Here is a 56,790-nt window from a genome sequence, read left to right on the forward strand (position 1 = left end):
GGGCGAAGGGAGCGAAGGGGGGACCGGGCGGGAGCGCTCCCGACTCCCCACGAATGGGAGCGCTCCCACTACCGGTTGACTGGGGACTTTAGGAGCGCTTCATGCTCCTGACAAGACTGTGCGCACCGGGTCGTCGAAAAAGAAATCGCCGTCGAACAGACTGCGCTCGGCGCACAGAAGCCGCCCGGATGATCCATCGACCGGCGGTCCGGCTCTCCAGCTTCCGACTGACCGACTGACCGACTGACCGACTGACCGACTGACCGACTGTCGGACCCCTCTGTCATTCTTGGGGCGTGCAGAAGCCCAGCGCCGTCACGCCCGACGCCCCCACAGCGATCCTGATGCCGCTGCTCACTCAGGAGTGGCTCGACCTCGCCTTCATCCACTGGGCCGTCGATCCCGCGGCCGTCGCCGGCCTGATGCCGTACGGCACCGTGCCCGACACGCATGACGGGCTGACCTACGTCGGACTCGTCGCCTTCCGGATGCACCGGGTCGGATGGCTGCGACTGCCCGGGATCCCGTACCTCGGATCGTTCCCCGAGACCAATGTCCGCCTGTACAGCGTGGACGTGCACGGGCGGCGCGGAGTGGTCTTCCGGTCGATGGACGCCTCCCGTCTGATACCGGTGCTGATGGGCCGTGCCGGGTTCCGTCTGCCCTATCTGTGGTCGCGCATGTCCGTCCGGTCTGCCGGGGAGACCGTGACCTACACCAGCTCCCGCCGCTGGCCCGGCCCGCGCGGTGCCCGCAGCCGGATCACCGTACGGCCGGGCGACCGCATCCACGAGCCGAGTGACCTGGAGCACTTCCTCACCGCCCGCTGGGGCATGCACAACGCGTTCTTCGGCGGACCGGCGTTCCTGCCCAACCACCACCCCAGGTGGCCCCTGCACCGTGCCGAGATCGTGACCTGCGACGAGGACCTGATCACGAGCGCCGGGGTTCCCGCGCCCACCGGCGACCCGGTCAGCGTCCTCTACTCGCCCGGTGTCCCCGTCCGCCTGGGCCGCCCCACCCGCCCCGGCCGCCCCGCCCGTCCGGCCCGGAGCGGGGCGACGCCCGCCGGTCGTACGGATGTTCCGTAGGGTGTGCGTGCCCGCACTCCGCCACGAGCCGCACTTCCGGCCTCGTCGCCGTTCGGGTCCTCCGGCGTCGCCACCACCGTCTACCCGCATGGATTGCCAGTATGGATCTTCGAATCAGCATCATCGTCCCAGTGCACGGCGTGGAAGCCCTGTTGCCCGCATGCCTGGACTCCCTGCTCGCGCAGGACGGCGCGGACCTGGAGCTCATAGCCGTCGACGACGCCTCGCCGGACGGGTGTGCCGGGATACTGGACTCCTACGCGGAGCGGGACGAGCGCCTGCGGGTGGTCCACCTGGCCGAGAACCGGGGCCTCGGGGGTGCGCGGAAGGCCGGCCTGGAGCTGGCGACCGGTGAGTACGTCTGGTTCGTGGACGGCGACGACCGGCTGACGGACGGGGCGGTGGCGGCGGTCGCCGAGCGGCTGGCGCACGTGCGCCCCGACGTGCTGGTGACGGATTTCGTCCGCGGATATCCGGACGGGCGGGTGGAGCCGAACACCTGGCGGCGGCAGATCGCGGAGCCCGCGCCGCCGGAGACCTTCACGCTGGCGGAGAAGCCGCAACTGCTGAACATGATCATGTCCGTGTGGAACAAGGTGGTGCGCCGCGACCACCTGCTCGGCCTGGGCGTCGAATTCGGTGCGGGATACTACGAGGACATTTCCGTCACCTACCCGCTGCTGCTGGCGGCGGGACGGATCAGCTACCTGGACCGGCCCTGCTACTACTACCGGCGCGAACGCGAAGGCGCCATCACCCACAGCAGTTCCCCCAAGCACATGGACGCCTTCGACCAGTACGAACGTATATTCGACTTTCTTGACGGAGGCCGGGCCGACGTGTCGCCCCAAATGCGTCAGCGGGTCTTCGACCGCACCGTGCTGCACGGCGTCACGGTCTACCGGACGCCCGGTCTGGTCCCCGGCGACCTGCGGGGGGAGTTCTTCCGCCGGCTGACCCGGCACTTCCACGACCGCAGGCCGGACGGCTACTCGTTTCCGGGCGGTGTGCGCGGACTGCAGTTCCGGTGCGTGGCACGTGGCGCGCGCGGGGCGTTCCACCGCATGGACGACGCGAACCGGCTGCGCACGTCGGCCCGCAGGGCACCGGCAGCCTCGAAGAGGGCCGTGCGGGGTGTGCTGGGGCTCGGACGCCGCGGCCTCTACCGGGCGCTCATGCGGCTGCCGATGAACCAGAACCTGGCCGTGTACGCCGCCTACTGGTACCGCGGGTACTCCTGCAGCCCGGCTGCCATCTACGAGAAGGCCAAGGAACTGGCGCCGTCCGTGCGGGGCGTGTGGGTCGTGGCCGACAAGGACGCCGGAGCGCGGATGCCCGAGGGCGTGGACTGGGTCGCCGCGAACACGCTGCGGTACCTCAAGGTGATGGCGACCGCCAAGTACCTGGTGAACAACGTCAACTTCCCGCACGCCACGGCCAAGCGCACGGGCTCGGTCCACGTGCAGACCCAGCACGGTACGCCGCTCAAGCACATGGGCCTCGACCTGAAGGGCAGGCCCGGCGCGGCGGACATGGACTTCGAGCGGCTCCTGGAGCACGTCGGCCGCTGGGACTACCTCGTCACCCCGAACCCGCACACCACCACCGCGTTCACCGGCGCCTACCCCGGACGGTACGAGGTGCTGGAAACGGGATATCCGCGCAACGACCGGCTGGCCGCCGCCGGGCCCGCGGACCGTGAGACCGCGCGCGAGGCGGTGGGCGTACCGGGCGGCAGCAGGGCCGTCCTGTGGGCACCGACGCACCGGGACGGCGACCCGTCGCCCGGGGCCACGGGGGAACTCGCCGAACTCGCCCGCGAACTCGGCGGTGAGTACACGCTGCTCGTCCGCCGGCACTATCTGGAGGCCGGTGCCGAGCCCCTGCCGGACGGGCAGGGCGCACGGGTCCTGGACGTGTCGGCGTACCCGTCGGTCGAGGACCTGTGCCTGGCCGCCGACCTCCTGGTGACCGACTACTCGTCCCTGATGTTCGACTTCGCGGTCCTCGAGGACCGTCCCATCGTGCTCTACGTCCCGGACTGGGAGCGCTACCGGCAGCAGCGCGGCACCTACTTCGACCTGCTCGCCGCCCCGCCCGGCGCCGTCGCGAGGACGCTGTCCGAGCTGACCAACGTGATCACCGGCGGCAGCGCGGAGGGGCCGGAGGCGGCCGAGCGGCGCGCTGAGTTCCGCGAGCGATTCTGCCCGCACGACGACGGCCGGGCGTCCGAACGCGTGGTGCGCAGGGTGTTCCCGGTCGACTAGAGGGTGTCGTTCGGGATGTCGTCGCGGGAAGGGACCAAGCCTGCTGAACGTGGACGGGCGGCCCGTTGCACGTGAACCGACCAAGTCTGCCGAAGCTGAACGTGAAGGGACCAGTCCACTGAAGGGGGCAAGCCCGCCGTGCATGTGCTGATCCTCGGCGGTACCGCCGAGGCCCGCCGGGTTGCCGAGTCGCTGGCGGCCGAGCCGTTGCCGGGACTGCGGGTGACGAACTCCCTGGCAGGACGGGTGTCCGCGCCGCGGACGCCCCCCGGTGAGGTGCGCGTGGGGGGCTTCGGCGGCGCCGAGGGTCTCGCCGCGTGGCTCGGGGCGCACTCGGTCGACCTGCTCGTGGATGCCACCCACCCCTTCGCCGGCACGGTCAGCTTCCACGCGGCGGATGCCGCCGCCACCGCCCACGTGCCCCTGTTCGCGCTGCGCCGCCCCGGCTGGGTCCCGGTCGAGGGCGACGACTGGCACGAGGCCCGTTCGCTGACGGAGGCCGCCGGACTGCTGCCCGCGCTCGGCCGGCGTGTCTTCCTGACCACCGGCCGGACGGGGCTGGCCGCCTTCGCGGGCCTGGACGGCCTGTGGTTCCTCGTACGGTCCGTCGAGGCACCCGACGCTCCGGTCCCGCACCACACGGAAGTGCTGCTCGACCGCGGCCCCTTCACCCTCGGCGGGGAGCGTGAGCTGCTGCGCCGGCACCGGATCGACGTGCTCGTCACCAAGGACAGCGGGGGAGCGGCCACCGCCCCGAAGCTGACGGCCGCCCGTGAGGCAGGGGTGCCCGTGGTCGTGGTGCGCAGGCCGCCGGCGCCCGAGGGAGTGCCGGTCGCCGCCACGCCCGAGGAGGCGGTGCGGCACATCCGGCAGGCGCACGCGCGCCGCCCGCCCACGGGGCGGCGGGACCCCGACGCCGTCGGGTAGCGGCGAGGCGCCGGACAGTCATCGGCTGCTGCCGCCGGGGCCGCGCCCGGCGCCGCACAGCCCGCCGCTCATTCCTCTTCGCAGGCGATCGCGTTGAGCGCGGCGGCGGCGATGGCGCTGCCCCCGCGCCGGCCCCTGACCACCAGGTGTTCCAGGCTGGAGGGGTGGGCGGCCAGAGCATCCTTGGACTCGGCGGCGCCGACGAAACCGACGGGCACGCCGATGACGGCGGCCGGACGGGGGGCACCTTCCCCGATCATCTCCAGGAGCCGGAAGAGCGCGGTCGGCGCGTTGCCGACCGCGACCACGGCACCCTCCAGCCGGTCCCGCCACAGCTCCAGGGCGGCAGCGCTGCGCGTGGTGCCGAGCCTCGCCGCCAACTCGGGGACGGCCGGGTCGGACAGGGTGCACAGCACCTCGTTGTCCGCGGGCAGCCGCTTGCGCGTGACGCCGCTGGCGACCATCCGGACGTCGCAGAGGACGGGCGCGCCGGCCCGCAGGGCCTCGCGGGCGCGTGCCACCACCGCGGGGGTGTACGAGAGGTCGCGCACGAGGTCGACCATGCCGCAGGCGTGGATCATCCGGACCGCCACCTGGCCGACGTCGGCGGGCAACGCCGTGAGGTCCGCCTCCGCGCGGATGGTCGCGAAGGACTGGCGGTAGATGGCCGCGCCGTCCTTCTCGTAGTCGTAGGCAGTCACGGTGCTGATCTCGCTGCTCCCGGTCGTCGTGGTACGGCTCGTGCGGTGCGCACCGCCAAGGCGGCGGCGAGCGGCCGCAGCGCACCCCGGCAGGCGTCACCGCGGTCCCACGGAGCCGGTGCGGCCCGGGGCGGCGACGACGGGGAAGCTGCGGGCACGGCGGTGAGCATACCGACCGTCACCCCCGACGCATGCCCACCCTTCCCGCCGTGGCCCTCACCGCACCTCCCGGCCGATCGCCCGGTCCGCCGCCGGCACGACGGCGGACCGTGGGGGAAACCGCGCCCTGAGTCTCCCGGCGCGGACCATGGTCCACCGTGCCGGTGACAGCCGTGGACGGAAGTCACGAGGCGGTCGACTTCTGGCCGATGCCCCGTGCGGCCGGGCGCCGTTGACTGATCGCATGACCACTCACGTGCCCGAGCCGACCGCCGTTGCCACGCGTGCCCTCGCTCCCGACTTGGCGCGAGGCTTGATGCTGTTGTTCATCGCGCTGGCCAACTCGCACTACTTCCTTCGGGGCCCGGAAGTCCTGGGCGGCTACCCGCGGAACGGCTCCCCCTCGGACTCGGCCGTGGTCTGGCTGATCTCGACCTTCGTCGACGGCCGGGCCTTCCCGATGTTCGGACTGCTGTTCGGGTACGGCGTCGCGCACATCGTCCGCCGCCAAGGGTCCCGGGGGCCACGGGCGGTGCGGCGGCTGCTGTGGCGGCGCAGCCTGGCGCTGGTCGTGGTCGGTTCCCTGCACGGGGTGCTGCTCTACGTCGGTGACATCCTGGCGGCGTACGGCGTGCTGCTGTTCGTCGGCGCGTGGATGGTCCGCTGGAAGGACCGCTGGCTGGTGCTGACCGCTCTGCTGTTCTTCGTAGTCGTCTCCCTGCCGAGCGGTGACTCGGCGACCGTCGACGGCGATCCGCCGGACAGTTCGATGCTCCCTGCGGACATGCTCACGATGGTCGTCGAGCGGGTGCAGGTGGCGCCCCTGGTCGCGCTGCTCGGGCCACTCGGATTCGTGTGCCCGTTCGCCGTCGGGCTGTGGGCGGGACGCCGACGGATCCTGGAGCAGCCGGAACGGTACCGGCCCCTGCTGCTTGCCACGGCCTCGGTCGGGATCGGCGCCGCCGTGCTCGGTGCCCAGCCTGCTTCGCTGATGCTGACCGGCGTCACGGCCGTTCCGGACGGGCCGACACTGGAACTGATCGGCCCGTTGCACGACTCGACGGGCACCCTGGGCGGTTTCGGCTACGCGGCCCTGGTGGCACTGCTGGCTCACCGGCTCGAACTCCGGCGCCGGCGGGGGCCAGTGACGGACGCGATCGCCGCCGTCGGTCAGCGGTCGATGACCTGCTATCTGGCGCAGTCGGTGGTCTGGGCGCTCGCTTTCACGCCCTTCCTGCTCGACCTCTCCGCGACCCTGACCGTCACCACGACGGCACTCCTGGCACTCACCACCTGGACCGCGACGGTGCTGCTGGCACACCGTATGCACCGAGCAGGACAGCGTGGCCCGTTCGAGGTGCTGGTCCGCCGTGCCACCTATCGGCACCCGGTGCACCCGCCCGTGCGCCGGCGTGCGGACTCGGACGGCGCCGACACCGGCCCATACGCCCAGTACGGCCTCCCGCGGCCGCCGGGCGAGCGGGCACACGGCCGGAACGAGGCGCCAGATCTGCCGAGCGGGTAGAAACGGCGTCCCGCGGACCGGAACTCCGGTGTGGTCTTCTTGGGACGTCCGTGGAGTGCCGGCACCGCCGACCCGTCGGCGGTGATCCCGAGAGTCTCGGTGACCCCGCTCGCCCCCGGGATGCACCGGGTGACGTCACGACGAAGGCGAGGTGTCCAAAAGGCGTCGGTCTCCTGCCCTTTCTCTCGCTCAACCTGCCTCTGCGGCCCTGGCGACGGTGTGCTGCGCTGGCTAAAGGCGGTGACGGGCGTCACCTTCAGCGCAGGGAACGGGCACCTGTTTCCAGCTTGCGCAGGTCCTCACGTGCCCCCGCCTACTCGGACGACGTCGACATGGACCGGTACTACTCCGAGTACGGTGAGGAGCGGCACGGCCGCTCTTCCTCCAGGCGCCCAAGCCGTTCCCGCACCTCCTCCCAGGCGCCCGAATACGCCTACGGGGGTATGGACCCCGACGGCCCGCAGATCATCGACGTGGAACCCGGCCGTTCCTCCTCCAGAAGAGAGGGTTCACGCTCGCGTCGGCGCTCTGAGAGCCCACGCACGGTGTACGTATCTGGGACGTCAGCATGTCCATCGACCACGCCTTCGTCGCAGTCGGAAGGCCCAACAATCCCGGAGGGATCGTCGTCCTCGATGCCTGGCAGAACAACTCCGCTCCCAGAATGGCCCGGGACTTCAACTTCCCGTTCCTCGTCGACGGCCAGGTGACTTCCGAAGCATCGATGTTCCGACCCGACGGTCGTGACTACCTGCAGATGGGCCGTCAGTCGGTCGACATCGCCTCGATGACCCAGACCATGGACACCACTGCGCCCGCCATCGACCCACAGCAATACGCCGGCCAGTCACACATGTGGCACCACACCATGCCGGACCCCGAACCGAGCAGCCAGTCCAGGCCCGAGCCCCGGCACCACCAGAGGCGGCCCTCCGCCAGCATGCTGGAGAGGTAGCTCAGCAGCGAGCGCCGTGATCGTCGATAACCACAGCCCCCACTGACGAGCCCGTGCGCCGTGGGCGGAGGCGTCGAAATCCCCGACGCCTCACCGCCTGCGGTGCACGAACTCGTTGGCGGCACCGCGCACCACGGCGCGGCACGCGTCCCGGGTGCCGGCCGACAGGCGGCACCGACCAGGCAAGTCGCCTGGGCGGACGCCCTTTTCAGAGTCTCTAGAAGAAGCCCAGCTTCTTGGGCGAGTACGACACCAGGAGGTTCTTGGTCTGCTGGTAGTGCTCCAGCATCATCTTGTGGTTCTCCCGGCCGATGCCCGACTGCTTGTATCCGCCGAAGGCGGCGTGCGCCGGGTAGGCGTGGTAGCAGTTCGTCCACACGCGGCCCGCCTGGATCGCGCGGCCCGCACGGTACGCGGTGTTCATGTCGCGGGTCCAGACCCCGGCGCCCAGTCCGTAGAGGGTGTCGTTGGCGGTCTTGACCGCGTCGTCGAAGTCGTCGAAGGACGTGACCGAGACGACCGGCCCGAAGATCTCCTCCTGGAAGATCCGCATACGGTTGTGGCCTTCGAAAATCGTCGGCTGGACGTAGTAGCCGCCTTTCAACTCACCCTCGTGCTCGATGCGGTCGCCACCGGTGAGGACCTTCGCTCCCTCCTGCCTGCCGATGTCGAGGTAGGAGAGGATCTTCTCCAGCTGGTCGTTGGATGCCTGGGCGCCGATCATCGTGTCGGTGTCCAGCGGGTGGCCCGGCACGATCAGTTCGGTGCGGGCGACGGCGGCCTCCATGAACTCGGCGTAGGTGCCGCGCTGGACGAGCGCCCTGGACGGACACGTGCAGACCTCGCCCTGGTTGAGGGCGAACATGGTGAAGCCCTCGAGGGCCTTGTCGCGGAAGTCGTCGTCCTGCGCCCAGACGTCGTCGAAGAAGATGTTGGGCGACTTGCCGCCCAGCTCCAGCGTGACCGGCTTGATGTTCTCCGAGGCGTACTGCATGATCAGCCGCCCGGTCGTGGTCTCCCCGGTGAAGGCCACCTTCGCCACCCTCGGACTGGAGGCGAGCGGCTTGCCCGCCTCCACGCCGAAGCCGTTCACGATGTTCAGGACACCTGGCGGCAGCAGGTCCGCGACCAGGCTCAGCCAGTAGTGGATCGAGGCGGGAGTCTGCTCGGCGGGCTTCAGGACCACCGCGTTTCCGGCGGCGAGCGCGGGGGCGAGCTTCCAGGTCGCCATCAGGATCGGGAAGTTCCACGGGATGATCTGCGCGACGACGCCCAGCGGTTCGTGGAAGTGGTACGCCACGGTGTCGTCGTCGACCTCGCCGAGCGAGCCCTCCTGGGCGCGGATCGCGCCGGCGAAGTAGCGGAAGTGGTCGACGGCGAGCGGGATGTCGGCCGCCAGTGTCTCGCGCACCGGCTTGCCGTTCTCCCAGCTCTCGGCGACCGCCAGACGCTCCAGGTTCGCCTCCGTCCGGTCGGCGATCTTCAGCAGGATGTCGGCACGCTCGGTCACCGAGGTCCGCGCCCAGCCCGGAGCGGCCTCGTGGGCGGCGTCGAGCGCCCGCTCCACGTCGTCCGCCGTGCCGCGCGCGATCTCCGTGAACGGCTGCCCGTTCACCGGTGACGGGTTCTCGAAGTACTGCCCGCGCGCCGGCGGCACGTACTCGCCGCCGATGAAGTGGTCGTAGCGCGACTGGTAGGAGACGATCGCGCCCTCGGTGCCGGGCGCCGCGTAACGGGTCATTCTGAATGCCTCCCTCGTCGGGCGCTGCCCGCCGTTGGACAGCTCTGCGCGGCAGGCTAGGAAGCGGGACGTTGCGGGGACGTTGCGCGTACGCGCGCGGACGCCGTCCCGGTGCGGGCGGTCCGGCGGTTCCCCGGACCGCCGCCCGGACGCAGGCCGTCACCACGCCTGAGGGTGAGGGCCGCCGTCCGGACGCAGGCCGTCACCACACCCGGGGTGCCGTCAGTTCGGACTCCAGCGCGGCGAGCCGGGAGCGGTTGGCCGCCGTGGGGCGGACCGCGGCGAGTGCGCGCCAGACGTCGAGGTCGTCCTCGCCCCACGGCGCGTGTGCCCAGTCGGCCAGCAGGTCGGGGTCCTGCCGGGCCACCAGAGCGGCGCGCAGTCCGTCGGCGAGCCGGCGCCTGAGCCGGGCCACCGCCGGAGCCCGGGAACCGGGCAGCAGCGGACCGGCGTAGGCCGCCGCGGCCGCGGTGACCGCCCCCGACCGCAGCCGGCGCTCGACGGCGGCGGCGTCGGACTCCACGGGCATCGTGAGCCGGTACGGCCTCGACGCGAGACGGCCGGGGCCGAGGATCCCGCGCAGCCGGGCCAATTCGGCACGCAGGGTCACCGGTGGCACCGTCTCGTCCTCGTACAGCGCGCACAGCAGCTCGTCGCCGGTCAGGCCCTCCGGGTGGTGGGCCAGCAGCACGACGATCTCGCTGTGCCGGCGGCTGAGCCGCACCCGGCGGCCGCCCGCCCCCAGCAGTGCCTCGTCACGGCCCAGCGCGGCCAGCTCGGCGGCCTCGGCCCCATGCTGCTCCGGAGTGAGCAGCGCCAGCTGCGACTCGGCGGCACGCGCCACCGCCTGCACGAACCCCAGACTGTGCGGATGCGCCAGACCGTCCCCGCCGGTGATGTCGACGGCGCCCAGTACCCTCCCGGTGCGGGGGTCGTGCACCGGGGCTGCCGCGCACGTCCACGGCTGGACTCGGCGTATGAAGTGCTCGGCCGAGAAGACCTGGACCGGACGCCCGACGGCGACCGCCGTGCCGGGGGCGTTCGTCCCGACCGCGGACTCCGACCACCGGGCCCCCGGTACGAAGTTCATCCGTCCCGCCCGGCGCCGAGTGGCCGGATGCCCCTCGACCCAGAGCAGTCTGCCGTGCGCGTCGCACACCGCCAGCAGGTGTTCGCCGTCGGACGCGAACGTACCCAGCAACTCCCGGAACAGCGGCATCACCCGCGCCAGCGGATGTTCGGCCCGGTAGGCGCCGAGGTCGCCGTCCATGAGCTCGACGCTCGCCGTGCCGTCCGGGCCGACACCCGCCCGCACGGACCGGCGCCACGACTCCGCGACCACCGGACGCACGGGGCGCGGCACCGTCCCGGCCTCGGTGAACGTCGCGTGGGCCCGCCGCAGCGTCCGGGCACGCTCGACGGGATCGGCTCCCGGCTCCAGAGCCAGCCATGCGTCACTCAACTCGGCCTCCCCGGAATGCTCGGACAGTACGCGGAAGGGACTGCGACGGTATGCGGGCGGAATTCGGACGAGGACATCGTCACTCTGCGGACGGGCGCCGACAAGCACTCCGACCGGCCGGATCACCCGGACAGGAGTTGGGGGCGGTCAGGCGAGGTTGACCAGTTCGATGTAGCGGGTCCAGTCCCAGTGGGGCCCCGGGTCGGTGTGGTCGCTGCCCGGCACCTCGTGGTGCGCGACGATGTGCGAGCGGTCCTTGGGAATGCCGTAGTCGGTGCAGATCGCCGCCGTGAGCCGGGCCGACTGCTCGTACATCGCGTCGGTGAAGTACTCGGGCCGGTCCACCCACCCCTCGTGCTCGATGCCGATGCTGCGGGTGTTGTAGTCCCAGTTGCCCGCGTGCCAGGCGATGTCCGTCTCGCGCACGCACTGCGCCACGTGCCCGTCCGCCGAGCGGACGACGTAGTGCGCGGAGACCTGCTTCTCGGGGTCGCGGAAGATGGCGAGCGTGTCGGCGTAGGTCTCCTGCGTGACATGGATGACCACGTAGTCCACGGGATAGCTGCCGGGGCGGCTCGACCGGCTGTAGTTGGAAGCGCTCGCGGCCTGCCACTCGGCAGACGGGTAGTCGACGGCGCGGGGCCGGGCCGCGGCCCGGGTACCGGAGAGCAGAGCAAACGGGGCGGCGGCGAGCGCGGCACCCATCAGGAGCCGCCGCCTGGTCGCGAACGGTACTGTCCTTTCCTTTTCCATGGACACTGCCCTTTCGTCAAAGGGGCCCTCGGGCCCCTTGTGTGAGGGGGGATCAGCGGTTCTCACCGGCTGAGGTGGGGGAACAGGGGCGGGGATCGGGGTGAAGTCACTTCGAGACGGACGTCCACCGCCCTGTGTGCGGGGTGCGTCCGCGTGAATCACCGTACGGCGAACGGAGATTGCGCAGAAGAACGCCGCGCCGTTCCGTGGACAGCCACCGCCTTGTGGATATCGCGCCCACTCGTTCGAGTGAAAACCCCGGAGGAAGGACCGTCTTCGGGTGAAGCAGCGAGGGCGGGTTCAGGCCCGCTCCGCCGCCCCCGCCGGGTCGTCCAGCACGGCCCGCACCACCGAGTGCGCGGCGCCGAGCAACGGCCCCTGCGGGCCCAGTTCCGACACGGAGACCGGGCAGGCCGGACCGGCCGTGCGCCCCGCCAGTTCGGCGCGCAGCGACGGCAGCAGCCAGGGCGCGAGTCCCGCCAGCGCGCCGCCCAGTACCACGCTCTGCGGATCCAGCAGGTTGACCGCCCCGGTCAGCGCGATGCCGAGCGCCGTGCCCGCTTCGCGCAGCGCGCGCCGCACATTCTCGTCGCCGTCCGCCGCCCGCCCCGCGAGCAGCCCGACGCGGTCCTCGCCGGACTCCACACCCGCGGCGCGCAGCACCGCCTTCTCACCCGCGTACTGCTCCAGGCAGCCACGCCCGCCGCAGGCACAGGCCGGTCCCTCGGGGCGGACAGGCACGTGGCCCAGCTCGCCGGCGAACCCCCGGGTGCCGCGCAGCACCCTGCCGTCGAAGACCACGGCAGCTCCGATGCCGATCTCGGCCGAGACGTGCAGGAAGTCCCGTGGCGTGCCGTCACCGAGCCACAGCTCGGCAAGCGCACCGAAGTTGGCCTCGTTGTCCACCGTCAGCGGCCAGTCCGGGGGCAGCAGGGCACCGAGGTCGGCGTGCTGCCAGTCCAGGTTGGGGGCGCGTACGACGGTCCGCCCGTCCCGTGCCACCAGGCCCGGCACCGCCACCGCGAGCCCGGCAGGCCACAGACCCTCGCCCTCCGCCTCGGTGACGACCCGCCGCACCAGGCCGGTGAGCCGTTCGAGCACCGGTTCCAGTGAGGTGTCCCGGTTGCTGCCGTACCGCACGGCGCGGGCCCGTACCGCGCCGCGCAGGTCGACAGCGCAGACCGCCAGGTGGTCCACGCCGATCTCGGCGCCGATTCCGGCCGGGCCCCGTGCGCTGACCGCGAGTGCGGACCCGGGCCGTCCGACCCGGCCGGGACGCTCCGCGGGGCCCAGTTCCTCCAGCAGGCCCGAGCCGATGAGCTCGTCCACGAGCGTCGACACCGCCGCACGCGTCAGCCCGATCCGTGAGGCGACGGCGGCCCGGGACAGCGGGCCCTCGGCGCTGACGGTGTGCATCACCCGGGAGAGATTCCGGCGGCGCATTCCCTGCTGGGTGTCGGGCAGGCGCCCGGGGCGGCCCGGGCGGGCTTCGTGCGGCGGTGCGGTCATGCCTCTGTCATTTCCTTGGTCGTCCGTCCGTCTGCCCCCGTCTGCCCGGCCCGGGGCGCCGGGCCCCGCGACGCCGGCGCACGGCGCCCGGACCTGTGCCGGCGGTGTGCCGCCCGCGAGCGGTCCGCGGAGCCGTCCGTCGGTGCTGCCGACCGGGCCGGCGCGTCGTCAGCGGGAGTCCGGGGCCCGCTCCAGCAGCGGTGCCGCGTCGGAGAGTACCCCGGTGATCCTGGTCAGCGTCGCCTCGTCCCGTTCCACGGCGTCCAGCACCGGTCCGGCTGCCGTGTTCCAGCGCCGCGCCACCGCGGCGGCGTCCTCGCCGGTGAGCAGTCCCGCTGCCTGTGCCGCCGCGCCGAGCGCGACCAGCTCCCTCGCCTCCGGTATCTGGACGGGGCGCCCGGACAACCGCCTTACGGTCTGCTGCCAGGCCGCACCGCGCGCCCCGCCGCCGATCAGCAGCAGCGGTGCTGACGGGTCCGCGTCGGCGTCGAGGACCAGGTCGAGGGCGGCGAGCAGGGAATGGACGGCGCCGTCGTAGGCGGCCTGGAGCAGTTGGCCGGCGGTTGTGTCGTGGCGCAGCCCGGTGAGCAGGCCGGAGGAGTGCGGGAGGTTCGGAGTGCGTTCGCCGTCCAGGAAGGGCAGGAGAGTGGCCTCGGTGCCGGGTTCGACGGCTTCCCGGTCCAGACGCAGCAGCGTCGCGACGCGGTCGACGGCGAGCGTGCAGTTCAGGGTGCAGGCCAGCGGCAGCCAGTCGCCGCGTGCGTCGGCGAAGCCCGCCACGGTGCCGGTGGGGTCGGCGGGGCGGTGCCGCGACACGGCGTACACGGTGCCGGACGTGCCGAGGCTCATCACCGGCACGCCGGGAGGCAGCCCGAGCCCCAGCGCGGCGGCCGCGTTGTCGCCGGTGCCCGCGGCCACCAGGGTGCCCCTGGAGAACGGCAGGCCGTGGCCGTCGCGCACGGTGCCGGCCACCTCTGCGGGCCGCACCACGCGGGGCAGCAGCGCCGGATCGAGTCCCACGCGCGCGAGCGTCTCCTCGTCGTACGCCTCCGTGCCCGCCGCCCACCACCCGGTGCCGGACGCGTCGCCGCGGTCGGTGGTCCCCTCACCGGTGAGCCGCTCGGTGAGGTAGTCGTGGGGGAGGCGTACGGCCTTCACCGCGCGGAGCGCGTCCGGCTCGTTCTCCGCCAGCCAGGCCCACTTGGTGACCGTGAAGGAGGCGCTGGGCACACTGCCCGTGCGCTCCGCCCAGGACTTGGGACCGCCCAGCTCGTCGATCAGGCGGCGGGCCTGCGGGGCCGAGCGCACGTCGTTCCACAGCAGAGCCGGGCGTACGGGCTCGCCCCGGGCGTCCAGTGTGACCAGGCCGTGCTGCTGTCCGCCGATCGACACCGCGGCGGCCTCGCGGGCTGCGTCGCCGCACTGGTGGAGGGCCTCGCCCAACGCGTCCCACCACTGGCGCGGATCGCTCTCGCGGCCCGCCCCGGAGGTGACGGTGTGGGGGGCCTGACCGCTCGCGACGACCCGCCCGGTGGCCGCGTCGACGACCAGCGCCTTGGTGGACTGGGTGGACGTGTCCACGCCGACGACGAGCGGACCTTCGGCTGCTGACATCGCGCTCTCCCTCTTCCGCGGGTCCTGGGACCCGGCCTTCATTCCTTCGGGGACACCTTGTCCCTTCCCAGGACCGTGTGTGCATACTAATTTGTAAAGCGCCATGACGAAATAGTCGGCAGCGAGTGACCGGCAGCGAGTGAGGAGCCGCGCAATGAACTACCAGCCCACTCCCGAGGACAGGTTCACCTTCGGTTTGTGGACGGTCGGCTGGCAGGGCCGCGACCCGTTCGGCGATGCCACCCGGCGGGCCCTTGACCCGGCGGAGTCCGTTCAGCGTCTGGCCGAGCTGGGCGCGTACGGCATCACGTTCCACGACGACGACCTGATCCCGTTCGGATCGAGCGACACGGAGCGCGAGGCACACGTCAAGCGGCTTCGGCAGGCGCTGGACGCCACCGGCATGAAGGTGCCGATGGCGACGACGAACCTGTTCACCCACCCGGTGTTCAAGGACGGCGGGTTCACGGCCAACGACCGTGACGTGCGCCGCTTCGCGCTGCGCAAGACGATCCGCAACATCGATCTCGCGGTCGAGCTGGGCGCAAGCGTGTACGTCGCCTGGGGCGGCCGGGAGGGCGCCGAGTCCGGCGGCGCCAAGGACGTGCGGGACGCCCTGGAGCGCATGAAGGAGGCCTTCGACCTGCTGGGCGAGTACGTCACCGGGCAGGGCTACGACCTGAAGTTCGCGATCGAGCCGAAGCCGAACGAGCCGCGCGGTGACATCCTCCTGCCCACGGTGGGCCACGCGCTGGCGTTCATCGAGCGCCTGGAGCGCCCGGAGCTGTACGGCGTGAACCCCGAGGTCGGCCATGAGCAGATGGCCGGTCTGAACTTCCCCCACGGCATCGCGCAGGCGCTGTGGGCGGGCAAGCTCTTCCACATCGACCTCAACGGCCAGTCGGGCATCAAGTACGACCAGGACCTGCGGTTCGGCGCCGGTGACCTGCGGGCGGCGTTCTGGCTGGTCGACCTGCTGGAGAGGGCCGGTTACGCGGGCCCGAGGCACTTCGACTTCAAGCCGCCGCGGACCGAGGACCTCGACGGCGTGTGGGCGTCGGCGGCCGGCTGCATGCGCAACTACCTGATCCTCAAGGACCGGGCGGCCGCCTTCCGCGCCGACCCCGAGGTGCAGGAGGCTCTGGCGGCGTCCCGGCTGGACGAGCTCGCCCGGCCGACCGCCGAAGACGGTCTCGCGGCCCTGCTGGCCGACACCAGCGCCTACGAGGCCTTCGACGCGGACGCCGCCGCCGCGCGCGGCATGGCCTTCGAGCGCCTCGACCAGCTCGCCATGGACCACCTGCTCCGCGCCCGCTGAGACACCCCGCGGAGCGACTCCGCCAGGACACCCGCGGAACCACTCGCTCTCCGCGCGCGGGCTCCGGCCCCCTTCCGTACGGGAGGGGGCCGGAGCCCGTCCCGGGGGCTCTTCGCGGCCGCTCCCCTCAGTCCTCGGGGCCGAACGTCAGAGCTCGTCCCCCGCTGCAGGCGCCATGGAGGCCAGAGCCGTCGCAGGGTCCTGCGCGGGCTCACCCGCGGGTACCCAGCGCCCGCCCTCCTCGCGGTACGGCCACCAACGCCCCTCGCGGTCCAGACGCAGCTGCCGCGGCGCGCCCACCACGGTCCACCGGTTGGCCCGTGCCCGCAGGGACGGGCGCTCGTCCTCGTCCCAGGCGGAGTCCAGCGCGGCACGCGCGCGTGCCAGTGTGTCGCTCTCCACCGCCCATTCGTCCTCGAGTACCGACAGCGCGCTCCGCCCCCCGAGCCGCCACGCCCGGACGGCGACGGACAGCGCGTCCCGGGTGCGCCCCGAGCCCTGCGCGAGCCGGTCCAGTACCTCCGCTCCGGGGCCGCCCGCGGCCAGGCGTACCGCGTCCTGTGCCGGGGTCGGTTCCCCGTCCACGGGCTGCCGCGCGTGTCCGTCCCGCAGGGCTCCGGCGAGCAGGCGGTGTGCCTCCGACGCCGCTCGGGCGGCCAGGAAGGCAACGGCGGACGGGTCGACGCCGGGCGGGGGCGCCGTCTCGGTGTCCAGCGACGGGGGGACGCCGGGGCCGTCGCCGAGGACGGGCGGCGCGGGCAGCGGAGGCAGTACGTGCCCCGCCGCGTACGCCTCGGCGGCGTCCACACCCTCCGGCCGGGCCACGCTGTCCCCGGCGGGTGCGGCGCCGTGCGTGTGGAGCGCGTCGAGTACGGCGTCCTCAGCGCGGCCACGCATCAGCAGCAGGACGAAGGGATCCTGGTCCAGCAGCCTGGCGACCTGGTAGCAGAGCGCGGCGGTGTGCCCGCAGTGGTCCCATGCTCCGCACTCGCACTCCGGTTCGAGGTCACCCATCCCGGGCAGGAGCTCGATGCCGGCGGTCGCGGCGTCCTCCACGAGGTGCGGCGGCATGTCGCGGTCCAGCAGCGCCGCGACGTGCCCGGACCGTTCGATCGCCATCTCGGCGAAGCGGTCCCACTGGGCGTCGGAGAGCTGCTCCAGCAGGACGTCGGCCCGATGCGCCGTACCGTCCCGGTCCTGTACGACCGCGGTGATGCGCCCCGGCCGCACCGACACCGCTCCGACCGCTCCCGCACGCGCCAGTCGCCGCCCCGCCTTCACCTGCGCCGCGTCCATCGCCGCGTCCTCCAGGGCCTTGAGCCAGGCCCGTCCCCACCATGTCCCGGCGAAACCCCGCCCGTGCGCGGGCGGCAGGGCGGAGAACGTCCGTTCCGTGTCCTCGTACCGGCTCATCGCGTACCCCCTCGCAGTTCCACCAGGTCGGCCAGTTCCGCGTCCGTCAGTTCGGTGAGCGCCGCCTCGCCCGTGCCCAGTACCGCGTCGGCGAGTTCCCTCTTGCGGTGCAGCAGCGCCGCGATCCGGTCCTCGATCGTCCCCTCGGCGATCAGGCGGTGCACCTGTACGGCGCGGGTCTGGCCGATGCGGTGGGCGCGGTCGGTGGCCTGGGCCTCGACGGCGGGGTTCCACCAGCGGTCGTAGTGCACGACGTGCTCCGCGCGCGTGAGGTTCAGCCCGGTGCCGGCCGCCTTCAACGACAGCAGGAAGACCGGTGCCTCTCCGTCCTGGAACTGCCGCACCAGCGACTCCCGTGCCGCGACCGAGGTGCCGCCGTGCAGGAGCAGCGACGTCACACCGCGCGCGGCAAGGTGCTGCTCAAGGAGGCGCGCCATCTGCACGTACTGGGTGAAGACCAGGGTGCTCGCCCCCTCGCTGAGGATCGTGTCGAGCAACTCGTCCAGCAGCTCCAGCTTTCCGGACCGGCCGGTGATCCTCGGCCGGTCCTCCTTGAGGTACTGCGCGGGGTGGTTGCAGATCTGCTTGAGGGCCGTGAGCAGCTTCACGATCATGCCTCGCCTGGCCATGCTGTCCGCCCCGGCGATCTCCGCCAGCGCCTCGCGCACCACCGCCTCGTACAGGCCCGTCTGTTCCGCGGTCAGGGACACCGGATGGTCGGTCTCCGTCTTGGGGGGCAGCTCCGGCGCGATTCCCGGGTCAGACTTGCGGCGACGCAGCAGGAAGGGCCGTACGAGCCGCGCCAGGCGCTCCGCAGCCGCCTGGTCCTGGCCGCCCTCGACGGCCTGGGCATAGCGCCGGCGGAAGGCGCCGAGTCCGCCCAGCAGGCCCGGTGTGGCCCAGTCCAGGACGGCCCACAACTCCGAGAGGTTGTTCTCCACCGGGGTGCCGGTGAGTGCCACGCGCGCGCGGGCGCCGACGGTACGCAGCTGCCGCGCGGTCTCCGAGTACGGGTTCTTCACGTGCTGGGCCTCGTCCGCCACCACCATGCCCCACGGAACGGCGGCGAGCCGGTCGCTGTCCAGACGCATGGTGCCGTAGGTGGTCAGCACGAACTCGCCGTCCGCGAGGGCCTCCAGGTCGCGCCGGGAGCCGTGGAACCGGCGCACGGGCGTGCCGGGCGCGAACCGCTCGATCTCACGCTGCCAGTTGCCCATCAGGGAGGTCGGACAGACGACCAGAGTGGGCCCGGCGGCGTCCGCGTCGGTCTGCCGGTGCAGGTGGAGGGCGATCAGCGTGATGGTCTTGCCGAGCCCCATGTCGTCGGCCAGACAGCAGCCCAGACCCAACGACGTCATGCGGACCAGCCAGTTGAGGCCCCGGCGCTGGTAGTCGCGCAGGGTGGCGTCGAGCGCCGCAGGCTGTGCGACGGTGTCCTGCGCCTCCGGATCGGCGAGTCGCTCCCGCAGCTCTGCCAGCCATCCGGTGGGGCGCACCTCCACGCGGCGTCCGTCGACCTCCGTCGAGCCCGTCAGGACGGAGGCGAGCGCGTCGACCGGTCTGATTCTGTGGTCCTGCCGTGCCCGCGCGCGGCGCGCCTCGTCGGGATCGACCAGCACCCACTGCTCCCGCAGGCGCACCACGGGGCGGTTCGCCTCGGCCAGCAGGTCCAGTTCCCCGCGCGTGAGCCCCTCGCCGCCCAGGGCGAACGTCCAGTTGAAGGCGAGCAGCGAGTCGGCGGACAGGAGCGACGGTCCGGTCCCGGACATGTCCGTGCGGCCGGCCTGGGCGCCGTCGGGCGGCCCGACCTCCGCGCGGGCGCTCAGGTCGCGTGCCAGCTCCTTCGGCCAGTGCACGTCGACTCCCGCACCGGCGAGCGCCCGGGATCCGGTGCCGAGCAGTTCGGTGACCTCTTCGTCGGCGAGTTCGACGGCGTCCGGCACGGCGGCCGACAACAGGGGCGTGAGGGCGGGCCAGGCCCGTGCCGCACGGCGCAGGGCGAGCAGGGCGTCCATCTGCGTGCGCGTACCGAATCCGTCGCCCACGGTGCCGGCCCACACCTCGGAGGTGTCCGCGACGAGCGCGGGATCGCTGACGCTGTGCACCTGCGGCACGATCCGGAAGGCGGGCCGGGCCTCCTCGGGCGCGGCGGCCGACAGGCCCCGCACTTCCACGCGCAGGGAGAGCCGGACGCCGGTGTCGTGCCCGGCGGCGACATCGGCGGCCCACTCGCCCAGCTCGGGCGTCCGCCGGAGCTCGTGGGAGGCGTACACGGGTCCGGCCGTCACGAGTCCGGCCGCGGGGGAGCGGGGAAGCGTGTCGGCGACGGCGTCCAGGAAGGCGCGCACCAGCCGCTCCGGTTCGGGCAGCCGGGCGGGCCCGGGGGTGTCGACCGGGACGGCGTGTGCCTCCGGCGGCATGGCGGCGGCGAGGTGGCGAACCCGTTCGGTCTCCTCCGCTCCCAGCGGACCGGCGCGCCAGGCGTCGTGGCCCTTCGTGGACAGGCCGGGCAGCAGCAGCCCGCGTGCCACGACGTGCAGGGCCTCGGTCGCGACGGCGCCCCAGAACACCGACGCCCGGTGGCTGTCCGCTCTCACACGCGCGCGTGTGAGGACCGGCAGCGCCGCCCGTACCGGCAGGAGCAGAGCGGGCACGCTCACCCTCGCCACGCCGTCGCTGCCCGGCAGCAGGACCGTCAGGTCGTCGACCGTCGGCCGTTCGCCGAGCCCCGACGGAACGGTTCCGGGCGGCTCGCCGTCGGGCCTCCAGAACGCGATCCTGCCGGTGCGGGCCGGATCACCGGGCAGGAAGGTGGCACAGCAGCCGACGAGCGCGGGGGTCTCAGAAGCGGGGGCCTCAGAAGATGGTGCGGGGAGATCCGTCTGCACGGCGATGATGTATTCCTCAAATTTGACTAGACGGGACGCGGCGGCCGATTGTACATGAGTGTCAAGGAGGTGGGATGCGGAGAAGGTGTGGCATGAGTCACTCCGGGGCGGGGAGATGTCTTCCGCGGGATGAGCCGCCCTCTGTACCTCAGGGGTGCGTAAGGGTCCGGTCTCAGGGACGACTCAGGGCCGCGGTACGGAACTGCCGGGCACGCGGGCCCGTTTTCAGGACAGAGAGCGGCAGAGGCCGCGAAGGAGGCGACAACATGTCGAAGAACGCCAAGGTTGCGGCAGGGGGCGTGGCGGCCGGACTCATCCTGCTGATCTGGCTGCCCTGGTGGGCCGCCCTGCTGATAGTTCTCGGAGTCCCGGCCGCCGCGTACCTCACCCTGGATCCGTCTCAGAGGCAGAGGCTGCGCAGGGTCACGCGCAAGGAGATAGGGCGCTGAGGCACCCGGACACGAATGGGCCCGGGAGGAAGGGGCAGGGCAGAGCACGCCGGACGATGTGAAACCGGGGGCTCACCGCCGTGCGGGCCGCGCCGTCCGCGACTGTCGATCGCCGGGTGCTCCGGCGTCCTGCCGTCAGCTGGGCCGTACGGCCATCTTGTCGAGGGACTCCAGCAGCCCCGGCAGCGACGGCCCGCGTCCCACCGGCAGGACTTCCCCCGGCTCCTCGTCGAGCAGGATGAAGGCGATGTCGTCGGTCCTGGCCACGAGCGACCAGCCGGGACCGTCGGCTCGCAGCGTCCGAGCGTCCCCCGGTGCGAACGACGACCGGACCCGCCCGAGAGGCGGCGGCGTGTCGACATAGGCGCGGGCCTCCTCGAGCACGCGCCGGACGCCGTCGTGCCCGGACTGCTCCGTGCCCTTCGAGCCGGCCGCGCGGTCCGTGGCGTCCGCGGTGCCGGCTGTCGGGTCCTGCGCTTCGCGTGCGCTGTCGGCCGTCCCGTCGGGAGGGGCAGTCCCCGCAGGTGCGTCGCCGCCCGGCACGGGGAACTCCGCGTCGTCGACCTGCTCCCGCCACTGTGCCCACTGCAACGCGATCTCGTCGGCCCCCAGGCGCCGCTGCGCCGGTCCCCACACCGTGGTGTCCGGAGGGCGGAGCGCGGGCTGGTCGGCGGACTCGGGTCCGGGGTCGTGCGGTGCGGGCACACCGGGCGCCGCCACGGCGACCGCCAGGGGCCAGCCGGGCAGCGCGGCGACGACCGTGCGCTCTTCCGGTGACAGGTCGTACTCCATGCCGCAGTCCCAGGACGCCACGGCGACGGCGACCAGTGAGACGTCGTCGACGACAACCGTCCACCGGGCGCCGTCGCCGTCCTGACCGAGCACCAGACCGTAGCCGTCGGCCAGCGGAGGAAGACCGAGCGCGGCGCACGCCTCCGGGTAGTCGTCGCCCAGCACACTCGGAAACTTCGCCGGCGTCAGCAGCACCGCCGTGAGCACGTAGAGCGCATCGTCCGCGGCGGCGACGGCCTCCTCGTCCGTCCCGGCCATCCCAGCCTCCCCATCGGTTCGTCCAATGGCGCGCACCCTAGTGCTCCCGGGAAGTCCTTGTCACGACTCCCGGACGCACCCGAGCTGCAGTTTTCCGGCTGGACAGGGGCGAATCGACCACCGGAGACCGACGTGGACGATCAGGTCGCGGGCAGTCCCAGGAGGGCCCGGGCGACGTCCCGCGGCGGCTCGTCGCGTTCCCGCGCGAGCGCGATCACGGCCCGGCAGGCGAGTTCGTTCACGCCGAACGACAGGGCCTCCGGAGACACCCAGCCCGCCGCCTCGTCCATCCCGTCCTGGTTGTTCTCCACACCCGCCGAGACGTAAGCGGCGGCGGCCTCGAACAGGTTGTGTGAGCGTGCCCGTTTCCGGGACTCGGGTCGAGCCCTCGCCGTCGCGTCCGTGCGCCGATCGGCGCGCCGTCTGTTCCAGGTCTCACGGATCCTGCCCAGCATGTGGATCACCCTCCCCTGACGGCCGCCATGGCGCACCGTACGGATTCTGCTGCTCAACGTAGAGTTGAAGCTGCGGCGGCAGAAGGGGGCAGTCCGGGGGCCCCTGGGAAGCCCGAGGCTCTTCGACGGTCGACGCGGACTTGCCGTACGGATCCGCCGCGCGGATCTCTCCAGGACGTCCCGGAGAGCTGTCGGCCGACCTCGGCCCACGGCTCTCCGGGGACTTGGCGCGTCACTGGGAGCGGCGGCGGTGCCGGGCGCGACCCGAGGTCAGGCCCCGCGAACGGCGAGGGCCAGGAAGCGGCCGTCGTCGTCGGAGTACGACGTCAATCGCCATCCGGAGCCGGCCAGCAACGGTCGGAGACTGGGTTCCGCGCGGAGGTCGTCCGGCGTGACCCGTCGCCCCTGCCGTGCCGCCAGCGCCGCCCTGCCGATCGGGTGGAACAGGGCCAGCACGCCGCCCGGGCGCACGACGCGTGCCAACTCCCGCAGGTTCCCGGCCGGATCGGCCAGGTGCGCGATCAGCCCCGCCGCGAACACGGCATCGAGCGACCGCGAGCGCAGCGGCAGCGCCGCGACGTCGGTCAGCAGCAGCCGCCCGTCACGGTGCCGCCCGGCCTCTACGGCCGCCTGGAGCATTCCGGGCGTCAGGTCTGCCCCCAGAACCAGCCCCGAGGGCCCCACGGCCTTGCGCAACGGGGGCAACGCACGTCCTGTGCCGCAGCCCGCGTCGAGTACCCGGTCACCCTCTCGCAGGCCCAGCTCGGCGACCGCGGCCGCGTAGACCGGGCCGTCGTCGGGGAACCGGCTGTCCCAGTCGACCGCGCGGGCACCGAAGAACTCCTGTACGTGTGTGTGGTCGCTGCTCATGCCCCGCATGATTCCCCAACCGCACGGGGAAGGCTCGGGTGCGCATACCGCGCGGCCCGCCGGGTGACGGACGGGCCATGAGTGACGCGAGGGCCGCCCCACGCGCGGCGGGACTCCCGGCCGGGACAAGGCGACGATCCGACCGTCGCGTACGCCCGGAGCAGCCGTGCCGTCCGCCAGGCTGCCCCGGCCGGGCACGCCGGTCCGACCGCGAAAATGACCGCGACCGGCACCGGCACGGTCGCGCAGGCCTTCAGTCCGCCACGTCCTTCTGCGCCAGGACCTTGTCGACGGCGACGCGGACCAGGAGCTCGCCCGGAACGCCGTTGCGCGATCCGAACTCCTCGGCGCGCTCCTCACCCATGTACCGGGCTCCGACGCGGGCGGCCCAGTGACGGAGCTCGCCGACGTCCTCCGAGATCCTGGCCCGCCCCTGCAGGACGACGAAGGCGAACGGTGGCCGGTCGTCGTCCACGCACAGGGCGACCCGGCCGTCACGGGTCAGATTGCGCCCCTTCACAGTCTCCCGGCCGGTGTTGAACACGACGTCGTCCCCGTCCAGTACGAACCAGATCGGCGCCACGTGCGGGCTGCCGTCCGCCCTGACGGTCGACAGCTTTCCGGTGCGGGTGCCGTCCGAGACGAACGCCCGCCATTCCTCATCGGTCATCTTCTGTGCCATGCCTCCATCCTGCTTGCCCGGAGCACGGGCGTGGTGAAGGCTGGCGGAAGGGATCCCCCGGCAGGGGGGGGTGGAATGCGCACGGGGACGACACGGGGAGATCGGATCATGGCGCAGAACCAGGGACTCGGCTGGCTGTTGGACGACCTGACCGCACGCGTCGAACACGTGCGGCACGCGTTAATACTGTCGAACGACGGGCTGGTGACCGGAGTGAGCACGGGCCTGCGGAGGGAGGACGCCGAGCACCTGGCCGCCGTCTCGTCCGGGCTGCACAGCCTCGCCAAGGGATCAGGCAGGCACTTCGGTGCCGGCCGGGTGCGGCAGACGATGGTCGAGTTCGACGAGGCCGTCCTGTTCGTCACCGCGGCAGGAACGGGCAGTTGTCTGTGCGTGCTCAGCGGTGCGCAGGTCGACATCGGGCAGATCGCCTACGAGATGACACTGCTCGTCAACCGGGTCGGCGAGCACCTCGACATCGACGCGCGACAGCCGGGACGGATATCACCCACGGAGCCGTGACCTGCGCTTCAGCCTCTCCGGCGCAGTGGACCGGCAGAGTTGTCCACAGGCTCCCCACGGATGTCGCGACCGCGGCTACGGTTTTGTGTCAGGCGGGCGCGAACGGCGTCGGCCGCACACTCCACGGGGGAGAACGCACATGACCGGCAGCACTGTCACGCAGGCAGCGACCGCATCCGCCGCACCGGCCGGCACAGACCGTCACACCTCTTGCACCCCGAGCCGAGCGGCCCGTGAACTGGGCGTCAAGCGCAGCGAGTTCGACCTCGCCGTACACCTCGGCCGTATCCGCACCGTACCCGGCGACGCTGGAGACGGCCGGCGCGTCGGCCGCGACGAGATCGAGCGCATCCGGTCGGCGGAGGACTTCCCCCGGGGGTTCCGGTCCGCGGTCCGGGTCGTCGGGACCACGGAGGGCGCGGCGCTCATGGAAGTGACCAAAGCCCGGTTCACCCGCCTCGCCCGCCTGGGCCTGCTGGTGCCGGTGAGCTTCTACGTCAACCGTTACCGCACCGTCGTCTGGTTGTACCTGGCCGACGAACTGCACCAGTTCGCCGCCGACGGACGGAATGCCCGACTGCTCAAGGGCCGCACGCCCGAAGGGCTGCGCGGCCAGCTGGACGAGGGCCTGGACCTGCGCCCTCGCAACTGGCGGGGACGGGACCTCGGATGCCTGCTCCGTCAGGCCGACGACCCGTGGGCCCGGGCCGCGGCCGTGGCGTCCCTGCTCGACACCGCAGAGGTGCCGGAGGTCGTCACCGATCCCTACGAGCGTTCCCATCTGCGCCGGTTCCGGCCGGTGCGGCAGCTCTCCGGCTCGCCCGGCTCCCCGGCCGCGCAGCTCGCCGAGGAGATCATGACGGCGGCGGACCCGGACGAGATCGAATGGCTCCGTGCCGACTTGGCCGACGCGGTGGCGACCGCCCGCCGGCAGTGTTCCGCGCCACGGCCGGCCGCCCTGACCGGACCAGCCCGGCCCGAGTTCGAACACGAGCAGCAGAAGCCGCGGCACGATCCGCGCGAGCCGGGGCACCATCTGCGCGGACCGGAACACCACCGGCACGGACCGGAACACCACTCGCGCGAGCCGCGCCACGAAGCGGCGGCGAACGGACGCTTCCTCGGTCTGCTCGGCCGGCTGCGGCGCAGAGGCATCTGACCTCCGAAGCCCGGAGGCAACCGACCTACAGGGCCCGGAAAAGCCCCTCCTGCACGACGGACACCAGCATGCGCCCCTCCGTGTCGTAGATCCGTCCGCGGGCCAGACCGCGCCCGCCGGTCGCGATCGGGGACTCCTGGTCGTACAGGAACCACTCGTCCGCGCGGAACGGCCGGTGGAACCACATGGCGTGATCCAGCGAGGCCATGTCGAATCCCCGCGGCCCCCACAGAGGCTCCACCGGGATGCGTACGGCATCCAGGAGGGTCATGTCGCTGGCGTAGGTCAGGGCGCAGGTGTGCACGAGCGGGTCGTCGCCCAGCGGCCCGACGGCCCGCATCCACACGGCGCTGCGGGGCTCGGCGCCCTCGACGTCCTCCGCGCTCCAGCGCAGCCGGTCGACATAGCGGATGTCGAAGGGCTGGCGCCGGGCCATCCGTTCCAGCTGCTCCGGCATCGCTCCCAGGTGCTCGCGCACCTCGTCGGCGACCGTCGGCAGGGACTCGGGATCCGGGACCTTGCGGGCCGGCGGCAGCTGGTGTTCAAAACTTCCCTGTTCAGGCTTGTGAAAGGAGGCGGTGAGCGTGAAGATCGTGCGGCCCTGCTGCACGGCGGTGACCCGTCGCGTCGTGAACGACCGGCCGTCCCGGTCCCGTTCGACCTGGTACACGATCGGCACCCCCGGGCGTCCCGGACGCAGGAAGTACGCGTGCAGCGAGTGCACCGGGCGGTCGCCGTCCGTGGTGCGGCCCGCGGCCACCAGGGCCTGGCCGGCCACCTGGCCGCCGAAGACCCGCTGCAGCGACTCCTCGGGGCTGCGGCCGCGGAAGATGTTGACCTCGATCTGCTCCAGGTCGAGCAGGGCGACGAGGCTCTCGGCGGGATTCGTCATCGGTGGGTTTCTCCTGTGCTCACAACTGGCCGACGTCGGTGACGCGGACGACCGCCCGGCCCTCCGCGTCGGAGGCCGTCAGGTCGACCTCCGCGCTGACGCCCCAGTCGTGGTCGTCGTTCGGGTCGTCGAAGATCTGCCGCACCCGCCACAGGCCGTCCTGCGGCTTCTCCTCGATGATCAGGAGCTTGGGGCCGCGGGCGTCGGGGCCGGTGCCCAGGTCGTCGTACTCGTCCCAGTACTTGTCCATGGCCTCGCCCCAGGCGTCGGCGTCCCAGCCGGCGTCGGCGTCCATCTCGCCCAGCTCGTCGACCTGGTCGAGGGCGGCGAGCTCCACGCGGCGGAACATGGCGTTGCGGACCAGCACCCGGAAGGCCCGGGCGTTGGCCGTGACCGGCCGCACCTGGTCGGCCCGCTCCTGGGCCTCCTCGGCGGTCATCTCCTCCGGGTTGGCGAGCTGCTCCCACTCGTCGAGCAGGCTGGAGTCGACCTGGCGCACCGTCTCACCGAGCCACTCGATCAGATCCTGCAGGTCCTCGGACTTCAGATCGTCCGGGACGGTGTGGTCGAGGGCCTTGAAGGCACTGGCCAGGTAGCGCAGGACGATGCCCTCGGTGCGGGCCAGTTCGTAGTGGGAGACCAACTCGGTGAAGGTGAGCGCCCGCTCGTACATGTCGCGGATGACCGACTTGGGCGACAGTGGGTGGTCGCCCACCCACGGGTGGCTCCTGCGGTACGTGTCGTAGGCGTGGAAGAGCAGTTCCTCCAGTGGCTTGGGGTAGGTGACGTCCTGGAGACGCTCCATGCGTTCCTCGTACTCGACCCCGTCGGCCTTCATGGCGGCCACGGCCTCGCCGCGTGCCTTGTTCTGCTGGGCGGCGAGGATCTGCCGGGGGTCGTCCAGCGTGGACTCGACGACGGACACCATGTCCAGCGCGTACGACGGCGACTCCGGATCCAGCAGCTCGAAAGCGGCCAGGGCGAACGTGGACAGCGGCTGGTTCAGCGCGAAGTCCTGCTGGAGGTCGACCGTGAGACGCACGGTGCGGCCCTCGGCGTCCGGCTGCCCGAGTTTCTCGACGATGCCGCCGTCCAGCAGGGAACGGTAGATGGCGATGGCACGGCGGATGTGCCGGAGCTGCTGCCTGCGCGGCTCGTGATTGTCCTCCAGCAGGTGCCGCATGGCGGCGAAGGCGTCGCCGGGACGGGCGATCACCGACAACAGCATGGTGTGGGTGACCCGGAAGCGGGACGTCAGCGGCTCCGGCTCGGACCCGATGAGCTTCTCGAACGTGTTCTCCGACCAGGCCACGAAGCCCTCGGGCGCCTTCTTGCGGACGACCTTCCGCCGCTTCTTCGGGTCGTCACCGGCCTTCGAGAGCGCCTTCTCGTTCTCGATGACGTGCTCGGGCGCCTGGGCGACGACGAAGCCCTCCGTGTCGAATCCGGCGCGGCCGGCCCGGCCGGCGATCTGGTGGAACTCCCGGGCCCGCAGGGTGCGCACCCGGTTGCCGTCGTACTTGGTCAGTGCCGTGAACAGTACGGTCCGGATCGGTACATTGACGCCCACCCCGAGCGTGTCCGTCCCGCAGATCACCTTCAACAGGCCGGCCTGCGCGAGCTTCTCCACCAGCCGCCGGTACTTCGGCAGCATGCCGGCGTGGTGGACCCCGATGCCGTGCCGCACGTAGCGGGACAGGTTGCGGCCGAACTTCGTGGTGAAACGGAAGTTGCCGATCAGCTCGGCGATCCGTTCCTTCTCCTCGCGCGTGCACATGTTGATGCTCATCAGCGCCTGGGCCCGCTCCACCGCCTGCGCCTGGGTGAAGTGCACGATGTAGACCGGCGCCTGCCGGGCCGCCAGCAGATCGGTGAGCGTCTCGGTGAGCGGCGTGTAGCGGTACTCGTAGGAGAGCGGGACCGGGCGCGTGGCCGAGCGGACCACCGAGGTGGGACGGCCGGTCCGGCGCGCGAGGTCCTTCTCGAAGAAGGACACGTCGCCGAGCGTCGCCGACATCAGGACGAACTGGGCCCGGGGCAGCTCCAGCAGCGGAATCTGCCAGGCCCAGCCGCGGTCCGGTTCGGCGTAGAAGTGGAACTCGTCCATGACGACCTGGCCGACGTCCGCGTCCTTGCCGTCGCGCAGCGCGATCGACGCCAGGACCTCGGCGGTGCAGCAGATCACGGGGGCGTCGGCGTTCACGGAGGCGTCGCCGGTCAGCATGCCGACGTTCTCGGTTCCGAAGATCTTGCACAGCTCGAAGAACTTCTCCGACACCAGCGCCTTGATCGGTGCCGTGTAGAAGGTGACCTCGTCCCGGGCCAGTGCGGCGAAGTGCGCACCCGCCGCGATCATGCTCTTGCCGGACCCGGTGGGCGTCGACACGATCACGTTCGCGCCGGAGACCACCTCGATCAGCGCCTCCTCCTGATGGGGGTAGAGCGTCAGACCGCGTTCCTGGGCCCACGCCTCGAAGGCTTCGTACAGGGCGTCGGGGTCGGCGGTCCGCGGCAGCTGATCGATGAGGGTCACACCCCCATCTTGCCTGCCCCCGGCCGCTATGGGGGAATCGGCTGTCCGCGTGAAGATCACGAACGCTACGCTGGGTCGCCGACGACGCATCAGTGGATCCGGACAACTGCACAGCGGCACACGAGGAATGGGGCGGGCAACGACGATGATGGGACCAGCACACTCACTGTCGGGCGCGGCGGCGTGGCTCGGCGTCGGGGCGGCGACCGCCGCCGCGGGGCAGCCGATGCCCTGGCCGGTGCTGCTGGCCGGGGCCCTGATCTGCGCCGGAGCGGCCCTCGCACCGGACCTCGACCACAAGGCGGCGACCATCTCCCGCGCCTTCGGTCCCGTCTCACGGGGGCTCTGCGAGATCGTCGACAAGCTGTCCTACGCCGTCTACAAAGCCACCAAGAAGCAGGGCGACCCGCGTCGCTCCGGTGGGCACCGCACACTGACGCACACCTGGCTGTGGGCGGTGCTGATCGGCGGGGGCACGTCGGTCCTGGCCATCACCGGCGGCCGCTGGGCGGTTCTGGCGATCCTCTTCGTCCACATGGTGCTGGCCATCGAGGGCCTGCTCTGGCGGGCGACCCGCGGCTCCAGCAGCGACGTGCTGGTCTGGCTGCTCGCCGGAACCAGTGCCTGGATCATCGCCGGGATACTGGACAAGCCGGACGGCGGCTCGGACTGGCTGTTCACCGCGCCGGGCCAGGAGTACCTGTGGCTGGGTCTGCCCATCGTGCTCGGCGCGCTGGTGCACGACATCGGGGACGCGCTGACCGTCTCGGGCTGCCCCGTGCTCTGGCCGATACCGGTGGGCCGCAAGCGCTGGTACCCCATCGGCCCGCCCAAGGCCATGCGGTTCCGGGCGGGCAGCTGGGTGGAGCTCAAGGTGCTGATGCCGGTGTTCATGCTGCTGGGGGGAGTGGGCGGCGCGGCGGCGCTCAACTTCATCTGACTCGTCCGGGCGGCCTGCGGAGCCCGGGCCGTTCAGCCGGTCCCGGCGGCGCCCTCGTCCCCGCCCTGGCCGTAGCGGCGCTCGAAGCGGGCGACTCGCCCCTCCGAGTCCACCGTCCTGGCCCTGCCCGTGTAGAAGGGGTGGCTCTCCGAGGAGATCTCCACGTCCACCACGGGGTAGGTCTCCCCGTCGTCCCAGTCGATGGTCTGGTCGCTGGTCGCGGTGGACCGGGTCAGGAAGGCGTAGCCGGCACTGCGGTCACGGAAGACGACGGGCCGGTAGTCGGGGTGCTTGTCCTGCTGCATGGCTGCTCCTCGTACGGCGAGGTTCGTGGTGGCGGGGCGGCTGTGCCGCTCCGGGTGGCGTCAGCCGGGCATGGAGTCCTCGTCGACGACGTGCATCGCGGCCTCCTCGGCGGAGGCTGCCGCGCCGTCTATACCCACGTCGAGGGCGACCAGCGCCGGCTCCTCGTCCTCGTGCGCGCCCTCGTCGGGTGCGACGAGCCGGCCCGAGCGGTTCGCGCCGACCTCGTTGTCCAGCAGTTCCCCGTCGGTACCGGCCAGGTCGCCGAGCCCGTCGTCGTCGGGCGCGACCAGATCGGGCCGTTCCTCGGCGAGCCTCTGGTCGAGTGTCTCGCCCTCGTGACGTTCGGCGGCCGTGACACCGGGGTGCTCCACGGCCCAGGGCCGTTCGGGTGGGGACCAGCCCCGGTCGAGGGGATCGTCGACACCGTCGCCCTCGAGGGTGTCCTCGCCGTCGAGCAGCCCGGTGTCCTCCCTCTGCTCGGACCCGTCGGGCTGGTAGACGTCGTCTCCCCATCCGTCGGCGCTGTTCACGGGTACCTCCATGGGGTGGGGACCGGCCCCTTCCCGCCGTGGAGCGCGGCGGGACGCCGGAGCTCGCGGCACGGCACTCACCCGTGGCGGAACCCCACGGTTCCCGGGCTCACCTCGAGCCGGTGCCTCCTCCCAGCCTTCCACCCCGCTTCGGGAACCCGCAACGGCACGGACGCCGCCCGGCGACCCGCCCCTCCCGGCCCGCACGGCGAGCCGTGTGGACCGGGCCCGGCCGGGCCCCGCGCCCCCGTAGGCCGTTCCGCGCCGTCTCCCGGCGACGCACCGCACGGTCGCCGCGCCCGGTACACCGTCCGTTCACCCGTGCCAGGACCGCCACAGGGCCGCGTAGGCGCCGTCGGCCGCGACGAGGTCGTCGTGGCTGCCCAGCTCGCTGATCCGGCCGTTCTCGACGACGGCGATGACGTCCGCGTCGTGGGCGGTGTGCAGGCGGTGGGCGATCGCGACCACCGTGCGGCCGTCCAGGACCCTCGCCAGGGACCGCTCGAGGTGGCGGGCGGCCCTCGGGTCGAGCAGGGATGTCGCCTCGTCCAGCACCAGGGTGTGCGGGTCGGCCAGCACCAGACGGGCCAGCGCGATCTGCTGCGCCTGCGCCGGGGTCAGCGTGAAACCGCCCGAGCCGACCTCGGTGTCCAGGCCCCCGTCGAGCGAGCGGGACCAGTCGGCCGCGTCGACCGCGCCCAGCGCCGCCCACAACTCGGCGTCGGTGGCGCCTGCCCGGGCGAGGCGGAGGTTGTCGCGCAGGGACCCCACGAAGACGTGGTGCTCCTGGTTGACGAGGGCCACGTGCGAACGGACCCGTTCCGCGGGCATCCGGGACAGTTCCGCGCCGCCCAGGGTGATCCGGCCGTCACGGGGCCCGTAGATCCCGGCCAGCAGCCTGCCCAGGGTGGACTTGCCCGCGCCGGAGGGACCCACCAGGGCGAGCCGGGTGCCGGGGGCGACCTCCAGCGACACCTTGCGCAGGACGTCGACGCCCTCGAGGTAGCCGAAGTGCACCCGGTCGGCGTGCACGTGCCGGCCCTCGGGAGCCAGCGACGGGTCACCTGCGTCCGGTTCGATGTCCCGGACGCCCACCAGCCGGGCCAGGGACACCTGCGCCACCTGCAGTTCGTCGTACCAGCGCAGGATGATGCCGACCGGGTCGACGAGCATCTGCGCGATCAGCGCCGCCGTGGTCAGCTGGCCGACCCCGATCCAGCCGTGCAGGACGAACACCCCGCCCACGAGCAGGACGGAGGCCAGCACGGTCACATGGGTGACGTTGATGATCGGGAAGAGGACCGAGCGCAGCCACAGCGTGTAGCGCTCCCAGGCCGTCCACTCCTTGACCCGGCGCTCCGACAGCTCGATGCGGCGGGCGTCGAGACGGTGCGACTCGACGGTGCGCCCGGCGTCCACGGTCTCGGCGAGGGCGGCGGCCACCGCGGCGTACCCGGCGGCCTCGGAGCGGTAGGCGGCGGGCGCCCGCCGGAAGTACCAGCGGCAGCCGATCACCAGCAGCGGTACCGCGATGATCACCGCAGGCGCCAGCGCCGGCGCCGTGACCACGAGGCCGCCGAGCAGCAGCACCACCCACACGGCACCGATCGCCAGTTGGGGCACGGCCTCCCGCATGGCGTTGGCGAGGCGGTCGATGTCCGTGGTGATCCGGGAAAGCAGATCTCCGGTGCCGGCCCGTTCCAGCACGCCGGGTGGCAGTCCGACCGACCGCACCAGGAAGTCCTCACGCAGGTCGGCCAGCATCCGCTCGCCGAGCACGGCCCCGCGCAGCCGCACCTCACGCACGAACGCCGCCTGTACGACGAGCGCGACCACGAAGAGCGTGGCCGTGAGGCCGAGGTGCAGTTCGCGGGCGTCGTCCGAGACACGTTCGACGAGCCCGCCCAGCAGGTAGGGGCCCACCATCGAGGCGATCACGGCGACGGTGTTCACCGTCACGAGGAGGATGAACGCGCGGCGGTGCCGGCGCAGCAGTTCGCCCGCGTAGGCGCGTACGGTCGCGGGTGCGCCGACGGGCAGGGTGCTGGCGGTCGTCGGTGCCGCCGGGTCGTACGACGGTGGCGCGACGCCGATCATGCCGTCTCCTCGATCTCTTCCAGTCGGTGCAGTGCCTCGTCGTCCTTCAGTACGCCGTCGTCCCTGAGTACGCCGCTGTCCCCGATCACGCCGTCGTCATCGAGTACGCGGTCCTCCCCGAGTACTCGGGTGTGCGCGTCCTCTTGCGGTGCTGCCCTGCGCGGCCCGGTCCTCTCCGGAAGGGGCTTGTCCGGCGCGGTCCTCGCCGTGACGGTCTTCTCGGGCCCGTCCCCGGCCAGGTCTTCGCCGGGACGTGCCGCCGACTCCTCGGCCGTCTCGCGGATGACCACCGCCCGGTACCGGGGCTCGGTGTGCAGCAGCTCGCGGTGGGCACCGACCGCGGCCACCTCACCGTCGTCCAGGAACACGATCCGGTCCGCGCGGTCCAGCAGCAGGGGCGAGGAGGTGAAGACGACCGTGGTGCGGCCCTGCCGCAACGTGCGTACGCCTTCCGCGATCCGTGCCTCGGTGTGCGAGTCCACGGCAGAGGTCGGTTCGTCCAGGACCAGTGCCTCCGGGTCCGTGACCAGGGAGCGGGCGAGCGCCAGCCGTTGGCGCTGCCCGCCCGACAGCGACCGGCCCCGCTCGGTGATGCGGGCGTCCATCGGGTCCTCTGCGCCGAGCGAGCCCTGCGCGAGCGACGCCAGGACGTCGCCGCACTGGGCGGCGGCAAGAGCCTCCTCGGCGCGGACTGCTCCGGACGCGGGCACGGCGAGGAGTTCACGCAGGGTGCCCGAGAGCAGCACCGGGTCCTTGTCCTGGACCAGGACGGCGGTGCGCGCGGACGCCAGCGGCAACTCGTCCAGCGGAACTCCGCCGAGCAGCGCCGACGTGCCCTCCTGGGCGGGGTGCCCGCCGAGCCGTTCCGCCAGACGCCCGGCGGCGTCCGGATCGCCGCACACCACGGCGGTCAGCCGGCCCGCCGGCGCCAGGAGACCGGTGGCCGGATCGGACAGGTCCCCGGTGGGGGTCTCGGCGGCGCGCGAGCCCGCGACGTCCGTGGCCCGCTCCAGCGCGAGCACCCGCGCGGCCCGCTTGGCCGACGGCCGGGAGAAGGAGTACGCCATGGCGATCTCCTCGAAGTGCCGCAGCGGGTAGGTGAGGATCATGACCGAGCTGTAGACGGTGACGAGTTCGCCGACGCCGATCCGGCCGTCGCGGGCCAGGCCGACGCCGTGCACGACCACCGAGACCAGGAGCAGGCCCGGCAGCAGCACCTGGATCGCGGAGATCAGGGACCACATGCGAGCACTGCGCACCGCGGCGTGCCGTACGTCCTGGGAGGCGCTGCGGTAGCGGTCGAGGAAGAGTTCCTCACCGCCGATGCCGCGCAGTACGCGCAGCCCGGCGACGGTGTCCGAGGCGAGTTCGGTGGCCCGGCCGGCCTTCTCGCGCTGGACGTCGGCCCGCCGGGTGGCCCGGGGGAGGAGGGGCAGTACGGCGAGGGCCAGTACCGGCAGGCCCACGAGCACCACGATGCCGAGCGCCGGCTGGTAGACGACCAGAGCCGCGCAGACCAGCACCACGGTCACCGCCGCGGCCGTGAACCGGGAGACGGCCTCCACGAACCAGCCGATCTTCTCGACGTCGCCGGTGGACACGGCCACGACCTCGCCGGCCGCGACCCGTCGGGTGAGCGCCGAGCCGAGCAGCGCGGTCTTGCGGGCGAGCAGTTGCTGGACCCGGGCGGCGGCGGTGATCCAGTTGGTGACGGCGGTGCGGTGCAGAAAGGTGTCGCCGAGCGCGGTGCCGGCACCGCAGAGCACCATGAGGAGGCCCGAGAGGGCGAGCCGGTCGCCGGAACGGTCGACGACGGCCTGAACGGCGAACCCGACGCAGAAGGGCAGTGCGGAGACGGCGGTGAAGTGCAGCAGGCCCCAGGCCAGCGACTTGAGCTGCCCGCCGAGCTGGTTGCGGAACAGCCACCACAGAAATCGGGGGCCCGAGCGTGCGTCGGGCACGCCCGGGTCGGGATACGGAAGGTCTTGGATCTGCATGACGTCCCAGCGGCTCGTGTCAGGGGTGCCGTTGCAACACGGCATCAGGAGACTGCAAACCGTGAAAGGTTCGCGTTGCCACAGGCCGAAAATCAAGCGGTTTTCCAAGGCGGGACAAGAATCCGGCGGTAGCCGTCCGGCCCCTGCCGGGCACCTCGTGCCGGGGTGCGACCATGGACGGATGGGAAGCGGTGGAGTACGGCGTTCGGTGGTCGCGGTGGCGGCTCTTGGGTCCCTGCTGACGGTGACGGCCGTGACCGGCTGCGGCGGATCCCCGGGGGACGGCCCGGACGCCGGGGCGGGCGGCTCGGGCAGCACGGCAGGCAAGGCGGGCCGCAGCACCGCCCCGGCCGACCCGACGCGGATCCCCGGCGTCGGTGACCGGCTCCAGCAGCGGATTCCCGGCGACTCGAGCCAGGTCGTGGCGGTCTACGGCGACGGCAAGGACTCCGCCGACTCCACGGTCGTGCTCTACACGAAGCAGGGCTCCGCCTGGCACCGCGCCCGCAGTTGGGCCGCGCACAACGGCAAGAAGGGGTGGACGACCGACCACCACGAGGACGACAACCGCAGCCCCGTGGGAGTGTTCACGCTCACCGACGCGGGTGGAGTGCTCCCGGACCCGGACCCCGCAGCGGGTCTGCCGTACACCGAGTCCGGTGCGTTCGCTGCACCGCGCTCGTGGGCCGAGTCGCACTGGCACGACTTCGACTACGTGATCGCCATCGACTACAACCGGGTCAAGGGCACCCCGCCGAACGACCCGACCCGGCCCGAGGGTTCGTCCAAGGGTGGCTCGATCTGGCTGCACATGGACCACGGCAGCGGCACGTCGGCCTGCGTCAGTGTCTCCAAGTCGGGCATGGAGTACCTGCTGCGCACGCTGGACCCGGACCGGCACCCGGTCGTGGTCATGGGGGACAGGGCGAACCTCGAGGCCTGAGCGGACGGCGGGCCCCGGGCCGTGCCGCCGGTCACGCCGTCCGGCGGTCCCGCCCCGTGCCGGGCCCGTCGATCAGGGCGTCCAGCAGTCCGCCGAGCGCCGTGCGCTGCTCCTCCGACAGCGGCGCAAGGATCTCCTCCGCGGCGGACCGTCGGGCGCCGTGCAGTTCACGCAGTGCCGCACGCCCGTCGTCGGTCAGCTCTATCCGGATGACCCGGCGATTGTCCGGATCGGGGACGCGGCGTACCTTCCCGGCCGTCTCCAGCCCGTCGACCAGGGTCGTCACCGCCCGGGGGACGACCTCCAGGCGCTCCGCCAGGTCGGCCATGCGGGGCGGCGAGCCGTAGTGCGCCAGGGTGCGCAGCAACCGGGACTGGGCCGGGGTGATGCCGAGGCCACGGTGCTCGAGGTGGCGCTTCTGGATGCGGTGCACCCTGCGGGTGAGCCGCAGCAACTGCTCGGCGAGCAGGCCGTCGGGATCGGGCGCGGTCATGCGGGAACAATATCAGGATGGCATTCATTGTGAGTATAGGTAACAATGACCTGTGATCCATGTGGTCTGTGGAGGTCCGCCGGCCCGCGGGCGTCCGACCGGTCGCCCCGCAGTCCGGCTGCCGCACTCGTGGCCGCCGGACCGGCCGGCCGCGGATCGCGGAGGCCCACCGTCGGCCGGTTCGCTGCCCGTCACCCGTCACCCGTCACCCGTCACCCGTCACGCTCGCCCGTCGCCCGTCGCCCGTCGCCCGTCGCGCGCGGTCCGCGGGCCTCCGCCGATCCGTCCGTGCAGTCCCCCGAAGGAGCCCATGCACCCCGACCGTGCTTCCGTCTGGACCGCGCCCGCCGCCGACGCCGGGGAACAGCCCCGGCAGGTGCGCCGCATCCTGAAGCTGTTCCGTCCCTACCGCGGCCGCCTCGCGGTCGTCGGCCTGCTCGTCGGCGCCGCCTCGCTGGTGTCGGTCGCCACGCCCTTCCTGCTGAAGGAGATCCTCGACGTCGCCCTCCCCGAGGGGCGCACCGGCCTCCTCAGTCTGCTGGCCCTCGGCATGATCCTCGGCGCCGTCCTCACCAGCGTCTTCGGTGTGCTGCAGACACTGATCTCCACGACCGTCGGCCAGCGCGTCATGCACGACCTGCGCACCGCCGTCTACGGCCGGCTCCAGCAGATGTCCCTCGCGTTCTTCACGCGCACCCGCACCGGCGAGGTCCAGTCCCGCATCGCCAACGACATCGGCGGCATGCAGGCCACCGTCACCTCGACCGCCACCTCCCTCGTCTCCAACCTCACCAGCGTGGTCGCCACCGTCGTCGCGATGGTCGTCCTCGACTGGCGGCTGACCGTGGTCTCGCTGCTCCTGCTGCCGGTCTTCGTGTGGATCAGCCGCCGCGTGGGCAGGGAGCGACGGAAGATCACCACCCGGCGCCAGAAGCAGATGGCCGTCATGGCCGCCACGGTCACCGAGTCGCTCTCCGTCAGCGGCATCCTGCTCGGCCGCACCATGGGCCGCTCCGACTCGCTCACCCGCGCCTTCGCGGACGAGTCCGAGGGGCTGGTCGACCTCGAAGTGAAGTCGAACATGGCGGGCCGCTGGCGGATGGCCGTCATCACGATCGTCATGGCCGCGATGCCGGCGGTCATCTACTGGGCCGCGGGCATCGCCCTGCAACTCGGCGGTGCCGGCGTCTCCCTCGGCACCATCGTCGCCTTCGTCTCGCTCCAGCAGGGCCTGTTCCGCCCCACCGTGAGCCTGTTGTCCACCGGCGTCCAGATCCAGAGCTCGCTCGCCCTCTTCCAGCGCATCTTCGAGTACCTCGACCTGCCGGTCGACATCACCGAGCGGAAGGACCCCGTCCGTCTCGACCAGGTCAAGGGCGAGGTCCGCTTCGAGGGCGTCGAGTTCGGGTACGACGGCAAGGGCGGCCCGGTCCTCGACGGCATCGACATCACCGTCCCCGCGGGCAGCAGCCTCGCCGTCGTGGGGCCCACCGGAGCCGGCAAGTCCACGCTCGGCCACCTGGTGCCGCGGCTGTACGACGTGACGGGCGGCCGGGTCACCCTCGACGGGGTGGACGTGCGCGACCTCGACTTCGGCACCCTGGCCCGCGCGGTCGGCGTGGTCTCGCAGGAGACGTACCTCTTCCACGCCTCGGTCGCCGAGAACCTGCGCTTCGCCAAGCCCGACGCCACCGAGGCGGAGCTGGAGGCGGCGGCGAGGGCGGCCCAGATCCACGACCACATCGCGGCCCTGCCCGACGGCTACGACACGGTGGTCGGCGAGCGCGGCCACCGCTTCTCCGGAGGCGAGAAGCAGCGCCTGGCCCTGGCCCGTACCATCCTGCGCGACCCGCCCGTCCTGGTCCTGGACGAGGCGACCAGCGCCCTGGACACCCGTACCGAGGCCGCGGTGCAGGACGCCATCGACGCACTGTCCGCCAACCGCACCACGATCACCATCGCCCACCGCCTGTCCACCGTCCGGGACGCCGACCGGATCGTGGTCCTCGACTCCGGGCGCCTGGCCGAACAGGGCACCCACGAGGAACTGCTGGCGCTGGACGGAAGGTACGCGGCGCTGGTGCGCAGGGACGCCCGACTGGAGCCGACAATGTGACGATATGCCGGATTTGAGTGCGAATGGGGGTTAACGTGCCCGCATGCAGATCAACACACCGTCACGGCGCGCGAGAGGCGCGAGAAGCGCCGGAGGCGTCCGGAAGACCAGAGGCCCCAGAAGGGCGATCCGACTCACCCGCCGGGGCCGCATCGCCCTGATCGCGGCCGGCGCCGTCGTGGCCGGTACCGCCGTGGCGGTGCCGTTGCTGATGCCGGACGACGAGGGCGAGTCCCGCCCCACGTCCCTCGTGATCCCGGAGGGCCGGCGCGCGGCCCAGGTCTACGAGGCCGTCGACAAGGCCCTTGCCCTGCCCGCCGGCACCACCAGGAAATCCCTGCCCAAGGCCCACCTCAAGCTGCCCGACGACGCCGAGGGCAACCCCGAGGGCTATCTCTACCCCGCGACCTACCCGCTCGGTGACGAGGCCACCCCGGAGAAGCTGCTGACGGCCATGGTCGACACGGCGAACAGGAAATTCACCGGCGCACCCGTCGCCGCGGGCGCCCAGCGCAACGCGCTGAACGTCTACCAGGCGGTCACCATCGCCAGCATCGTTCAGGCCGAGGCCGCCGCCGAGGAGGACATGGGCAAGGTCGCCCGGGTCGTCTTCAACCGGCTGGAGCGCGGCATGCCGCTCCAGATGGACTCCACCATCAACTACGCCCTGGGACGCTCCACCCTGAAGACCACCACCAAGGACACGAAGATCGACAGTCCGTACAACTCGTACCGGCGCATGGGGCTGCCGCCCACGCCCATCGCCAACCCGGGTGAGCAGGCGATGAAGGCCGCGATCAACCCGACGCCCGGCGACTGGCTGTACTTCGTCACGGTCAAGCCCGGTGACACCCGCTTCACCGCCGACTACGCCGAACACCAGCGCAACGTCGCGGAGTTCAACAAGGCCAGGTCGAGCGCCTCGAACCAGGCCCCGTCCCAGTGACCGGGCGGGGCGTCACGCGGCGAGAGGCGCGGGTTCGGCCAGCAGCCGCCTGATGTCCCGCACGGCCGCGCGTCCCGCCCGGTTGGCGCCGATGGTGCTGGCCGAGGGGCCGTAGCCGACCAGGTGGATCCGCGGGTCGGCGACCGCGCGCGTCCCTTCCACCCGGATGCCGCCGCCCGGTTCCCGCAGCCGCAGCGGCCTGAGATGGTCGACGGCTGCCCGGAACCCGGTCGCCCACAGGATGACGTCCGCGGTCACGCGCCGCCCGTCGCTCCACTCCACCCCTTCGGGCACGATCCGGTCGAACATGGGCCGCCGGTCCAGGACACCCGACTCCAGCCCGGCCCGGACCGCGTCGTTCAGCGGCAGCCCGGTCACCGAGACCACGCTCCTGGGCGGCAGTCCCTGCCGGACCCGTTCCTCCACGAGGGCCACCGCCGCCCGGCCCGCGTCCTCGTCGAAGGGTCCCTCCCGGAAGACCGGCGGCCGCCGGGTCACCCAGGTGGTGGACGCGGCGTACGGGGCGATCTCCAGCAGGTGCTGGGTCGCCGAGGCGCCCCCGCCGACCACGACCACGCGCTGCCCGGTGAACTCCTCGGGCCCCGCGTACTGCGCGGTGTGCAACTGCCGTCCCCGGAAGCTCTCCTGACCCCGGTAGCGCGGCCAGAACGGACGGTCCCAGGTGCCGGTCGCGTTGACCAGTGCCCGCGTGGACCAGACCCCGGCCGACGTCTCGACGACGAGCCGCCCCTCCGTACCCCCGCGTACCGCGCGGACGTCGACCGGCCGCCGAACCCGCAGGTCGAAGGCCCGCTCGTACTCCGCGAAGTACCCGCTCACCACCTCGGCGGACGGCCGCGCCGGGTCCGCGCCGGTCAGCTCCATGCCCGGCAGCGCGTGCATCCCGTGCACCTTGCCGTACGTCAGTGAGGGCCACCGGAACTGCCAGGCGCCGCCGGGGCCGGGGGAGTGGTCGAGCACCACGAAGTCGCGCTCCGGCTCGAACCCCGTGCGCCGCAGGTGATAGGCGGTGGCCAGCCCGGCCTGACCGGCACCGATGACGACGACCTCGACCTCGCGTGTGTAGTTCACACTTCTACTAACGGCGCCGGACGCCCCGGTCTTCCCCCGGCGCCGGGAGGCGCCCCGGACTCCCTTCAGTGCCAGGATGGGAGCATGTCAGATGCCTTCACCACCCGAGTCCTCAGCCTCGCCACCGGCTCGGCGGAACGGGTCGCCGACATCACCGGCGACTGCGAGTCCTTCCTGCGCGAGGCGGCGGCCGGCCGCGACGGCCTGCTCAACGTCTTCGTGCCGCACGCCACCGCCGGGATCGCGATCATCGAGACCGGTGCCGGCAGCGACGACGACCTGCTGTCCGCCCTGCACACCCTGCTCCCCGCGGACGACCGCTGGCAGCACCGCCACGGCAGCCCCGGACACGGCCGCGACCACGTCCTGCCGGCCTTCGTGCCCCCGCACGCCACGCTGCCGGTGATCGGCGGCCGCCTGGAGCTGGGCACCTGGCAGTCGGTGTGCCTGGTGGATACAAATCGCGATAATGCCAACCGTCAGGTCCGGCTGTCGTTCCTCGGGTGAAGCTGCCTCTGCCGTCACTGTAGGGCTGATGTCCGGCCGCACCAGTGAGAGGTGCAGCTCCGAGCAGGCCGGGGCGAGCGGTGTTGCGCGGTGACGCACCTGGGGAGGCTGTCACCTGCCACGGAGACCCGTTTCCCCGTGCAGTGATGACGGGTCGTGATCCCACTGCATGTCTGCGACCTCTACCCCGCCGGGGCCACTGCATCCCAGGTCCGGCTCGGCTTCTCACGGTGAAAGGGGAACCGACACCACGACTGGGTGAGCACCACCGGGCTGAAGGCGAGGTTCTGGGGATGCCGAGGTGCTCAGCCAACCGCAGGGACAGGGGCTGCGCTTCTCCGGTCGAGGAGGGGAAGAACCGCTGCGGATGAACCCCGATGGTGCACGCGTGCTTCCTCAGCCGGTGCCGGCACGCGTCTGCGCCGACGGGTGAGCGCCCCCTTGGTTCCGGCTGCCCGATGGGTTCGTCGCGTCATGTATGTGCTGGAGTCTCGGCCGTCCGGAGGCTGGTGTTGGTGTTCCTGGATGAACCGCAGGGCCTCGTCGCGGTCCCTGCGGCCCAGCGCGTCGACGAGATCGCGGTGGACGTGAACGGGTGGCGTCGCGGCGGCCTCCACGATGCCCACGCCACGCCAATTCGTCGAAGCGCCCAGGAAGTGAAGGTCGGTTCGAGGTCTTGTCGGGTACGCGCATGCCGAGACCGGCCCGGCGGATGAGTGGGAGGTGCCGGACGACGCCAACGGCGTACCCGACGAGCCCACCGACGTACAGAAGCGCGACGGCTACACCAAGGCCGGCCTGGGACTGCACTCTGGGCCACCAGGGCGTGGCGCGCTGGGCGCGACCCTCTTCACTACGGCTTGGAGCACGACTTCGGCGGCGTGTGGTTCAACCTGGTCCCCGACGCGGCTGGCGTACTACTCGGTGAAGAAGGCGTTCACGGGCTCCAACGCCGGCGACAACCTGCCGCCGGTCGTCAGCGGCATGACGGTGACACCGGCCGGTACCGCTCCGGCGGGCGGGGAGTTCACCGTACGGGCAGACATTCGCGACCCCGAGAACGACCCGGTCACGAACAAGATCTTCCTCAGCGGCAACTACGCCAACGGCGACAAGCGGCTCGTACCGGCGCAGTTCCGGTCCACGGGCAACGGCACGTTCGCGGTCACCGCACCCGAGAAGCTCGGCGGATGTCGACACCATCGCCCTGGCCGAAACGGCCCGCCACGTGAGGCTCCAGCTCACCGCACGCGGCACGGGCTGGGGCTACTCACTGCACGAGTTCGGGGTCTACAGCTGATCAGTTCGAACCCTTCGCGACATCGTTCAGGAGGCCGAGGCGGCTGACCGAGCGATGCGGTGCCGGTTCGAGTTCGGGCCACCGTCTCGCCGATATGGTGCGTGTCCGCTGCGCCCGGGCGACTGCCGGGCCGGACCCGCCCGCTCGGTGGCCGGGAGGCGGTGTCCTGCCGTCAGCCTTCCGCGGCGGTACGGGCCGCCCGGACCGCCTCCTCCGGTTCGAGGCCGGTGCCCAGCTCGTACGCCTTCGAGAACGCGGCCGGGCCCAGCGCGGCTCGGGTCGCCGTCGTGATGCGGTCGACGTCGGCCCGTTCAGCGGGAGGCAGCGGGGCCCCGGCGCGTCGGCGGGCTGCCGCTGCCGCGCCGAGGAGGACGGCCGCTCGGGTGGCGGTGGAGGTGTGGTTCGCTAGGGCGGACACGCCGGCCAGGCCTTCCAAGGAGAGGGCTAGGGCTCGGGGTTCGGCCAGGGCTCGGGCGATCTTCAGGCCGGCAAGGTGGTGCGCCTCCGCCGTGTGTGCGTCGCCGCGCAGCTCCGCGATGAAGCCGAGTTCGGCCAGGAGGAGGTGGTCGCCCGCCTGGGAGGAGACGTCCGCGTAGCCGTCGTGGATGTGCAGCAGGTGGGCCTCGGCCACGTCGAGGTCGCCCGAGCGGCGGGCACCGAGGGCCAGGCCCATCTCGGAGTGGATCTCGCCGTACTTGTAGCCCTGTTCGGCGGCGATTCGGCGAGCCTGTTCGTGGAGGTCGCGGGCGCGGTCGAAGTCGCGGGCCAGCAGCGCCAGTCGGCCGAGGCCGGAGAGCCGGGCCGACACCTCCGCCTGCAGCCCCAACTCGCGTGCCATGAGCAGTCCTTCGGTCTGACGGCGCTCGGCGTCCTCGTAAGCCCCCTTGATCTCCGCGAGCGCGGCGAGCGGCGAGACCGTCTGCAACTCTCCCCACCGGTCGCCAAGTTCGCGGAACATGCCCGCACTGCGGCTGCCGTCCTGACCGAGGCCGGCGAGGTCGCCGCTGACGAGCGCCAGGGTGGCGCGCAGGCCAAGTGCGGCGGCGATGCCCCACGGGTCGTCGGCGGTGGTGAACAAGGTGAGTGCGCGGGTGTTCAGCTCGGCGCTGCCGGTCACGTCACCCGCGCTGAACAGGCCATACGCGCACAGCCAGAGCGTGCGAGCCCGGCGTACCGGGTCGGGGACGGCCTCGGACGTGGAGCTGGTCCCTCGGGCGTCCGCCGTGTCGGCCGCAGCGGTTCCCGGGGCGCCGGTGAGGAGCGCGAACGCAGCGTGCAGGAGCACGAGTTCAGCTGGGCCGTCCGTGGCGACCAGCACCGCGGCCAGGCTGCGGCGGGCCTCGGTCAGGCGCCCCCGCAGCAGCCACCACCAGGCCAGCGCGGTGGCCAGCCGGACCGCCTCCTCCGGCTCCGCGCCCGCCCTGCGCACCGCCTCGTCGAGCGCGGTGCGCAGGTTGCCCGCCTCCGCGTCCAGCCGGGCCAGCCAGGGCCGCTGTCCGGCGCCGCGCAACCGCGGCTCGGCCTCTTCGGCCAAGGTCCGGTAGTACACGAGATGGCGGTCCCGTACAGCGGCGAGGTCCTCCATCTCGTGGAGCCGCTCGGTCGCGTACGCGGCGACGGACTCCAGGAGACGGTAGCGAGGGCCGGTCGGTCCGGGCACCACGACGACCAAGGAGCGGTCGACCAGCCGCGTGACCAGGTCCAGCACCTCGTCCCGGGCAACGCCGTCCCCGGCGCAGACTGCTTCGGCGCCCGCCAGGTCACAGCCGTCGCTGTGGGCGGCGAGGCGGCGCAGGACGATGCGTTCGGGCGCGCTGAGCAGCTCCCAGCTCCAGTCGATCACCGCTCGCAACGTCTGCTGGCGGGCCGGCGCGCCGCGCCGCCCGAAGGTCAGGACCCGGAAGCGGTCGTTGAGCCTTGCCGCCAACTCCTCTACTCCAAGGGCCCTTACACGGGTGGCGGCGAGCTCCAGCGCGAGCGGGATGCCGTCCAGGCGGCGGCAGATCTCGACCACAGCCCGGTGCTCGGGCTCCTCCGGCGCGTCCGGGTCGCGAGGGAAGCCGGGCGCGGATGCGGCTGCCCGTTCCATGAACAGCTTCACGGCGTCCGCCGGTTGCAGCGGTTCGACGAGAAACACCGCCTCGCCCGCCAGCCCGAGTGGCTCCTGGCCAGTGGCGAGGACTCGCAAGCCGGGGGCGGTGCGCAGGAGGAGTCCGGTGAGTTCTGCGGCGGAGTCGACGACGTGCTCGCAGTTGTCCAGGACGAGCAGGGCGCGGCGGTTGCGCAGCGCGGCGGCGAGGCGGTGCGGGAGGGAGGGCATGGAGGTGCCTGTGCCGGGGAGCGCGCGCGGAGCGTCGTCGCGGATGCCGAGTGTGGCGGCGACGACCTGGGCGAGGTCGGCGGGAGTGCCGGAACGGATGCCGGAGAACTCCACCAGCCAGATACCGTCCGCCAGTTCGCCCGCCTCCGCGCCGTCCTGCTCGGCAGAGGCCGCCGCCACGGCGAGCCGGGTCTTGCCCACGCCACCAGGGCCTGTGAGGGTCACCAGACGTGTTGCGGAGAGGAGTCGGGCCAGGTCGGTGAGGGCCTCGCCGCGGCCTACGAGGCGGGTCAGAGGGACGGGGAGGTTGGAGTGGGGCGTTCTGGTGGTGAGCGCGTGCGGCGCTGGGCCCGCGGAGCCGTGCGCCGGAAGGCGCAGGCCGTTCTCCTCCTCGTACGTGCTCGCGCTCAGTCCCGGCTCCTGCCTCAGCACCGCTCCGTGCAGCGCGGTCAGTTCGGGGCTCGGGTCGACCCCCAGCTCCTCGGCCAGGCGCGTGCGCAGGGACTCGTACGACGCCAGTGCCTCGCTCTGGCGGCCCGTCGCGTACAGGGCCCTCATGCGGAGCGCGTGCAGGCGCTCCCGTAGCGGGTGGAGTGCGACGACGTCGGCCAGCTCTCCGGCCACGAGCGCGTGATCGCCCGTCTCCAGGCGGGCATGGGCCTGGTCCTCCAGGACGGAGAGGCGCTGCTCCGCGAGGCGCTGGGCCGCCGGCCGTACGAAGGAGGCGTCGGCGAAGTCCGCGTACGCCGGGCCCCGCCACAGCTCCAGGGCCTCCGTCAGCAACTCGGCCCGGACGTGCGGGTCCTTGACGGGTCGCGCCCGGTTCACCAGGGTCCGGAAGCGTACGGCGTCCGTCTCGTCGTCGGTGTCGTCGAAGCGCAGCCGGTAGCCCGGAGGCCGGCGTACCACGCGGTCGCGGCCGATGGCCCTGCGCAGCTGGGAGACCTTGGCCTGGAGAGCGCCCGCCGGGTTGCCCGGGGGCGCGTCGGCCCACAGGTCCTGGATGAGCCGGTCGGCGGAGACCGGTCCTCCGTCGTTCGCGAGCAGATCCGCCAGCAGCGCCCGCACTTTGGCCTCCGGGACCTTGATCTCTCGCCCCTCGCCGTCCCACACCACCAGTGGCCCGAGCACCCCAAACCGCATAGGCGCCACCGTACAGGCCCGGGAGACCCGCGCCCCGGTCACTGCCACTCCGGGCGCCGGCCGGCCACGAAGGCCGCCCGAAGGTTTCCCGAAGGTTCTCCGAAGCGGCCGGGCGCAGAGTCGTACCGACCGGGGGAGCGGAAGGAGCGGCAGACCATGACCAAGTACGCGCGCCGGAAGGCTCTCGTCGTCGGTGAGCCCACCGGTATCGGCCTGGCCATCGCCAAGCGGCTCGTGGAGGGCGGAGCGAGCGTCCTGCTGACCGCCCGCACCGAGGAGGAGCGCGCGAACGCGGTCGGTGAACTCGGCTCCGTCGCCCGTGTCGTCTCACCGTCCTCGGTCGTGGGCCTGCTCGAAGGGCTCGAAGGGCTCGAAGGGCTCGAAGGGGTCGACATCCTCGCACGGGAAGGACTCGACGGGCCCGAAGAGGAGACCGGTTTTGATCTGCTCTTCGCCGACGCCATTCCCATCGCCCGGCCGCTGCTGCCGCACCTCCGGGACGGCGGCGCCGTCGTGCTGACCGCACCGACCCCGTGTCCCGACGCCGTGCGGGCCCTCGCCGCCGAACTCGCCTCCCGTGGCATCCGCGTCAACGCCGTGGCACCGGGCTGTATCGAGGCGCCGGGCTCCGGCGCCGTACCCCTGCCTCCGCTGGGACGTCTCGGCGCCGCCGAGGAGGTGGCCCGTGCCGCGCTCTTCCTGGCCACGGAGGCGACGTTCACCACCGGCGCGCGGCTCCCCGTCGACGGTGGCCTCGGCCGGCCGTGAGCGGTACCGGCCGTCCGTGAGCGGTCCGGGCCGTACCTGAACCGTCCACCGCCCCCCGCACCATCACCCCTTCCCATCAGGCAACCTGGAGCACACCCCATGAGCACCGCACCCGACACGGCCGCCTCCGCCGCGGCACCGGGCCCCAAGGGCGGCGAGGAAGCGCGCAAGCTCCCGCTCTTCGCCCTGCTGGCCCTCGCCACCGCCGTCTTCATCACCAGCCTCACCGAGACCCTCCCCGCCGGTCTGCTGCCGTCGATGAGCCAGGACCTGCGGGTCAGCGAGTCCGCCACCGGGCAGACAGTCACGATCTACGCGATCGGCACCGCGCTCACCGCGATCCCGCTCACCGCCGCCACCGCCGGCTGGCAGCGTAAGAAGCTGCTGCTCACGGCGATGGCCGGGTTCGCCGTCGCCAACACCGTGACCGCCGTGTCGTCGGTCTACGAGCTGACGATGGTGGCGCGGTTCGTCGCCGGTGTGGCCGCCGGTCTCGCCTGGGCCCTGCTCGCCGGTTACGCCCGCCGCCTCGCTCCCGTACACCTCCAGGGCAAGGCGATGGCCATCGCCATGGCCGGAATCCCCGTCGCGCTCTCCCTCGGCGTGCCCGCCGGTACGTTCCTCGGCGAGTGGCTCGGCTGGCGAGCGGCGTTCCTGTCGATGACCGGGCTCACGGTCGCGCTGCTGGTGTGGATCTTCGCCGGTGTGCCGGACTTCCCCGGCCAGGCCCGTGGCGAGCGGCCGAAGCTGTTGCGCACCCTGACCATCCCGGGCGTCTCGCCGGTCCTGTTCGTCACGCTGGTCTTCGTGCTGGCGCACACCATCCTGTACGCGTACATCGCCACGTACCTCAAGGACCTCGGCCTGGGCGGGCACACCGGTCTGATCCTGCTGGTGTTCGGCGCCGCCTCGCTGGCGAGCATCTGGATCGTCGGCGCGCAGATCAACCGCCGGCTGCGCGGTCTCACCGTCGGCGGCGCGCTGTTGGTCGCCGTCGCCTCGCTGGTCCTGGCAGTCCTCTCCGACAGCACCGTGCTCGTCTATGCGGCGGCCGTGCTGTGGGGCCTGGGCTGGGGCGGTGTGCCGACGCTTCTGCAGACGGCCGTCGGTGACGCGGGCGGCGAGTCGGCGGACGCGGCGCAGGCCATGCTCGTCACGCTCTGGAACGTCGCGATGGCCGGCGGCGGCATCGTCGGCGGCATCCTTTTGGACACTCTCGGCAGCGAGTCCTTCCCGTGGACGGTCGTGCTGCTCCTGCTGCCGGTGATCGTGGTCGTGCTCTACGCCCGCAAGGCCGGGTTCCCCGTCCACCGGCCCTCCGCGGAGGGGAGGACGGCGGCGGAGACCGAGACCAGGGCCGAGGTACCCGCGACCTGAGACGCCCCGACCGTCGGAGGACGCCCCTCCCTCGTCCTCCGGCGGTCGGCTCTTCCGTCCGGAGCCCGGCCTCCGGGCGTGGCAGCGGCCTTCCTCACCGGGACACCGTCTCCGAACTCCTTGCACAGCACCGTGCCAGGGCCATGTTCATGATTTGTTGACACTTCGCCGGACGACTCCGCAGCACGGCTCCACCACTGGTGGAGTCCGGTCCTCGGCCTCCGCACGCCCCTCGCGGACGTGCCACCGAGAGGCTTCTTCGCAGGTCAGGTCGCGAAGTTGCAAAATAGAGGGCTGACCCGGGCAAACTCCGGCCAGGGCGGTACTTTCACCTCGTACTGATGTGCCATGTATCCACACGGGTGCGAGTGTTTACGAGTATCGGGGGGCGTAGCGTTACATGTCGTCAAGTGAGATATGCGCGGCGGAACCGGGCGACGGCGCGTACATGCAAACGTTCATGGACGAGATCTTCCCGGCGTTCCAGCGGCCGGAGCAGCGCCGCTGGGCTCAGACGTACCTCTGGGCGCTGCTCCATGCGCCCGGCAAGAAGACACCTCGCCGCATGGCACTGGGGAGGCCCTTACCCTCGGCCGCGGCACACGGTCTCCACCAGTTCATCAACGCCAGCCCGTGGGAGTGGAATCCGGTACGGAGCAGGCTCGCCCGACGGGTCGCCACGCGCACGACACCGGACGCCTGGACCGTCGCGGAACTCATCATCCCAAAGCGCGGCGAACACTCGGTCGGCGTGCACCGGCGCGTCGATCCCGTGACCGGACGGTCCGTCAACTGCCAGCGTGCCCTGGTCCTCTTCCTCGCATCGGGAACTCAGTGCTATCCGGTGGACTGGAGCCTCGTGCTCGACGGCGCGTGGAATCCGGACCGGGAACGCGGGCGCCGCGCGCGCATTCCCGGGTCCGAGGCCGGCCGCACGCCGGCCGACCATGTCATCGGGTACGCCGCAGGGGTCGCCGCGCAGCCACCGCTCGCGGGGCTGCCGTGGGTGCTGGACCTGACCCGGTGCGTCGACGCGGCCGGCGTGCTCGCGGGGCTCAGGCGGCTGCACGCCGACATGGTGTGCGAGGTGGCGCCGGACCATCCGGTTCTCCTCACCGGCCGGCACACGCCCGTCGCCACCACGGTGAGCGCGCTGATGGAGGTACGGCACGCGCGGCAGACCCACGTCCTGCTCCGGCAGACGCCGAACGGCCACGTTCGTCCCGTACCCGTCCATATCTACGCCGGCACGGTGGGAGCACCGCGGTCCGGCGTCGGCGACGATGCCGGCGCGCGCCCGTACCGCATCCTGGAGAGACCCGATCCGGACGGCCGGCAGCCGGCCCGGTACTGGCTCACCACCCTCACCGACCTGCGGGTCGAGGAGATTCTCCGGCTGGCGCGCAGCCACGCCGCGGCGCTCTCGGCCATGACCACGCTCGGCCGGCGGTTCGGCGTCCTCGACTTCGAGGGCCGCTCCTTCCCCGGCTGGCACCACCACATGACCATGGCCTCGGCCGCCTACGTCTTCCAGCGTCTCTCCGGAGCGCCGGCCGCCGTGTTCGCCGGCGCTCCGCACTGACAGACGCGGGCGCTCCCGACCGACGTGACGGCCAAGGAAGAGGCAGAGGTGGAGCACATGAGACGGGTACTCGTGGTGGAGCAGGACACCTCCGCCGCAGCTGCCATGGTGAGCGATCTGCGCCGGCAGGGATTCACCGCCGGCAGCGTCTCCACCGGAAGACGCGCGCTCCGCGTCCACGGTGAGGCGGATCTGGTGATGTTCTCGTTGGAGCTGCCGGATATCGACGGACTGGAATTGTGCCGGTCGCTGCGCAACGGCGGCGATACGGCCCTGATCGCGGTCACCGAGGCCGATGCCGAACTGGATCGGGTTCTCGTTCTGCACGCCGGTGCCGACGACTGTGTGGTGAAAAGCTGGGGTTTCCGGGAAGTGAGCGCACGCATCGAAGCGGTACTGCGCCGAGTCCAGCCTCGGCAGATGCTTCCCGCCGCCATTTCCCTTTGCGATCTCCATATCGATCCGCGGCGCCAGGAAGTCCGCCTCGGCGGGCGGCTCATCGGCGTCACGTCGAAGGAATTCGAGCTGCTCTACACGCTGGCCGCCACACCGGAGACGGTGGTGACGCGGAAAGAGCTGATGGCCCGGGTCTGGGGCAGCAACTGGGGCCACACCAGCCGGACCATCGACACGCATGTGAGCAGCCTCCGGGCGAAGCTCGGCTCCGGCGGCTGGATCATCACGGTCCGTGGCGTCGGCTACCGGATGGGATACGCCTGGCAGATGCCGGAGACGACCGCGGGCTGAGCTGATTCGCCGGTGGCGGCGCGGCCACCCGGAGCACGCCTCACACGCCCGCGTCCTCCAACCGCCGCAGCAGCGGATGGTCCGCCTGTCCCGCCCCGCCCACCATCCGCCGCGCCCACCACGCCGAGGCGAGGTTCGACGTCAGCAGCGTGCGGTCCGGCCCGGTGCGGGCCAGTTCGGTCAGGGCGGCGAGCGTGCCCATGCCCGTACCCGTGAAGAGCAGGGCCGTACCGGCGGGCAGTTCCCGCTCCCGGATCCGCCGCAGGATGACCCCGGTCGTCACCCCGTACGGGTCGAAGTGCGCGGTCCCGCCCGGGCCCGCGGCTTCCTCCGCAGGGACGAGCACCACGCCGTCGACCGTCAGCCCGGCCCGCTCCCAGAAAGCGCGGGAGGTCTCGGTCAGCCACGGCTCGTACGGCGAGACGAGGGTCAGCCGGGTCACGCCGAGTGCCTCGCAGGCCGCCAGGATCGCCTGCGTGGAGGACTGGACCGGCGCGCCGACGCGCTCGGACAGCGCGTCGCAGAAGGCCCGGTCGCCGGCCGGCTCCAGCAGGTAGTGCGACGCGCTGCACGCCACCACGGTCGCGTCCAAGCGTAGCGCACCGAAGCTGCCCAGCAGGGCCGGGAGCACCTCGTTGTACGTCTCCAGCATCGCCCGGAGTCCGACGCCCGGCGTCACCGGGAAACGAGAGGTGTACACATTCATTCCGGCGCCGAGCAGGTGATTGAACTCGGGTTCCGCCGTGGGATTTTCCGGCGGCACGACGACCCCTAGCCGGGGCAGTGAGAAGAGATCCATGGTCAGCACCGTAGGACGTACGGAACACCACCTGGTGCCTGCCTGCCGCTATTTCGCACGCCCGCACGCCTTCTTTGCGTGTCCTTTCCTTCTTGACATTCCTTGACACTCCGCCACGCAGCTGTGACACGCTGGGTATTGCCCCTTCCAGTCGAATCACCGAAAGATGTGAGTCAGCGAAATTCAGCTGTGAAGGAGGAGCGGAACACATGGCAACAGAAGGCCCCGAGAAACTGGAGAGTCCGCCCCGGATATCGGACGCGACCCTGCGGGACTCCGCGCATATGGCGGGTGTCGAATTCAGCCCCGAGGGCGCCGCGGCCATCGCGGACCTGCTGGTGCGTACGGGCGTCGACCTCGTCGAGGTGGGCATGGTCTCCGGACCGGACTCCAAGGATGCCGACCTCGTCCTCGCCACGCACGAGGCGGTCACTGCCGAGCGCAGCATGACCCTCGTCGTCGTCCGCGACCGCCGCCAGGTGGCCCGAGCGCTGGACGAGGCCGAACGGCTCGGCGTACGGCACATCATGTACTCCATCCCCACCTCCGAGCAGCACGCACAGCTGAAGCTCGACTCGGCCAGTCCCAAGTTCCTCCAGGCACTCGCGCGTTCGGCGATCCAGCAGGCGAAGGAGCGCGGCTTCCACGTCACCTTCAGCGGTGAGGACGGCGCCCGTACGCCACGGGAGCGGCTCGTCCCTTATGTGGAGGCGGGGTTCGCGGCGGGCGCCGACCGGTTCCGGCTCGCGGAGACGGTCGCGTACCTCTCGCCGTGGCAGATGGAGGAGGTCATCGCGGACCTCACCGCGATTCCCGGCTCCGAGATCGAGATCCACTCGCACAACATGCTCGGCATGGCCGTCGCCAACTCGCTGGCCGCCGTCCGCGCCGGGGCCAGGTGGATCTCCGCGACCGTCGGCGGAATCGGTGAGCGCGGCGGCAACGCGCCGCTCGCCGAACTGCTCACCTCGCTGCGCGTCATCCACGGCGACACCCGCTTCGACCTGACCCACCTCACCGAGCTGTCCCGGATCGCCCTGCGCGGCGCCGGCCTCGGGGAGGCGTTCCAGTCCGGGCCGACCACGCCGCACGCCTTCGCGTACGAGCTGCCGGGCCAGCTGAGCCACCCGCACGCGTACGAGACGCTGCCCGCCGAACTCGTCGGCAACCGACGTGAACTGCGCGTCCGCTCGCGCCTCACCACCGCGCTGGTCCGCTGGGCCCTGGCCGATTCGGGCTTGGAGGTCGACGTCGACGCCTTCACACCATGGCTGGCCGAACGGCAGGAGCGGGACGGCCGGCCGCTGCTGGACCGGGACACGATCCGCAAGGCCGCCATCGATTTCCGTCCTGTGACCGCATAGCCCACCTCACCTGTCTACGGAGTTCATGATGCCCACCGCGACCCTGACCGGCGTATGCCCCGAGTGCGAGACCGACCTGACCGTCCCCCCGGTCACCCTCGGCGAGACGCTTTCCTGCCCCGAGTGCATTCTGACCCTCCGCGTCGAGGCCGTCGAGAACGGCCGACTGACGCTGGAGATGGTCGAGGTGCAGCTGCGCGACTGGGGCCAGTGAGATGGGCGCCGTCCGCCCCCTCGCCCTCGTCGCGGACCGGATCGCCTGGGAGGAACGGCTGCTCATCGAGGCGGCTCCCGCCTTCGGACTCCGTATCGACTGGGTCAACGACGAGTCCCTCTCGCTCGGCCACCCGGACGCCCCGGCCATCAAGGGGTACGACGCCCTCCTCATCCGCAGCCGCAGCTACACCCGCGGCGGCCTCATCGCCAGCCTCGCCGAGGCGGCCGGCGCCACGACGCTGAACACCGCCCGCGCCATCCACGCCTGCGAGAACAAGGCCGCGCTGCGCGCCCTCCTCCGGACGGCGGGCGTGCCGGTTCCCGACCACCGGCTCGTCCTCTCCCGTAAGGACTTCGACAAGGCGCTCGCTGATCTGCCGCTGCCGCTCGTCCTCAAGCCGGTCTTCGGCGGGATGGGCAAGCGGGTCACGCTGATCCGGGACGCCGACACCGCGCACTCCGTGTACGACTACATCGAGGACCTGGCCCACGCCTTCGAGCAGGCCGGCGTGGTGGAGCCCTACCTCGGCGGCAGCTCGGTGCGGTGCCTGGTCGTCGGGCGGGAGCTGGTCGGAGCGGCGGAGTTCGAGAGCGGCGGCAGCGACTGGCGCAACAACGCGGCGCTCGGCAACAAGAACCGCGCCATCGCCCACGATCCCGATGTCGTCAAGATCGTCGAGAGTGTGGTGGACGTGCTCGGCCCCGGCATCTACGGCGTCGACCTCTTCGCCACCCCGGACGGCCACGTCGTCAACGAGGTCAACCACGCCCCCGGCTTCCGGGCGGTGGCCTCCGCCACCGGAGTGGACATCCCCTCGGCCATCGGCCGTTATGTGCAGGAGCTACTCGCATGATCCGTGCAGGAGTCGTCGGCGCCTCCGGGCTCGCCGGCGGCGAACTCATCCGTCTCATCACCCAGCATCCCGATCTCGAACTCACCTTCCTGGGCGGCTCCTCCAACATCGGCCGCCGTCCCTCCGAGCTCCATCCCGGCCTCCGCTACGACCAGGGCCTGACCATCCAGCCGGTCACCGAAGAGGTCGCGGACCAGGTCGACGTGCTCTTCCTCGCCACACCGGCGCCGGTCTCGGCCGAGCTGGCCTCGCTGCTCGCGGACCGCGTCCCGGCGATCGTCGACCTCAGCGGCGCGTTCCGCATCCGCACACTGGAGCTGCACGACCGCTGGTATCCGAAGGTCAGGCGCCGCACCGACCTGGCGGACCGATTCGTGTACGGCGTACCCGAGTTGATCGGCGGCCAACTGGCCGACGCCGCACTCATCTCGCTGCCCGGCTGCTACGCCACCGCGATCACGCTGGGCCTCGCGCCGCTCACGCTGGGCCTCGGGCTCGACCTGAAGACGGTGGTCGTGGACGCTAAGAGCGGCTCCAGCGGTGGTGGCGTCCAGCTGCGCACCTCTGACCTGCACCCGTTCCGCGCCGGAGCCATCGCCCCGTACTCACCGACCGGCCACCGGCACGCCGCCGAGGTCGGTGACTTCCTGGAGCGGAGCAAGCCCGGCACCATCGGCAACCTGACCATGTCGGCGTACGGCGTTCCGAACGTACGGGGTCTGCTGACCAGTTCGTACGTGTTCACCGACGAGAAGCTCGACCAGCGCGAGCTGAACCGGGCCTACCTGCGCTTCTACAAGGGACGCCCGTTCGTCCGGGTGCGGCGGCACAGCGAGACGTTGATCCCGGTGCCGGACCCGCAGGTGGTGCTCGGCTCCAACTACGCCGACGTGACGGTCCTGCTGGACGAGGACGGCGGACGGATCGTCGTGCTCGCCGCGCTCGACAACCTGGTCAAGGGAGCGGCGGGACAGGCCGTGCAGGCGACGAACCTGCGGTTCGGGCTGCCGGAGGAGACGGGGCTGACGCAGCAGCCGGTGATGCCGGCATGAGCGCAACGCCTGCCGTTCCTACGGTGGTCAAACTCGGCGGCAGCTGCCTGGATGGTCTCGGCGGCACCTGGTGGGACGACCTGGCCCGGCACGGCCGGGAGCGGCCGCTGGTCCTCGTGCACGGCTGGTCCAAGCCGCTGAAGAAGCTCGACCCGCGCCACAGCGCACCGTCCGCGATCCTGCGTGACCGGTACGGAAACCAGAGCCGGTGGACCACACCCGAGGTCATCGACGACATCAAGACGGTCAGTGCCGTCCTGGCCGAGGACGTCCTCGCGCGGCTGGAGGGCCGCGGCATCACCGCCGAGCGGCTGCTCGGCAGCGACGGACTGGTCAGCGCGGGTGACGGCGAGCGCTGGTGGTGGCGGGAGAAGCAGCTCGTCGAGCTGGAGAACCTCGTCGGCCCGATCACCGGCGTCGATCCGGCCCCGCTCAAGAACCTCCAGCGGGGCCACGCCTACCTGGTCACTCCGCTCGCCCGGAACGCGGCCGGCCAGGAGGTCAACACCGACGCCGACCGGGCCGCCGCCGCGATCGCCGGCGCCACCGGCGCGTCCGACCTGGTCCTGGTCACCGACGTCGGCCACCTGCTCATCGACGGCCGGCCGGTCCGCCGGATCAGCGCCGAGGACGCCGCCGCCTTCCGCGACAAGGGCGCGAAGGGCGGGATGCGCAAGAAGCTGCGCGCGGCCGGCGAGGCGCTGGAGCGCGGTGTGGACCGGGTCGTCATCGGCAGCGCCGCCGTCACGGAGCTGCTGGACGGCACCACCGGCACGGTCATCACCCGATCCCGGGGCCGGTTCCGGGACCGAGCGGAAGGCGGAGAGGCATGACGCGGTCCCGTGTGCTGGTCGTCAACAACGGCACGCTCTCGCTGAAACAACTCCGTTCACGCTTCGAGGAGTTGGGGTCCGATACCGAGGCGGTCGACGCCTCTTCCGTGCCAGCCCGCGTGGACGGCCGCTACCAGGCCATCGTGCTGAGCGGCACCAAGGTACGCGCGTACGACAGCACGTTCTACAAACCCCTGATCGACCTGGTGACGACAGCGCACGTGCCGGTTTTCGGCATCTGCGGCGGCATGCAGATCCTCGCCGTCGCGGCCGGCGGAGAACTCGCCGAGGGCCCGCAGCGGGTCGGCGGTTACGAGGCACAGGTCGACACCGAGGAACCGCTCTTCACCTATGTGAAGCCCACGGTCACCGTCTTCCACCGGCACACGCTCTACCTCCAGGCTGCCCCTGCGGGCTACCGCTCGATCGGCCGCTCCCAGCACGCGCCCGTGGAGTTCCTGCGCTCGGACGACGGCCGGATCCACGGCGCACAGGCCCACCTGGAGTTTCGCAAGGACGGCCTGGAGATCCTGCGCGGCTTCGCGCAGCTCTATCAGTGACCGCGGCCGTCACCGGGCCCGCAACCGACCCCTCCGTACAGAACGAGGACCTCACCATGAGCGCAGCAATACCGGAAGAACCGCAGGACCCCGCCCTCACCGTCCACCTCAACGGCAGCGGCGGCGCCATTGAGGGCTGGGTGGTCATCGACACGCTCGTCGACGGCCTGGCGATGGGCGGCACCCGGATGACCACCGGTGTGAACGAGGAGGAGGTCGCGGGCCTGGCCAGGGACATGACCGAGAAGTTCACGCTGGCCGGCCTCCGCATCGGCGGTGCCAAGGCCGGGATCGCGGCCGACGCTACGAACTCCGTGGGCGCGGCACGCGAGGAGACCTTCCGCACCTTCGGCCGCACGGTGAAGCCGCTCCTGCACGGCGGCATCCACCTGGGCATCGACATGGGCGTCACGCCTGCCGACCGGGCCGTCTTCTTCGAGGCGGCGAAGTACGACCCGCGCTACCGGCTCGGCGCTCCCGACATGCCGATCGACTGGCGTACGTACTACGAGCCCCTGATCGACGCCACCGGCCACGGTGTCGGCGTCGCGGCGGTCACCGCTCTGGAGTCGAGCGGCCGCACCGGGCCGGCCCGGGTCGTGGTGCAGGGGTTCGGCGCGGTGGGCCGCGCCGTGGCGCGGTTCCTGGAGGACCGCGGGCACATCGTCGTCGGTATCGCGGACATTCAGGGCACGATCAGCGCGGACCGGCTTCCGGTGGCCGAACTCGTGGCGGTCACCGACCAGTTCGGCGCGATCGACCGGACCCGGCTGCCGCAGGAGGTGAAGCTCTCCGCCGAACCGGACGCCTGGCTGGACGTGGACGCGGACATCCTGATCCTGGCCGCGCAGAAGTACGCGATCAACGCCGAGAACGCCCACCGCCTGCGGACCGGCCTGGTGGTGGAGGGCGCCAACCTCGCCTCCAGCGCTGCCGCCAAGGAGAAGGTGGCCGCCTCCGGGGCCGGTCTGGT

Annotated in this window: 47 protein-coding genes and 1 pseudogene (1 of these 48 only partly in view); 26 read left to right on the forward strand and 22 right to left on the reverse strand. The window is 71.9% G+C overall.

The genetic code is table 11. The annotated features are described in order from the left end of the window. Nucleotides 1–344: 344 nt before the first annotated feature. The 3 genes from HZS56_RS05590 (at nt 345) to HZS56_RS05600 (ending at nt 4,285) form a co-directional block, all read left to right on the forward strand. Nucleotides 345–1,091: a YqjF family protein gene (locus tag HZS56_RS05590; protein WP_253913795.1), complete on the forward strand. Its 747-nt coding sequence runs from the start codon at nt 345–347 to the stop codon at nt 1,089–1,091. Between the two features lie 101 nt (nt 1,092–1,192). Beyond that, on the forward strand, nt 1,193–3,358 hold the full coding sequence (locus HZS56_RS05595) for a bifunctional glycosyltransferase/CDP-glycerol:glycerophosphate glycerophosphotransferase (RefSeq protein ID WP_216719569.1): 2,166 nt from the start codon (nt 1,193–1,195) through the stop codon (nt 3,356–3,358). Nucleotides 3,359–3,496: 138 nt separating this feature from the next. Then, complete coding sequence (locus tag HZS56_RS05600) at nt 3,497–4,285, forward strand: cobalt-precorrin-6A reductase (protein WP_216719570.1); 789 nt, start codon at nt 3,497–3,499, stop codon at nt 4,283–4,285. A 68-nt stretch (nt 4,286–4,353) separates the two neighbouring features. On the opposite strand, the gene HZS56_RS05605 is transcribed toward HZS56_RS05600, so the two are convergent. After that, nucleotides 4,354–4,986, reverse strand: coding sequence for a precorrin-8X methylmutase (locus HZS56_RS05605; RefSeq protein ID WP_216719571.1), 633 nt, complete (start codon nt 4,984–4,986; stop codon nt 4,354–4,356). Nucleotides 4,987–5,389: 403 nt separating this feature from the next. Between HZS56_RS05605 and HZS56_RS05610 the strand changes: the two genes are divergently transcribed. Next, nucleotides 5,390–6,670 (forward strand): DUF418 domain-containing protein, encoded by a 1,281-nt coding sequence (locus HZS56_RS05610; protein ID WP_216719572.1) that lies wholly within the window; start codon nt 5,390–5,392, stop codon nt 6,668–6,670. A gap of 568 nt (nt 6,671–7,238) precedes the next feature. Next, nucleotides 7,239–7,625: a hypothetical protein gene (locus HZS56_RS05615; RefSeq protein WP_216719573.1), complete on the forward strand. Its 387-nt coding sequence runs from the start codon at nt 7,239–7,241 to the stop codon at nt 7,623–7,625. 217 nt (nt 7,626–7,842) lie between these two features. On the opposite strand, the gene exaC is transcribed toward HZS56_RS05615, so the two are convergent. The 5 genes from exaC to xylB form a co-directional block, all read right to left on the reverse strand. Next, nucleotides 7,843–9,366: an acetaldehyde dehydrogenase ExaC gene (exaC, locus tag HZS56_RS05620; RefSeq protein WP_216719574.1), complete on the reverse strand. Its 1,524-nt coding sequence runs from the start codon at nt 9,364–9,366 to the stop codon at nt 7,843–7,845. Nucleotides 9,367–9,568: 202 nt separating this feature from the next. Continuing rightward, nucleotides 9,569–10,828, reverse strand: a complete 1,260-nt coding sequence (locus HZS56_RS05625) for a GAF domain-containing protein (RefSeq protein WP_216719575.1) — start codon at nt 10,826–10,828, stop codon at nt 9,569–9,571. A gap of 147 nt (nt 10,829–10,975) precedes the next feature. After that, complete coding sequence (locus HZS56_RS05630) at nt 10,976–11,581, reverse strand: N-acetylmuramoyl-L-alanine amidase (RefSeq protein WP_216719576.1); 606 nt, start codon at nt 11,579–11,581, stop codon at nt 10,976–10,978. A gap of 300 nt (nt 11,582–11,881) precedes the next feature. Further along, nucleotides 11,882–13,090, reverse strand: coding sequence for an ROK family transcriptional regulator (locus tag HZS56_RS05635; protein WP_216719577.1), 1,209 nt, complete (start codon nt 13,088–13,090; stop codon nt 11,882–11,884). Nucleotides 13,091–13,258: 168 nt separating this feature from the next. After that, nucleotides 13,259–14,704, reverse strand: a complete 1,446-nt coding sequence (xylB, locus tag HZS56_RS05640; protein ID WP_216719578.1) for a xylulokinase — start codon at nt 14,702–14,704, stop codon at nt 13,259–13,261. 154 nt (nt 14,705–14,858) lie between these two features. Between xylB and xylA the strand changes: the two genes are divergently transcribed. After that, nucleotides 14,859–16,022 carry a xylose isomerase gene (xylA, locus tag HZS56_RS05645; protein WP_216719579.1) on the forward strand — a complete coding sequence of 388 codons (1,164 nt, stop codon included), beginning with the start codon at nt 14,859–14,861 and terminating at the stop codon, nt 16,020–16,022. 147 nt (nt 16,023–16,169) lie between these two features. On the opposite strand, the gene HZS56_RS05650 is transcribed toward xylA, so the two are convergent. Together HZS56_RS05650 and HZS56_RS05655 are read right to left on the reverse strand one after the other, a co-directional pair. Continuing rightward, nucleotides 16,170–17,435 carry an SWF or SNF family helicase gene (locus tag HZS56_RS05650; protein WP_216719580.1) on the reverse strand — a complete coding sequence of 422 codons (1,266 nt, stop codon included), beginning with the start codon at nt 17,433–17,435 and terminating at the stop codon, nt 16,170–16,172. After that, the gene (locus tag HZS56_RS05655; protein WP_374201083.1) at nt 17,432–20,323 is read right to left on the reverse strand and encodes an SCO1167/SCO6262 family helicase; all 2,892 of its coding nucleotides are present in this window, start codon (nt 20,321–20,323) and stop codon (nt 17,432–17,434) included. Before HZS56_RS05655 ends, HZS56_RS05650 begins: the two co-directional genes overlap by 4 nt. A 266-nt stretch (nt 20,324–20,589) precedes the next feature. On the opposite strand from HZS56_RS05655, the gene HZS56_RS05660 reads away from it, so the two are divergent. Further along, nucleotides 20,590–20,772 carry a tail-anchor membrane protein gene (locus HZS56_RS05660; protein ID WP_216719581.1) on the forward strand — a complete coding sequence of 61 codons (183 nt, stop codon included), beginning with the start codon at nt 20,590–20,592 and terminating at the stop codon, nt 20,770–20,772. A 135-nt stretch (nt 20,773–20,907) separates the two neighbouring features. Here the strand turns inward: HZS56_RS05660 and HZS56_RS05665 are convergent, their stop codons facing one another. The 4 genes from HZS56_RS05665 to HZS56_RS05680 form a co-directional block, all read right to left on the reverse strand. Then, nucleotides 20,908–21,822, reverse strand: a complete 915-nt coding sequence (locus HZS56_RS05665) for a hypothetical protein (protein ID WP_216719582.1) — start codon at nt 21,820–21,822, stop codon at nt 20,908–20,910. 140 nt (nt 21,823–21,962) lie between these two features. Then, nucleotides 21,963–22,277, reverse strand: coding sequence for a hypothetical protein (locus HZS56_RS05670; protein WP_216719583.1), 315 nt, complete (start codon nt 22,275–22,277; stop codon nt 21,963–21,965). Nucleotides 22,278–22,547: 270 nt separating this feature from the next. Then, a complete protein-coding gene (locus tag HZS56_RS05675; RefSeq protein WP_216719584.1) occupies nt 22,548–23,147 on the reverse strand; it encodes a class I SAM-dependent methyltransferase in 600 nt (199 codons plus the stop codon). A 253-nt stretch (nt 23,148–23,400) separates the two neighbouring features. After that, a complete protein-coding gene (locus HZS56_RS05680; RefSeq protein WP_216719585.1) occupies nt 23,401–23,829 on the reverse strand; it encodes a PPOX class F420-dependent oxidoreductase in 429 nt (142 codons plus the stop codon). Nucleotides 23,830–23,937: 108 nt separating this feature from the next. On the opposite strand from HZS56_RS05680, the gene HZS56_RS05685 reads away from it, so the two are divergent. Beyond that, entirely contained in the window at nt 23,938–24,351 is a 414-nt protein-coding gene (locus HZS56_RS05685; protein WP_216719586.1) for a roadblock/LC7 domain-containing protein, read from the forward strand. Nucleotides 24,352–24,490: 139 nt separating this feature from the next. Then, nucleotides 24,491–25,510, forward strand: coding sequence for a DUF6397 family protein (locus HZS56_RS05690; protein WP_253913788.1), 1,020 nt, complete (start codon nt 24,491–24,493; stop codon nt 25,508–25,510). A gap of 25 nt (nt 25,511–25,535) precedes the next feature. Here the strand turns inward: HZS56_RS05690 and HZS56_RS05695 are convergent, their stop codons facing one another. Beyond that, nucleotides 25,536–26,402 (reverse strand): acyl-CoA thioesterase, encoded by an 867-nt coding sequence (locus HZS56_RS05695; RefSeq protein ID WP_216719587.1) that lies wholly within the window; start codon nt 26,400–26,402, stop codon nt 25,536–25,538. 19 nt (nt 26,403–26,421) lie between these two features. Further along, the gene (locus HZS56_RS05700) at nt 26,422–28,935 is read right to left on the reverse strand and encodes a DEAD/DEAH box helicase (protein ID WP_216719588.1); all 2,514 of its coding nucleotides are present in this window, start codon (nt 28,933–28,935) and stop codon (nt 26,422–26,424) included. 145 nt (nt 28,936–29,080) lie between these two features. Here HZS56_RS05700 and HZS56_RS05705 point away from each other — a divergent pair, with 145 nt between their 5' ends. Next, on the forward strand, nt 29,081–29,875 hold the full coding sequence (locus tag HZS56_RS05705; RefSeq protein ID WP_216719589.1) for a metal-dependent hydrolase: 795 nt from the start codon (nt 29,081–29,083) through the stop codon (nt 29,873–29,875). Between the two features lie 32 nt (nt 29,876–29,907). Here HZS56_RS05705 and HZS56_RS05710 read toward each other — a convergent pair whose 3' ends face one another. The 4 genes from HZS56_RS05710 to HZS56_RS05725 all read right to left on the reverse strand — a co-directional run bounded on the left by HZS56_RS05710 (nt 29,908) and on the right by HZS56_RS05725 (nt 34,805). After that, on the reverse strand, nt 29,908–30,180 hold the full coding sequence (locus HZS56_RS05710; protein WP_216719590.1) for a type B 50S ribosomal protein L31: 273 nt from the start codon (nt 30,178–30,180) through the stop codon (nt 29,908–29,910). Between the two features lie 60 nt (nt 30,181–30,240). Then, nucleotides 30,241–30,711 (reverse strand): DUF5709 domain-containing protein, encoded by a 471-nt coding sequence (locus HZS56_RS05715; protein WP_216719591.1) that lies wholly within the window; start codon nt 30,709–30,711, stop codon nt 30,241–30,243. 315 nt (nt 30,712–31,026) lie between these two features. Beyond that, nucleotides 31,027–32,808: an ABC transporter ATP-binding protein gene (locus HZS56_RS05720; protein WP_216719592.1), complete on the reverse strand. Its 1,782-nt coding sequence runs from the start codon at nt 32,806–32,808 to the stop codon at nt 31,027–31,029. Next, the gene (locus tag HZS56_RS05725) at nt 32,805–34,805 is read right to left on the reverse strand and encodes an ABC transporter transmembrane domain-containing protein (protein ID WP_216719593.1); all 2,001 of its coding nucleotides are present in this window, start codon (nt 34,803–34,805) and stop codon (nt 32,805–32,807) included. Before HZS56_RS05725 ends, HZS56_RS05720 begins: the two co-directional genes overlap by 4 nt. Before the next feature lie 181 nt (nt 34,806–34,986). On the opposite strand from HZS56_RS05725, the gene HZS56_RS05730 reads away from it, so the two are divergent. Continuing rightward, nucleotides 34,987–35,748 (forward strand): hypothetical protein, encoded by a 762-nt coding sequence (locus tag HZS56_RS05730; RefSeq protein ID WP_216719594.1) that lies wholly within the window; start codon nt 34,987–34,989, stop codon nt 35,746–35,748. 31 nt (nt 35,749–35,779) lie between these two features. On the opposite strand, the gene HZS56_RS05735 is transcribed toward HZS56_RS05730, so the two are convergent. Then, on the reverse strand, nt 35,780–36,241 hold the full coding sequence (locus HZS56_RS05735; protein ID WP_216719595.1) for a MarR family winged helix-turn-helix transcriptional regulator: 462 nt from the start codon (nt 36,239–36,241) through the stop codon (nt 35,780–35,782). A gap of 310 nt (nt 36,242–36,551) precedes the next feature. Between HZS56_RS05735 and HZS56_RS05740 the strand changes: the two genes are divergently transcribed. Together HZS56_RS05740 and mltG are read left to right on the forward strand one after the other, a co-directional pair. Further along, nucleotides 36,552–38,357 carry an ABC transporter ATP-binding protein gene (locus HZS56_RS05740; RefSeq protein ID WP_216719596.1) on the forward strand — a complete coding sequence of 602 codons (1,806 nt, stop codon included), beginning with the start codon at nt 36,552–36,554 and terminating at the stop codon, nt 38,355–38,357. A 43-nt stretch (nt 38,358–38,400) separates the two neighbouring features. Next, nucleotides 38,401–39,303, forward strand: coding sequence for an endolytic transglycosylase MltG (gene mltG / locus HZS56_RS05745; RefSeq protein WP_216719597.1), 903 nt, complete (start codon nt 38,401–38,403; stop codon nt 39,301–39,303). 12 nt (nt 39,304–39,315) lie between these two features. Here the strand turns inward: mltG and HZS56_RS05750 are convergent, their stop codons facing one another. Then, nucleotides 39,316–40,395, reverse strand: coding sequence for an NAD(P)-binding domain-containing protein (locus HZS56_RS05750; RefSeq protein WP_216719598.1), 1,080 nt, complete (start codon nt 40,393–40,395; stop codon nt 39,316–39,318). Nucleotides 40,396–40,479: 84 nt separating this feature from the next. Between HZS56_RS05750 and HZS56_RS05755 the strand changes: the two genes are divergently transcribed. Together HZS56_RS05755 and HZS56_RS05760 are read left to right on the forward strand one after the other, a co-directional pair. Beyond that, the gene (locus HZS56_RS05755; protein ID WP_216719599.1) at nt 40,480–40,902 is read left to right on the forward strand and encodes a secondary thiamine-phosphate synthase enzyme YjbQ; all 423 of its coding nucleotides are present in this window, start codon (nt 40,480–40,482) and stop codon (nt 40,900–40,902) included. Nucleotides 40,903–41,586: 684 nt separating this feature from the next. Beyond that, nucleotides 41,587–42,090, forward strand: a pseudogene (locus HZS56_RS05760) (discoidin domain-containing protein); the annotation flags it as partial. Between the two features lie 284 nt (nt 42,091–42,374). On the opposite strand, the gene HZS56_RS05765 reads toward HZS56_RS05760, so the two are convergent. Then, nucleotides 42,375–45,665, reverse strand: a complete 3,291-nt coding sequence (locus HZS56_RS05765; protein ID WP_216719600.1) for an AfsR/SARP family transcriptional regulator — start codon at nt 45,663–45,665, stop codon at nt 42,375–42,377. Nucleotides 45,666–45,821: 156 nt separating this feature from the next. Between HZS56_RS05765 and HZS56_RS05770 the strand changes: the two genes are divergently transcribed. The 4 genes from HZS56_RS05770 (at nt 45,822) to HZS56_RS05785 (ending at nt 50,139) form a co-directional block, all read left to right on the forward strand. Continuing rightward, nucleotides 45,822–46,433, forward strand: coding sequence for an SDR family NAD(P)-dependent oxidoreductase (locus HZS56_RS05770; RefSeq protein ID WP_216719601.1), 612 nt, complete (start codon nt 45,822–45,824; stop codon nt 46,431–46,433). A gap of 99 nt (nt 46,434–46,532) precedes the next feature. Next, nucleotides 46,533–47,810 carry an MFS transporter gene (locus tag HZS56_RS05775; RefSeq protein ID WP_216719602.1) on the forward strand — a complete coding sequence of 426 codons (1,278 nt, stop codon included), beginning with the start codon at nt 46,533–46,535 and terminating at the stop codon, nt 47,808–47,810. Between the two features lie 400 nt (nt 47,811–48,210). Then, entirely contained in the window at nt 48,211–49,392 is a 1,182-nt protein-coding gene (locus HZS56_RS05780; RefSeq protein ID WP_444875594.1) for an IS701 family transposase, read from the forward strand. Nucleotides 49,393–49,449: 57 nt separating this feature from the next. Continuing rightward, a complete protein-coding gene (locus HZS56_RS05785; protein WP_216719604.1) occupies nt 49,450–50,139 on the forward strand; it encodes a response regulator transcription factor in 690 nt (229 codons plus the stop codon). A 40-nt stretch (nt 50,140–50,179) separates the two neighbouring features. Here HZS56_RS05785 and HZS56_RS05790 read toward each other — a convergent pair whose 3' ends face one another. Beyond that, complete coding sequence (locus HZS56_RS05790; RefSeq protein WP_216719605.1) at nt 50,180–50,938, reverse strand: maleate cis-trans isomerase family protein; 759 nt, start codon at nt 50,936–50,938, stop codon at nt 50,180–50,182. A 209-nt stretch (nt 50,939–51,147) separates the two neighbouring features. On the opposite strand from HZS56_RS05790, the gene HZS56_RS05795 reads away from it, so the two are divergent. The 7 genes in view from HZS56_RS05795 to HZS56_RS05825 are tightly spaced (at most 56 nt apart) and all read left to right on the forward strand, a layout consistent with a single transcriptional unit that may run on beyond the window. After that, on the forward strand, nt 51,148–52,302 hold the full coding sequence (locus HZS56_RS05795; protein WP_216719606.1) for a LeuA family protein: 1,155 nt from the start codon (nt 51,148–51,150) through the stop codon (nt 52,300–52,302). A gap of 28 nt (nt 52,303–52,330) precedes the next feature. Then, nucleotides 52,331–52,516, forward strand: a complete 186-nt coding sequence (locus tag HZS56_RS05800; protein ID WP_216719607.1) for a lysine biosynthesis protein LysW — start codon at nt 52,331–52,333, stop codon at nt 52,514–52,516. Nucleotide 52,517: 1 nt separating this feature from the next. Beyond that, the gene (locus tag HZS56_RS05805; protein WP_216719608.1) at nt 52,518–53,372 is read left to right on the forward strand and encodes an ATP-grasp domain-containing protein; all 855 of its coding nucleotides are present in this window, start codon (nt 52,518–52,520) and stop codon (nt 53,370–53,372) included. After that, nucleotides 53,369–54,424 (forward strand): N-acetyl-gamma-glutamyl-phosphate reductase, encoded by a 1,056-nt coding sequence (gene argC, locus HZS56_RS05810; RefSeq protein ID WP_216719609.1) that lies wholly within the window; start codon nt 53,369–53,371, stop codon nt 54,422–54,424. The genes HZS56_RS05805 and argC overlap by 4 nt, the downstream gene beginning before the upstream one ends. Continuing rightward, complete coding sequence (locus HZS56_RS05815) at nt 54,421–55,257, forward strand: amino acid kinase family protein (protein ID WP_216719610.1); 837 nt, start codon at nt 54,421–54,423, stop codon at nt 55,255–55,257. The genes argC and HZS56_RS05815 overlap by 4 nt, the downstream gene beginning before the upstream one ends. Beyond that, on the forward strand, nt 55,254–55,817 hold the full coding sequence (locus tag HZS56_RS05820) for a type 1 glutamine amidotransferase (RefSeq protein WP_216719611.1): 564 nt from the start codon (nt 55,254–55,256) through the stop codon (nt 55,815–55,817). Before HZS56_RS05815 ends, HZS56_RS05820 begins: the two co-directional genes overlap by 4 nt. Nucleotides 55,818–55,873: 56 nt before the next feature. Further along, nucleotides 55,874–56,790: the 5' portion of a Glu/Leu/Phe/Val dehydrogenase dimerization domain-containing protein gene (locus tag HZS56_RS05825; protein WP_216719612.1), read on the forward strand. The gene runs 223 nt beyond the window's last position; 917 of the gene's 1,140 nt are visible here — the first part of the coding sequence; it begins with the start codon at nt 55,874–55,876; the stop codon falls past the right edge of the window.

The organism is Streptomyces mayonensis, assembly GCF_018982965.1.
Lineage (GTDB): Bacteria > Actinomycetota > Actinomycetes > Streptomycetales > Streptomycetaceae > Streptomyces > Streptomyces mayonensis.

Bases quoted from the DNA above. Each gene is read 5' to 3' on its own strand.
- HZS56_RS05590 (WP_253913795.1), top strand. From the start codon at position 345: ATGCCGCTGCTCACTCAGGAGTGGCTCGACCTCGCCTTCATCCACTGG.
- HZS56_RS05595 (WP_216719569.1), top strand. From the start codon at position 1,193: ATGGATCTTCGAATCAGCATCATCGTCCCAGTGCACGGCGTGGAAGCC.
- HZS56_RS05610 (WP_216719572.1), top strand. From the start codon at position 5,390: ATGACCACTCACGTGCCCGAGCCGACCGCCGTTGCCACGCGTGCCCTC.
- HZS56_RS05615 (WP_216719573.1), top strand. From the start codon at position 7,239: ATGTCCATCGACCACGCCTTCGTCGCAGTCGGAAGGCCCAACAATCCC.
- exaC (WP_216719574.1), bottom strand. From the start codon at position 9,366: ATGACCCGTTACGCGGCGCCCGGCACCGAGGGCGCGATCGTCTCCTAC.
- HZS56_RS05630 (WP_216719576.1), bottom strand. From the start codon at position 11,581: ATGGAAAAGGAAAGGACAGTACCGTTCGCGACCAGGCGGCGGCTCCTG.
- HZS56_RS05635 (WP_216719577.1), bottom strand. From the start codon at position 13,090: ATGACCGCACCGCCGCACGAAGCCCGCCCGGGCCGCCCCGGGCGCCTG.
- xylB (WP_216719578.1), bottom strand. From the start codon at position 14,704: ATGTCAGCAGCCGAAGGTCCGCTCGTCGTCGGCGTGGACACGTCCACC.
- xylA (WP_216719579.1), top strand. From the start codon at position 14,859: ATGAACTACCAGCCCACTCCCGAGGACAGGTTCACCTTCGGTTTGTGG.
- HZS56_RS05650 (WP_216719580.1), bottom strand. From the start codon at position 17,435: ATGAGCCGGTACGAGGACACGGAACGGACGTTCTCCGCCCTGCCGCCC.
- HZS56_RS05660 (WP_216719581.1), top strand. From the start codon at position 20,590: ATGTCGAAGAACGCCAAGGTTGCGGCAGGGGGCGTGGCGGCCGGACTC.
- HZS56_RS05665 (WP_216719582.1), bottom strand. From the start codon at position 21,822: ATGGCCGGGACGGACGAGGAGGCCGTCGCCGCCGCGGACGATGCGCTC.
- HZS56_RS05670 (WP_216719583.1), bottom strand. From the start codon at position 22,277: ATGCTGGGCAGGATCCGTGAGACCTGGAACAGACGGCGCGCCGATCGG.
- HZS56_RS05675 (WP_216719584.1), bottom strand. From the start codon at position 23,147: ATGAGCAGCGACCACACACACGTACAGGAGTTCTTCGGTGCCCGCGCG.
- HZS56_RS05680 (WP_216719585.1), bottom strand. From the start codon at position 23,829: ATGGCACAGAAGATGACCGATGAGGAATGGCGGGCGTTCGTCTCGGAC.
- HZS56_RS05685 (WP_216719586.1), top strand. From the start codon at position 23,938: ATGGCGCAGAACCAGGGACTCGGCTGGCTGTTGGACGACCTGACCGCA.
- HZS56_RS05690 (WP_253913788.1), top strand. From the start codon at position 24,491: ATGACCGGCAGCACTGTCACGCAGGCAGCGACCGCATCCGCCGCACCG.
- HZS56_RS05695 (WP_216719587.1), bottom strand. From the start codon at position 26,402: ATGACGAATCCCGCCGAGAGCCTCGTCGCCCTGCTCGACCTGGAGCAG.
- HZS56_RS05705 (WP_216719589.1), top strand. From the start codon at position 29,081: ATGATGGGACCAGCACACTCACTGTCGGGCGCGGCGGCGTGGCTCGGC.
- HZS56_RS05710 (WP_216719590.1), bottom strand. From the start codon at position 30,180: ATGCAGCAGGACAAGCACCCCGACTACCGGCCCGTCGTCTTCCGTGAC.
- HZS56_RS05720 (WP_216719592.1), bottom strand. From the start codon at position 32,808: ATGATCGGCGTCGCGCCACCGTCGTACGACCCGGCGGCACCGACGACC.
- HZS56_RS05725 (WP_216719593.1), bottom strand. From the start codon at position 34,805: ATGCAGATCCAAGACCTTCCGTATCCCGACCCGGGCGTGCCCGACGCA.
- HZS56_RS05730 (WP_216719594.1), top strand. From the start codon at position 34,987: ATGGGAAGCGGTGGAGTACGGCGTTCGGTGGTCGCGGTGGCGGCTCTT.
- HZS56_RS05735 (WP_216719595.1), bottom strand. From the start codon at position 36,241: ATGACCGCGCCCGATCCCGACGGCCTGCTCGCCGAGCAGTTGCTGCGG.
- HZS56_RS05740 (WP_216719596.1), top strand. From the start codon at position 36,552: ATGCACCCCGACCGTGCTTCCGTCTGGACCGCGCCCGCCGCCGACGCC.
- mltG (WP_216719597.1), top strand. From the start codon at position 38,401: ATGCAGATCAACACACCGTCACGGCGCGCGAGAGGCGCGAGAAGCGCC.
- HZS56_RS05755 (WP_216719599.1), top strand. From the start codon at position 40,480: ATGTCAGATGCCTTCACCACCCGAGTCCTCAGCCTCGCCACCGGCTCG.
- HZS56_RS05765 (WP_216719600.1), bottom strand. From the start codon at position 45,665: ATGCGGTTTGGGGTGCTCGGGCCACTGGTGGTGTGGGACGGCGAGGGG.
- HZS56_RS05770 (WP_216719601.1), top strand. From the start codon at position 45,822: ATGACCAAGTACGCGCGCCGGAAGGCTCTCGTCGTCGGTGAGCCCACC.
- HZS56_RS05775 (WP_216719602.1), top strand. From the start codon at position 46,533: ATGAGCACCGCACCCGACACGGCCGCCTCCGCCGCGGCACCGGGCCCC.
- HZS56_RS05780 (WP_444875594.1), top strand. From the start codon at position 48,211: ATGTCGTCAAGTGAGATATGCGCGGCGGAACCGGGCGACGGCGCGTAC.
- HZS56_RS05785 (WP_216719604.1), top strand. From the start codon at position 49,450: ATGAGACGGGTACTCGTGGTGGAGCAGGACACCTCCGCCGCAGCTGCC.
- HZS56_RS05790 (WP_216719605.1), bottom strand. From the start codon at position 50,938: ATGGATCTCTTCTCACTGCCCCGGCTAGGGGTCGTCGTGCCGCCGGAA.
- HZS56_RS05795 (WP_216719606.1), top strand. From the start codon at position 51,148: ATGGCAACAGAAGGCCCCGAGAAACTGGAGAGTCCGCCCCGGATATCG.
- HZS56_RS05800 (WP_216719607.1), top strand. From the start codon at position 52,331: ATGCCCACCGCGACCCTGACCGGCGTATGCCCCGAGTGCGAGACCGAC.
- HZS56_RS05805 (WP_216719608.1), top strand. From the start codon at position 52,518: ATGGGCGCCGTCCGCCCCCTCGCCCTCGTCGCGGACCGGATCGCCTGG.
- argC (WP_216719609.1), top strand. From the start codon at position 53,369: ATGATCCGTGCAGGAGTCGTCGGCGCCTCCGGGCTCGCCGGCGGCGAA.
- HZS56_RS05815 (WP_216719610.1), top strand. From the start codon at position 54,421: ATGAGCGCAACGCCTGCCGTTCCTACGGTGGTCAAACTCGGCGGCAGC.
- HZS56_RS05820 (WP_216719611.1), top strand. From the start codon at position 55,254: ATGACGCGGTCCCGTGTGCTGGTCGTCAACAACGGCACGCTCTCGCTG.